General features: G+C 62.8%; 54 protein-coding genes and 5 pseudogenes (2 of these 59 cut by a window edge). 30 read left to right on the forward strand and 29 right to left on the reverse strand.

What is annotated here, in order from left to right:
• The 7 genes and pseudogenes from ACSKB8_RS23940 to ltrA form a co-directional block, all read left to right on the forward strand.
• Positions 1-48 carry the 3' end of an ABC transporter permease gene (locus ACSKB8_RS23940; protein ID WP_438110656.1) on the forward strand. The gene continues 654 nt to the left of window position 1, outside the view, so 48 of the gene's 702 nt are visible here — the last part of the coding sequence; its start codon lies off the left edge, out of view; it ends in the stop codon at positions 46-48.
• Complete coding sequence (locus tag ACSKB8_RS23945) at positions 41-958, forward strand: ABC transporter permease (RefSeq protein ID WP_438106805.1); 918 nt, start codon at positions 41-43, stop codon at positions 956-958. Before ACSKB8_RS23940 ends, ACSKB8_RS23945 begins: the two co-directional genes overlap by 8 nt.
• Positions 955-2,379, forward strand: coding sequence for an amidase (locus tag ACSKB8_RS23950; RefSeq protein WP_438106807.1), 1,425 nt, complete (start codon positions 955-957; stop codon positions 2,377-2,379). The genes ACSKB8_RS23945 and ACSKB8_RS23950 overlap by 4 nt, the downstream gene beginning before the upstream one ends.
• Positions 2,380-2,632: 253 nt before the next feature.
• Positions 2,633-3,638, forward strand: a pseudogene (locus ACSKB8_RS23955) (ABC transporter ATP-binding protein).
• Positions 3,631-4,601, forward strand: a pseudogene (locus tag ACSKB8_RS23960) (ABC transporter ATP-binding protein). Before ACSKB8_RS23955 ends, ACSKB8_RS23960 begins: the two co-directional pseudogenes overlap by 8 nt.
• Before the next feature lie 628 nt (positions 4,602-5,229).
• On the forward strand, positions 5,230-5,679 hold the full coding sequence (locus tag ACSKB8_RS23965; protein WP_438106809.1) for a hypothetical protein: 450 nt from the start codon (positions 5,230-5,232) through the stop codon (positions 5,677-5,679).
• 644 nt (positions 5,680-6,323) lie between these two features.
• Positions 6,324-7,583 carry a group II intron reverse transcriptase/maturase gene (gene ltrA, locus ACSKB8_RS23970; protein WP_438106811.1) on the forward strand — a complete coding sequence of 420 codons (1,260 nt, stop codon included), beginning with the start codon at positions 6,324-6,326 and terminating at the stop codon, positions 7,581-7,583.
• A gap of 368 nt (positions 7,584-7,951) precedes the next feature.
• Here the strand turns inward: ltrA and ACSKB8_RS23975 are convergent, their stop codons facing one another.
• From ACSKB8_RS23975 to ACSKB8_RS23985, 3 genes and pseudogenes are all read right to left on the reverse strand, one after another.
• Entirely contained in the window at positions 7,952-8,089 is a 138-nt protein-coding gene (locus tag ACSKB8_RS23975) for a hypothetical protein (RefSeq protein WP_438106813.1), read from the reverse strand.
• Positions 8,090-8,156: 67 nt separating this feature from the next.
• Entirely contained in the window at positions 8,157-8,663 is a 507-nt protein-coding gene (locus ACSKB8_RS23980; RefSeq protein WP_438110910.1) for a hypothetical protein, read from the reverse strand.
• Positions 8,664-8,682: 19 nt separating this feature from the next.
• Positions 8,683-8,967: pseudogene (locus ACSKB8_RS23985) on the reverse strand (helix-turn-helix domain-containing protein); the annotation flags it as partial.
• A 456-nt stretch (positions 8,968-9,423) separates the two neighbouring features.
• On the opposite strand from ACSKB8_RS23985, the gene ACSKB8_RS23990 reads away from it, so the two are divergent.
• The 5 genes from ACSKB8_RS23990 to ACSKB8_RS24010 all read left to right on the forward strand — a co-directional run bounded on the left by ACSKB8_RS23990 (position 9,424) and on the right by ACSKB8_RS24010 (position 12,271).
• Complete coding sequence (locus ACSKB8_RS23990) at positions 9,424-9,666, forward strand: hypothetical protein (RefSeq protein ID WP_438106815.1); 243 nt, start codon at positions 9,424-9,426, stop codon at positions 9,664-9,666.
• Entirely contained in the window at positions 9,663-10,280 is a 618-nt protein-coding gene (locus ACSKB8_RS23995) for a hypothetical protein (RefSeq protein WP_438106817.1), read from the forward strand. The genes ACSKB8_RS23990 and ACSKB8_RS23995 overlap by 4 nt, the downstream gene beginning before the upstream one ends.
• Position 10,281: 1 nt before the next feature.
• On the forward strand, positions 10,282-10,920 hold the full coding sequence (locus ACSKB8_RS24000; protein ID WP_438106819.1) for an AAA family ATPase: 639 nt from the start codon (positions 10,282-10,284) through the stop codon (positions 10,918-10,920).
• Positions 10,917-11,060, forward strand: coding sequence for a hypothetical protein (locus ACSKB8_RS24005; RefSeq protein ID WP_438106821.1), 144 nt, complete (start codon positions 10,917-10,919; stop codon positions 11,058-11,060). Before ACSKB8_RS24000 ends, ACSKB8_RS24005 begins: the two co-directional genes overlap by 4 nt.
• 107 nt (positions 11,061-11,167) lie before the next feature.
• On the forward strand, positions 11,168-12,271 hold the full coding sequence (locus tag ACSKB8_RS24010; RefSeq protein WP_438106823.1) for a hypothetical protein: 1,104 nt from the start codon (positions 11,168-11,170) through the stop codon (positions 12,269-12,271).
• 450 nt (positions 12,272-12,721) lie between these two features.
• Here ACSKB8_RS24010 and ACSKB8_RS24015 read toward each other — a convergent pair whose 3' ends face one another.
• Complete coding sequence (locus ACSKB8_RS24015) at positions 12,722-13,189, reverse strand: hypothetical protein (RefSeq protein ID WP_438106825.1); 468 nt, start codon at positions 13,187-13,189, stop codon at positions 12,722-12,724.
• A 234-nt stretch (positions 13,190-13,423) separates the two neighbouring features.
• A complete protein-coding gene (locus ACSKB8_RS24020; protein ID WP_438106826.1) occupies positions 13,424-13,669 on the reverse strand; it encodes a helix-turn-helix domain-containing protein in 246 nt (81 codons plus the stop codon).
• Positions 13,670-13,748: 79 nt separating this feature from the next.
• On the opposite strand from ACSKB8_RS24020, the gene ACSKB8_RS24025 reads away from it, so the two are divergent.
• From ACSKB8_RS24025 to ACSKB8_RS24035, 3 genes and pseudogenes are all read left to right on the forward strand, one after another.
• Complete coding sequence (locus ACSKB8_RS24025; RefSeq protein ID WP_438106828.1) at positions 13,749-14,582, forward strand: metallophosphoesterase; 834 nt, start codon at positions 13,749-13,751, stop codon at positions 14,580-14,582.
• Positions 14,583-14,585: 3 nt separating this feature from the next.
• Positions 14,586-15,164 carry a hypothetical protein gene (locus tag ACSKB8_RS24030; RefSeq protein WP_438106830.1) on the forward strand — a complete coding sequence of 193 codons (579 nt, stop codon included), beginning with the start codon at positions 14,586-14,588 and terminating at the stop codon, positions 15,162-15,164.
• A gap of 394 nt (positions 15,165-15,558) precedes the next feature.
• Positions 15,559-16,608 (forward strand): annotated as a pseudogene (locus ACSKB8_RS24035) (IS3 family transposase).
• A 541-nt stretch (positions 16,609-17,149) separates the two neighbouring features.
• Here ACSKB8_RS24035 and ACSKB8_RS24040 read toward each other — a convergent pair.
• The 5 genes from ACSKB8_RS24040 to ACSKB8_RS24060 all read right to left on the reverse strand — a co-directional run bounded on the left by ACSKB8_RS24040 (position 17,150) and on the right by ACSKB8_RS24060 (position 21,915).
• Positions 17,150-17,305, reverse strand: coding sequence for a hypothetical protein (locus ACSKB8_RS24040; protein WP_438106832.1), 156 nt, complete (start codon positions 17,303-17,305; stop codon positions 17,150-17,152).
• 44 nt (positions 17,306-17,349) lie between these two features.
• Positions 17,350-17,646: a hypothetical protein gene (locus ACSKB8_RS24045; RefSeq protein WP_438106834.1), complete on the reverse strand. Its 297-nt coding sequence runs from the start codon at positions 17,644-17,646 to the stop codon at positions 17,350-17,352.
• Positions 17,647-17,677: 31 nt separating this feature from the next.
• On the reverse strand, positions 17,678-18,103 hold the full coding sequence (locus tag ACSKB8_RS24050; protein WP_438106836.1) for a GlcG/HbpS family heme-binding protein: 426 nt from the start codon (positions 18,101-18,103) through the stop codon (positions 17,678-17,680).
• Positions 18,096-21,071 (reverse strand): FAD-binding and (Fe-S)-binding domain-containing protein, encoded by a 2,976-nt coding sequence (locus ACSKB8_RS24055; protein WP_438106838.1) that lies wholly within the window; start codon positions 21,069-21,071, stop codon positions 18,096-18,098. Before ACSKB8_RS24055 ends, ACSKB8_RS24050 begins: the two co-directional genes overlap by 8 nt.
• Positions 21,072-21,177: 106 nt before the next feature.
• A complete protein-coding gene (locus ACSKB8_RS24060; RefSeq protein ID WP_438106839.1) occupies positions 21,178-21,915 on the reverse strand; it encodes a GntR family transcriptional regulator in 738 nt (245 codons plus the stop codon).
• 134 nt (positions 21,916-22,049) lie between these two features.
• Here ACSKB8_RS24060 and ACSKB8_RS24065 point away from each other — a divergent pair, with 134 nt between their 5' ends.
• The 8 genes from ACSKB8_RS24065 (at position 22,050) to ACSKB8_RS24100 (ending at position 29,769) form a co-directional block, all read left to right on the forward strand.
• The gene (locus tag ACSKB8_RS24065) at positions 22,050-23,252 is read left to right on the forward strand and encodes a pyridoxal-phosphate-dependent aminotransferase family protein (protein ID WP_438106841.1); all 1,203 of its coding nucleotides are present in this window, start codon (positions 22,050-22,052) and stop codon (positions 23,250-23,252) included.
• Between the two features lie 142 nt (positions 23,253-23,394).
• Positions 23,395-24,594, forward strand: a complete 1,200-nt coding sequence (locus tag ACSKB8_RS24070; RefSeq protein WP_438106843.1) for a pyridoxal-phosphate-dependent aminotransferase family protein — start codon at positions 23,395-23,397, stop codon at positions 24,592-24,594.
• A gap of 28 nt (positions 24,595-24,622) precedes the next feature.
• Positions 24,623-25,417, forward strand: a complete 795-nt coding sequence (locus ACSKB8_RS24075; RefSeq protein ID WP_128945008.1) for an enoyl-CoA hydratase/isomerase family protein — start codon at positions 24,623-24,625, stop codon at positions 25,415-25,417.
• Between the two features lie 135 nt (positions 25,418-25,552).
• Positions 25,553-26,548 (forward strand): Bug family tripartite tricarboxylate transporter substrate binding protein, encoded by a 996-nt coding sequence (locus ACSKB8_RS24080; protein WP_438106845.1) that lies wholly within the window; start codon positions 25,553-25,555, stop codon positions 26,546-26,548.
• Between the two features lie 173 nt (positions 26,549-26,721).
• Positions 26,722-27,264, forward strand: a complete 543-nt coding sequence (locus ACSKB8_RS24085; RefSeq protein ID WP_438106846.1) for a tripartite tricarboxylate transporter TctB family protein — start codon at positions 26,722-26,724, stop codon at positions 27,262-27,264.
• A gap of 11 nt (positions 27,265-27,275) precedes the next feature.
• Positions 27,276-28,793, forward strand: coding sequence for a tripartite tricarboxylate transporter permease (locus ACSKB8_RS24090; protein ID WP_438106848.1), 1,518 nt, complete (start codon positions 27,276-27,278; stop codon positions 28,791-28,793).
• 117 nt (positions 28,794-28,910) lie between these two features.
• Positions 28,911-29,606: an outer membrane protein gene (locus ACSKB8_RS24095; protein WP_438110658.1), complete on the forward strand. Its 696-nt coding sequence runs from the start codon at positions 28,911-28,913 to the stop codon at positions 29,604-29,606.
• Positions 29,491-29,769, forward strand: a complete 279-nt coding sequence (locus ACSKB8_RS24100) for an outer membrane protein (RefSeq protein WP_438106850.1) — start codon at positions 29,491-29,493, stop codon at positions 29,767-29,769. Before ACSKB8_RS24095 ends, ACSKB8_RS24100 begins: the two co-directional genes overlap by 116 nt.
• 70 nt (positions 29,770-29,839) lie before the next feature.
• Here ACSKB8_RS24100 and ACSKB8_RS24105 read toward each other — a convergent pair whose 3' ends face one another.
• Together ACSKB8_RS24105 and ACSKB8_RS24110 are read right to left on the reverse strand one after the other, a co-directional pair.
• Entirely contained in the window at positions 29,840-31,033 is a 1,194-nt protein-coding gene (locus ACSKB8_RS24105; RefSeq protein WP_438106851.1) for a CaiB/BaiF CoA transferase family protein, read from the reverse strand.
• A 130-nt stretch (positions 31,034-31,163) separates the two neighbouring features.
• Positions 31,164-31,466, reverse strand: coding sequence for a hypothetical protein (locus tag ACSKB8_RS24110; RefSeq protein ID WP_438110660.1), 303 nt, complete (start codon positions 31,464-31,466; stop codon positions 31,164-31,166).
• Positions 31,467-31,718: 252 nt separating this feature from the next.
• Here ACSKB8_RS24110 and ACSKB8_RS24115 point away from each other — a divergent pair, with 252 nt between their 5' ends.
• Positions 31,719-34,604 carry a M10 family metallopeptidase C-terminal domain-containing protein gene (locus ACSKB8_RS24115; RefSeq protein ID WP_438106853.1) on the forward strand — a complete coding sequence of 962 codons (2,886 nt, stop codon included), beginning with the start codon at positions 31,719-31,721 and terminating at the stop codon, positions 34,602-34,604.
• Positions 34,605-34,843: 239 nt separating this feature from the next.
• On the opposite strand, the gene ACSKB8_RS24120 is transcribed toward ACSKB8_RS24115, so the two are convergent.
• The 4 genes from ACSKB8_RS24120 to ACSKB8_RS24135 form a co-directional block, all read right to left on the reverse strand.
• Positions 34,844-35,806 carry a UDP-glucuronic acid decarboxylase family protein gene (locus tag ACSKB8_RS24120; RefSeq protein ID WP_438106855.1) on the reverse strand — a complete coding sequence of 321 codons (963 nt, stop codon included), beginning with the start codon at positions 35,804-35,806 and terminating at the stop codon, positions 34,844-34,846.
• A 201-nt stretch (positions 35,807-36,007) separates the two neighbouring features.
• On the reverse strand, positions 36,008-36,757 hold the full coding sequence (locus ACSKB8_RS24125) for a glycosyltransferase family 2 protein (RefSeq protein ID WP_370990626.1): 750 nt from the start codon (positions 36,755-36,757) through the stop codon (positions 36,008-36,010).
• 11 nt (positions 36,758-36,768) lie between these two features.
• The gene (locus ACSKB8_RS24130; protein ID WP_438106857.1) at positions 36,769-37,131 is read right to left on the reverse strand and encodes a capsular polysaccharide export protein, LipB/KpsS family; all 363 of its coding nucleotides are present in this window, start codon (positions 37,129-37,131) and stop codon (positions 36,769-36,771) included.
• Positions 37,014-37,628, reverse strand: a complete 615-nt coding sequence (locus ACSKB8_RS24135; protein ID WP_438110912.1) for a hypothetical protein — start codon at positions 37,626-37,628, stop codon at positions 37,014-37,016. Before ACSKB8_RS24135 ends, ACSKB8_RS24130 begins: the two co-directional genes overlap by 118 nt.
• Here ACSKB8_RS24135 and ACSKB8_RS24140 point away from each other — a divergent pair.
• The gene (locus tag ACSKB8_RS24140) at positions 37,621-38,085 is read left to right on the forward strand and encodes a hypothetical protein (protein WP_438110914.1); all 465 of its coding nucleotides are present in this window, start codon (positions 37,621-37,623) and stop codon (positions 38,083-38,085) included. The genes ACSKB8_RS24135 and ACSKB8_RS24140 overlap by 8 nt on opposite strands.
• Positions 38,086-38,173: 88 nt before the next feature.
• Here ACSKB8_RS24140 and ACSKB8_RS24145 read toward each other — a convergent pair whose 3' ends face one another.
• From ACSKB8_RS24145 to ACSKB8_RS24170, 6 genes are all read right to left on the reverse strand, one after another.
• A complete protein-coding gene (locus ACSKB8_RS24145) occupies positions 38,174-39,439 on the reverse strand; it encodes a surface carbohydrate biosynthesis protein (RefSeq protein ID WP_438106859.1) in 1,266 nt (421 codons plus the stop codon).
• Between the two features lie 188 nt (positions 39,440-39,627).
• Positions 39,628-41,142 carry a hypothetical protein gene (locus ACSKB8_RS24150; RefSeq protein WP_438106861.1) on the reverse strand — a complete coding sequence of 505 codons (1,515 nt, stop codon included), beginning with the start codon at positions 41,140-41,142 and terminating at the stop codon, positions 39,628-39,630.
• Between the two features lie 10 nt (positions 41,143-41,152).
• Complete coding sequence (locus ACSKB8_RS24155) at positions 41,153-41,974, reverse strand: SDR family oxidoreductase (protein ID WP_438106862.1); 822 nt, start codon at positions 41,972-41,974, stop codon at positions 41,153-41,155.
• A 13-nt stretch (positions 41,975-41,987) separates the two neighbouring features.
• Complete coding sequence (locus ACSKB8_RS24160; RefSeq protein ID WP_438106864.1) at positions 41,988-42,689, reverse strand: acylneuraminate cytidylyltransferase family protein; 702 nt, start codon at positions 42,687-42,689, stop codon at positions 41,988-41,990.
• Complete coding sequence (locus ACSKB8_RS24165; protein ID WP_438106866.1) at positions 42,686-43,594, reverse strand: Gfo/Idh/MocA family protein; 909 nt, start codon at positions 43,592-43,594, stop codon at positions 42,686-42,688. The genes ACSKB8_RS24160 and ACSKB8_RS24165 overlap by 4 nt, the downstream gene beginning before the upstream one ends.
• Positions 43,591-44,640, reverse strand: coding sequence for a nucleotidyltransferase family protein (locus ACSKB8_RS24170; protein ID WP_438106867.1), 1,050 nt, complete (start codon positions 44,638-44,640; stop codon positions 43,591-43,593). Before ACSKB8_RS24170 ends, ACSKB8_RS24165 begins: the two co-directional genes overlap by 4 nt.
• Positions 44,641-44,836: 196 nt before the next feature.
• Between ACSKB8_RS24170 and ACSKB8_RS24175 the strand changes: the two genes are divergently transcribed.
• Positions 44,837-45,448 (forward strand): acetyltransferase, encoded by a 612-nt coding sequence (locus tag ACSKB8_RS24175; protein ID WP_438106869.1) that lies wholly within the window; start codon positions 44,837-44,839, stop codon positions 45,446-45,448.
• Here the strand turns inward: ACSKB8_RS24175 and neuB are convergent.
• The 6 genes and pseudogenes from neuB to ACSKB8_RS24205 form a co-directional block, all read right to left on the reverse strand.
• Entirely contained in the window at positions 45,445-46,515 is a 1,071-nt protein-coding gene (neuB, locus tag ACSKB8_RS24180; protein WP_438106871.1) for an N-acetylneuraminate synthase, read from the reverse strand. The two genes, ACSKB8_RS24175 and neuB, sit on opposite strands and share 4 nt — an antisense overlap.
• Positions 46,469-47,494: a UDP-N-acetylglucosamine 2-epimerase gene (neuC, locus tag ACSKB8_RS24185; RefSeq protein ID WP_438106873.1), complete on the reverse strand. Its 1,026-nt coding sequence runs from the start codon at positions 47,492-47,494 to the stop codon at positions 46,469-46,471. Before neuC ends, neuB begins: the two co-directional genes overlap by 47 nt.
• A complete protein-coding gene (locus tag ACSKB8_RS24190; RefSeq protein ID WP_438106875.1) occupies positions 47,469-47,690 on the reverse strand; it encodes a hypothetical protein in 222 nt (73 codons plus the stop codon). The genes neuC and ACSKB8_RS24190 overlap by 26 nt, the downstream gene beginning before the upstream one ends.
• Positions 47,683-48,867: a LegC family aminotransferase gene (locus ACSKB8_RS24195; RefSeq protein WP_438106876.1), complete on the reverse strand. Its 1,185-nt coding sequence runs from the start codon at positions 48,865-48,867 to the stop codon at positions 47,683-47,685. Before ACSKB8_RS24195 ends, ACSKB8_RS24190 begins: the two co-directional genes overlap by 8 nt.
• 19 nt (positions 48,868-48,886) lie before the next feature.
• Positions 48,887-49,907 (reverse strand): annotated as a pseudogene (locus ACSKB8_RS24200) (NAD-dependent 4,6-dehydratase LegB).
• 123 nt (positions 49,908-50,030) lie between these two features.
• Entirely contained in the window at positions 50,031-51,233 is a 1,203-nt protein-coding gene (locus tag ACSKB8_RS24205) for an HAD-IIIA family hydrolase (protein WP_438106878.1), read from the reverse strand.
• A gap of 460 nt (positions 51,234-51,693) precedes the next feature.
• Between ACSKB8_RS24205 and ACSKB8_RS24210 the strand changes: the two genes are divergently transcribed.
• Positions 51,694-52,563, forward strand: coding sequence for a hypothetical protein (locus tag ACSKB8_RS24210; RefSeq protein WP_438106880.1), 870 nt, complete (start codon positions 51,694-51,696; stop codon positions 52,561-52,563).
• A 9-nt stretch (positions 52,564-52,572) separates the two neighbouring features.
• On the forward strand, positions 52,573-53,979 hold the full coding sequence (locus ACSKB8_RS24215; RefSeq protein ID WP_438106881.1) for a DUF6418 domain-containing protein: 1,407 nt from the start codon (positions 52,573-52,575) through the stop codon (positions 53,977-53,979).
• A 34-nt stretch (positions 53,980-54,013) separates the two neighbouring features.
• On the opposite strand, the gene ACSKB8_RS24220 is transcribed toward ACSKB8_RS24215, so the two are convergent.
• Positions 54,014-54,865 carry a class I SAM-dependent methyltransferase gene (locus ACSKB8_RS24220; protein ID WP_438106883.1) on the reverse strand — a complete coding sequence of 284 codons (852 nt, stop codon included), beginning with the start codon at positions 54,863-54,865 and terminating at the stop codon, positions 54,014-54,016.
• Between the two features lie 355 nt (positions 54,866-55,220).
• Between ACSKB8_RS24220 and ACSKB8_RS24225 the strand changes: the two genes are divergently transcribed.
• Complete coding sequence (locus ACSKB8_RS24225; RefSeq protein ID WP_438106885.1) at positions 55,221-55,961, forward strand: hypothetical protein; 741 nt, start codon at positions 55,221-55,223, stop codon at positions 55,959-55,961.
• A gap of 59 nt (positions 55,962-56,020) precedes the next feature.
• On the forward strand, positions 56,021-56,208 hold the start of the coding sequence (locus ACSKB8_RS24230; RefSeq protein ID WP_438106886.1) for a hypothetical protein. It continues 688 nt past the right edge of the window; only the first 188 of its 876 coding nucleotides appear in the window; the start codon lies at positions 56,021-56,023; its stop codon lies off the right edge, out of view.

Below are 56,208 nucleotides of genomic sequence, written 5' to 3' on the forward strand. Positions count from 1 at the left end.
GATCTCAGCTACTACGTGCTTGATCCGAGGATCCAGCAGCATGGCTGATGCGCATCAATCCGTGATCGACGTGACGGGCCAACCAGCTCTGCAGAGTGAGCCGGCGATGGGCGGCAACACTGGCATGGGTTTCTCTCGTTTCCGGCTGCGCGTCAATCTGCCGCTCGTGATTGGCGCCGCGATGGTGCTGCTGTCGGTCGGGCTCGCGCTGACCGCGCCCTGGCTGACCTCGCACGATCCCCTCGAGATCGCCGATGCGTCGCTCTCCTCGCCATCCAGCCAGTACCTGCTCGGGACGGATCAGCTCGGACGAGACGTCCTGACGCGCATCCTCTATGCGGCACGCAGTTCCCTGGCTGCCTCCTGCCTGAGCGCCGTGCTCGCGTTCGTCTCCGGCACCATGATTGGTCTCGTCGCCGGATACTCGGCCGGGGTGGTCGATGCCTGCCTGATGCGCATCCTCGATGTGCTGCAGGCGTTTCCCGCGTTGTTGCTGGCGATTGCGCTTGTGGCCGTACTCGGCCCGAACCTGCCCAATCTCGTTCTCACGATGGGCGTGTTGTTCATGCCGCGTTTCGCGCGCGTTGCGCGCGCTTCGACGCTGTCGGTGCGGGAACGGGACTATATCGCCGCGGCCGTTGGGTTCGGCGTGTCCCGCGCGCGGATCCTGTACCGGCACGTGCTCCCCAACATTGCCGCGCCGTTGATCGTCGAGGCGTCGCTGACGGTGACGCTGGCGATCCTGACCGAGGCTTCGCTGTCGTTTCTCGGGCTCGGCGTGCAGCCGCCCGATCCAACTTGGGGCGGCATGATCGCCGAGTCCACCTCGGTGATGGCCTTGGCGCCGTGGCTCGCGCTCAGTCCGGGATTTGCCATCGTGTTCGTCGTCGTCGGCTTCACGCTGATGGGTGATGGTCTGCGCGAACGCGCTGGATCCGAGGAGCTGACCAAGTCATGAACAAGCGCGAGACCGTGTTTCCGATCGATCTTCACTGGGCTCCCGCCTGGCAAGTCCGCGACGCGATCATCGAGCGTCGGTTGTCGGCAACGGAGGTAACGCGTCACTTCATTGCCCGTATTGCCGCGCTCGATCCAGCAATTCATTCGTTCATCACGGTAGCGGAGAAACAGGCGCTCGCCCAGGCGGAGGCAATCGATCAGCAGATCCAGCGTGGTGAACGCGTAGGTCCACTGGCTGGCGTGCCGATCTCGATCAAGGACCAGTTCTGGACCAGAGGGATTCGGACGACGGGTGGCTCGCGCGTTTACGCCGATCACGTGCCGGAACAGGATTCGATCCACGTTGCCCGCCTCAGGGCAGCGGGTGGCATCATCATCGGCAAGACAAACACGCCGGAATTCGGCACGTTCTGGCGAACGGTGAATCGCGTCGCAAAGGAATGCGTCAATCCCTGGGACGTGAAACGCACGTCCGGCGGCTCCAGCGGGGGCGCAGCGGCCAGTGTCGCCGCAGGATTCGGGCCCCTTGCGCTTGGCAGTGATTCCGGCGGCTCGATCCGTTTGCCGTCGGCCATGTGCGGCGTACTCGGTGTATTGCCGAGCAATGGACGGGTGCCGAGTCACGGCTGCTTCGGTAGCAGCACGCTGTTTCTTTCAGGTGTGGGGCCGATCGCGCGCGATGTGCGCGATGCTGCGACTTTCCTGCAATTGGTGGCGCGGCCTTGGTCAGCCGATCCCTTGTGTCGGACCGACGAGGCGCCGGATCTTCTCGCCAGCCTCGACTTCGGCGTCGCAGGGTTACGGGTGGGATGGTGGGAAATCAACGGTATCAGCGGCCTCGTGGAGGCGGATGTCATTGCTGCAACCAGGAAGGCGGCGCTCGGCCTGGAATCGCTCGGTGCGCGGTTCAACGATTCCGTGGTGCTCGAGACCGCTGGTCTCGACGAAGCGTGGAAGGTGCTCGATTTTGTCGATCGCTATGCGGCACTCGGGGAGAAGCTTTACGCGGATGCTGCCCTTCGTAGCAAACTGTCGCCCTATGCCCGCGTTCGCTTCGCCGAGGCTAAGAAAGCAACCGCCGCCCAATATTCGCGTGCCGTCCTTCGCCGTGCTGAATTCATCCGCGCCGTCGAGAAGGCGTTCGAGAATTGCGACGTCCTACTGGCACCGACGGTGGGGTATGTCGCGCCCGTGATCAAATCAGTTGGTCCCACCGAACGCATCCCGGCACTCGTTGCCTACACGCTGGCCGTCAACGTCGCCGGCTATACAGCAGCGTCGATTCCCTGTGGTGTCGTCAGAGGAATGCCCGTCGGTCTGCAGGTGATTGCGCGACCGAACCAGGAGGCGCTCCTGCTCCGGGTCTGCCGGGCTTTCGAGCTCGCCTGGCCTTGGGCCCAGCGAAAGCCGAGACCCTGACGGAGAAGCGCGCGATGCTTGAGTGGCAAAGGATTTTCAACCTTTTGGTTCGGCCGCGCGCCCTCGTTTCGCAAGGGCCGACCGGCCGCGCTCACGGATCGTTGCGCTTGCCTGAAATATGCAGCCACGGTTCGGCTCGTCGGGGAGACGAGCCAAATACGGCAGGTGAGGCGCCCGGCCTCTGGACTATTTCGACTGAGTTCCTGGTCGAGGCCGGATCAGACGACTGCCTTCGAGCTGGTCGGAGATGAGCATGCTGCTGCTGCGAGTCGAGAATCTCCGGACCTATTTCGACACGCGATCCGGCGTGATGAAGGCCGTCGACGGCGTCGATCTCCAAGTTCGCGAAGGTACGACGCTGGGGATCGTTGGCGAATCCGGAAGCGGCAAGAGCGTCACAGCACTCTCAATCATGCGCCTGATCGAGAAGCCGGGACGCATTCTGCCCGGCAGCCACATCTATTTTGAAGGTGTCGATCTCGCGGCGGTCTCCGAACGGGAGCTTGAGGCGGTCCGGGGCAATCGCGTATCGATGGTGTTTCAGGAGCCGATGACCTCGCTTAATCCGGTTTATACGGTCGGCAACCAGATCATCGAGGCCATCAGGCTGCATCGTCGCGTGAGCGTGCGCGAGGCTCGCAAGCGCGCAATCGAACTGCTGGAACTCGTGGGGATTCCATCGCCCGAGCGTCGCATAGCCGCCTTTCCGCACGAGATGTCGGGCGGAATGCGGCAGCGTGTCATGATCGCGATGGCACTCGCCTGCGAGCCAAAACTCCTGATCGCCGACGAACCGACGACTGCGCTCGATGTCACCATTCAGGCGCAGATTCTCGAGCTGCTCAGGCAGCTGCGCGAACAAGCTGGCGATGGCGGTGATCCTGATCACTCACGATCTCGGCGTTGTCGCCGAGATGTGCGACGATGTCGCGGTGATGTATGCGGGTGAGGTGGTAGAGCGAGGTTCCGTCGACGCGGTCTTCCGAACTCCCCAGCACCCCTATACCGAGGCGTTGCTGAAGTCGATTCCCCTGTTGGGATTGACGCAGGCCGAGCCGCTCAACGTAATTCCCGGCATGGTTCCGAGCGCGCTCCATTGGCCGGCGGGTTGTCGGTTTGCGGCGCGTTGCAGCTACGCCTCCGACCATTGCCATCGTGAGGCTCCGGAGCTCGTCGCGACCGGCTCGGGATACGCAGCCTGTTGGCTGCGCGGCAATGCACTGGGTAGCGTACAACGGGGAGCAACCAGCAATGCGTGAGCCGTTGTTGAATGCCCGTGGCGTCAAAAAATACTTCCCGCTCCGGGGTGGGTTATTGGGACGCAATGTCGTACATGCACGGGCGGTTGATGGCATCGACCTGAGCGTCAGCCCTGGCGAGACGCTTGGCCTGGTGGGCGAATCCGGTAGCGGCAAATCCACACTCGGACGGATTCTCGTGGGTCTGATGAGGCCGAGCGCGGGAGAGCTATCGGTTGACGGCACGAAGATGGTCGATCTGGACGGAGCGGAATTGCGGCGCTCGCGCCGCCAAATGCAGTTCATATTTCAGGATCCGAGCGGATCTCTCGATCCCCGCATGAAGATCCGCGACATCATTGGAGAAGGCCTCGATGCCCAGCGCGTGGAGCGTCCCACGCGTGACAAGCTGATCGCCGAAATGCTGGACAGGGTGGGACTGCGGCGGGAGGCCGCGCAGCGCTATCCTCATGAGCTGTCGGGTGGCCAGCGTCAACGTGTGGGAATTGCACGGGCGCTCGTGCTTCGACCGAGACTCGTGGTTGCTGACGAGCCGGTTTCCGCACTCGACGTCTCGATTCAATCGCAGGTCCTGAACCTCCTGGTGGAACTCAAACGCGAGCTGCGCCTGACCTACGTTTTCGTCTCGCACAATCTCGCGGCCGTCAGTTATGTCAGCGACCGTATCGCTGTGATGTATCTTGGCAAGCTGGTTGAACTCACATCTGCCGAGCGCCTCTGCCGCACGCCTCTTCATCCCTATACCCAAGCGCTCTTATCGGCAGTACCGGAGCCGATCCCCGGCCGCCGGCGGCAGGCCGTCGTCTTGCGGGGGACATTCCCAATCCGATCCAGCCACCTTCCGGGTGCCGCTTTCGAACGCGCTGTCCAGTGGCGCAGCCGATCTGCGCAGAAAAAGAGCCGCAGCTGGTACCGCGGTTGATTGGCGTCGCAAATCATCTCGTCGCCTGCCATTTGGCGTGATCGGTCCTGCCGCTCGGCTTGCATCGTTCCACAAACCCAGGGATCTCGTCGGTTCAACATGGCCGCCGACGATACTTTTTTCGGACAGCCGACGGATCTACTTGGCAGGACCACGCTCGCCAGCCCACCTCCTGAAAGGCTTCGCTCCGCATCGGTTTGGCATGGAATCGTCGCGGTGATATATTCCACGCGCGCCCATCTCGATGGCCAGTGTGAAGGCCGTTGCGAGCTCGGAGACCTGCGGGCCGACCACTGAATGCCGGCGACCACATGATCATCGCTATTGGCGACGACGCGGACGAATCTCCGCATCGACGACGGTCTCCGTAGCGGCGGCCTCGGTGACCCGCACCGTGGTACCGTAGGCCAAGCAGTGGTGCCAGGCGGGCATGCGATGATTGTGCGACGAATGCCTATTGTCGGCCGGGTAAGTCCAGCGATGCGACCAGTAAGTCGTTGATTGTTTTCTATCCGCCGCTGTCTCTTAACTAGCTAGCCTGTCGAAATTTTCAGATGCTTACGTCAGAACGGTCGTAAGCGAGAGCGCGGTAGCGAACGCACCGGCAGCCTTAGTTCTCGTATCGAAACGTCGCAACGAAAGAGCAAGGCGGATGCGCAGGAGATGCTCTTGGCCCTCAAGGTGCGGCTGGCCAGCTTTGGCCTAATGCCTCACGAGGGCAAGACGCGGCTGATCGAGTTCGGCCGGTTCGCAGTCCTCTCGCGTCAGCGGCGCGGCGAGCGGCGACCCGAGACCTTCGCCTTCCTCGGCTTCACCCACTACCGCGGGCGGACTCGGGACGGCCGGTTCATCGTGAAGCACAAGACGGAAGGGAAACGCCTGACGCGCAAGCTGACGTCGTTGCGCCAGAACGCCTGGCGGCTCATGCACGAGTCACTGGCCACACAGCACGAGTGGTTCGCCGCTGTTCTGCGTGGACACTACGGCTACTACGGCAGGCCGCACAATTATCCAGCGCTCAAGGGCTTCTACCGCGAAGTGCGTCGGACGTGGATGCGCTGTCTGAGACGGCGCAGCCAGAAAGTCGGCGCATGGGCTGGTCGGAGTTCGAGACCCTGACGGCACGTTTCCGTCTAACCGTTCCACACATCACTCGCACTTGGGCGCAGGCGCGCGGATATGACGCGGGTTACCCTCGGGAAGAGCCGGATGCGGGGTGTGCTGCAGATGCACACGGAAGGGGGTTTGCAATGGACAACTGACCGTGGGGATAAGCTGCGCGAAAGATGAGGGCGGGCCCCTCGGGATCGGCTTCCAGGAGCAGGTCCCAAACCAGTCCAAGCTGCTGCGTTCAAAAGGCGTGGTGGTGAGCGTTGGATCAAAAGTCCGAATGAAATTCGGGCAGGTGAGCATTCGAGAGACGAGCGTAAGCAAACCCTCGGTGACGCGCCGAAAGGCTTTAGACACTGCCAAAACCAGTGGCGCTCGCATCCGCTGGGATAAATCTGTCGGTTACCTGAGTACTGGGCAGATGGCAGTCGGCGTATAGGGGGCGTGAAGCGGATGCAGGCTTTCGCGTGGAACTGCAGGAACCAATCCCTGGATGCCAAGGGAGAAGCTGAAGCGGCTAAAACTGCGAGGCGAGAGTACCGAAGCCAGGGCTTGGGCGGACCGACCCGTACTAGCGGTGAAGGCCCGTAATCGGGCCGGAGCAAAGGGGTCGGGTCAGGACAAATCGTATTGACGTACCAACTGGAAACAGGATGACGACGACGATCACGACAAACAAGCCGTTTCATATCGATAAGAAGCGTGTGTACGAGGCTTACAAAGCGGTCAAATCCAATGCGGGTTCGGCCGGTGTGGATGGACAGACGATCGAGCAGTTCGACTCCGACTTGCAGAACAATCTCTACAAGCTTTGGAATCGGATGAGCTCAGGAAGCTACTTTCCACCACCGGTGCGCGCCGTCTCCATTCCCAAAAAGGCTGGAGGCCAGCGGATTTTAGGTGTGCCAACCGTAGCGGATCGAGTGGCCCAGATGGTTGTCAAACAACTCATTGAGCCGGACTTGGACCCAATATTTTTGGCAGACTCCTATGGCTATCGGCCGAGAAAATCGGCACTCGATGCTATCGGCGTCACGCGCAAGCGGTGCTGGAAATACGACTGGGTTCTCGAGTTCGACATCAAAGGTCTGTTCGACAACATCGACCACGAACTTTTGCTACGGGCTGTCCGGAAGCACGTGACGTGCAAGTGGGCGCTGCTCTACATCGAACGATGGCTGACGGCACCCATGGACAAGGATGGAATAATCATCGAGCGAACCCGCGGCACCCCTCAGGGAGGCGTGATTAGCCCTATATTATCCAACCTTTTCCTGCACTACACTTTCGACCTCTGGATGGGACGGGCGCACCCCGACCTCCCATGGTGTAGGTATGCAGACGATGGCCTAGTGCACTGCCGGAGCGAGCAAGAAGCGGAAGCCGTAAAGGCCGAGCTACAAACTCGCCTGGCGGAATGCGGGCTTGAGATGCACCCCACCAAAACCAGGATTGTCTACTGTAAGGACAGCCGGCGGAAGGGGAGCTATTCGAACGTCAAGTTTGACTTCCTTGGCTACTGCTTCCGGCCGCGACGGGCAACGAACTCGCAAGACGCCTCGGTGTTCTGCAGTTTTCTGCCTGGGGTCAGCGCTTCGGCGCTGAAGTCTATGCGGGCGGCAATCCGGGATTTGAACCTCCGAAGACGGACCCATGTGTCAATGGCTGACATCGCTCGGCAGCTCAATCCACTCCTGCGGGGGTGGATTGAGTATTACGGTCGATTCACGCGGGCGGCTCTGGGGCCGATCCTTCGATACGTCAATCAGACAATCGAGGCTTGGATGATGCGGAAGTTCAAACGCTTTATGGGCCGCAAGGCCAAGGCCGGCCGCGTTCTCGAACGACTATCTCGAGAACGTCCCGGGTTGTTCGCACACTGGAAGATCGGCATACGCGGCTCGTTCGCCTGATGGGAGCCCAGTGAGGCGAGAGTCTCACGCTGGGATCTATGAGAGGCCGGCGGTGAGATTCCACCGGCCTACTCGCCAGATCTGCCTGTCCGGATCTGTGAAGGCGAAAGCCAAATTGCTGAGCTACTCGATCACGACGGAGGGTCGGCTTCTGTGTCGGACGGGTCATTTGCACGTGCGTGCTGGAAATGGCCCGACGGCCGAGCGTGAGTGGTGGCCTGCCGGCGCTGACCCGAAGCGCGGGGGTCAGAGCGCCGGCGGCCGGGCCTGGCGCCCGCCGCCGGCGGGCCAAGCCAGTGAGTGAACGAGCGAGCAATCTATCAAGCTGACGAGCTAGCAAGTTAACGAGCCAACAAGCCAACAAGCCATCAAGTGAGCAGGCTGCCTGTGGTCGCCGGCGACACCGGCCGGTCCCAGCCGGCCGGCCTCGGCGGCCCGGTGATCCGGCGGCTTCTGCCGTCGTGGCGACGGGTTGAGGTCGTGTAGAGGTCTGCCGGCCGTTTCATGTCGAGGCCTCATGGGGGGCCGCTCCTGATTGAACTCGTGCAGGAAGCTGTCGAAGCGATCCTGCGGCTACAGGCTGTTGAACCCGGGCGGCCGGGTTGCCTCCTTCTTGAGCGTGAGGTGCATGCGCTCATGACGGCCGCTCTGCTTTGGACGGCCTGGCTTGATGCGCTCGATCGTCATGCCGAGCCTGAGCCACCACACCGACCGTTTCGAGAGATTAAACAGAGCGTTGGGACTGGCAAAGGGAACGCCGTTGTCGGAGCGAACGGCAAGCGGCAGCCGTTCGCGGAACAGGCGCTCATAGGCTGTCATGGCAGGGTCTTCGCGTGTTGAGTCCAGCGCTTCGCAGAGCGGCAGGAAGCGCGAGGCAGGGTCGGTGACGGTCAGCGGATAGCGGTATCGGCCATGGCCGAGCTTGAACTCGCCCTTGAAGTCGGCACACCACAGATCTTTGGGAAGCGTCCCCTGTGACAGCGGCGTGCCGCGCGCGGTGGCGCGGCCCGCCGCCGCGCTTGACCAAGCCGTGGCGGTCGAGCACCGCGTGGATGGTTCTTTTGGCCGAAACCCTGACATCGCCATCGAGCCGCCCTGACCAGCAGCTCGCGGATCTTGCGCGCCCCCAGTGCGGCTTCTCCGCCTTAAGCTGGACGATCAGCGTCTCGATCTGGGTCGGCAACTGGTTGGCATAGCGGATGGGGCGCCGGGAGGGATCGCTCAGCGCCTCAAGGCCATGCTCTTTGCAGCGATCGAAAATCTTGTAGCCGGTCTTGCGGGAGATGCCGAACTCCCGGCAGACCTCGGTCATGGCTTCCCCATCCAGAAGCCGGGCGACAAAGCGCAGGCGCTCTTCCATCACCGAACTCGCTTTCCACGGCATCCACACCTCCCGCAGAACAAAAGCGGAAGTGTAACCCTTGTGTCCGGTACGATCTGTCAACTATCTCTCAGGCCGCTCAAGTCCCCCAATTAGCAGTCCGAAGGCCAAGAGAACCGGCCATTTCGCGCGGAACGACGCCACAACCGAGGCGACGTGCGTGTCTGTACCAGGGTCTGTACCAGGAAATGTATCACCGTCGGCGGCGGCCACAGCGGGAGAGCCGTCCGAACGCTACCGTATCTGACGGGAAGTCCGGCCGGCTGGCGCTTTCAGCTGCGCCTGTCCCCATCATTCTTCGGTAACGCCCTTGGCGGCCGTTTCCAACTTGCCGGAGCCGCCCCTATGGTCCGGGCCCAGTTGGGTCCGCGCAGCCGCCGCGAGGCCAAACGCCTGGCGCTTCAATTCGAATCCCTGTGCCAGGTGATCTGCAGCGCGGCCGCAGGATTTGGAAGAACCATGGATACGTCGCTGCCCGGTACCGAAGAGGAGTTCGTGCGACACGTCGTCGAGGCTTGCCGGAATGTGATTGGCCTCGCGGCCGCGCAGCCCTCGCAGGCGATCGGCCTTGCCCAGGCGCCGCAGTCGGCGCTGACCTCGCTTCAGGTCGTGCAGAACGAGGTTGCCAAGGGGAAGCTGGCGCGACCCCCGTCACCAGCAATGCTGACGCGCTGGCGCGCACCGCGCTCAAGGAAGTCTTGAGCTTTGCTTCGCTGCCCGGCGATGTCCTGGCTGCGATGGCCGCCGTCGGGCGGGCGCCCGACATCGCGAAGGACGGTGTCTGGATCGCCCAGACCGACGGCATCGTGGAGGTGACCGATCCGAAAACCGGCAGGACCGCGTGGCGCCGGGTGCCGATCAGGACGTCCGAATCCATCACGTTCTTCGTCATCCATCACTTTTTCGACGAGATCGGCTTCATCGCCTTCATGCGCGCGCAGCCCGGCTTCATCTTCGCGGCCGCGCACGAGCACGCCGATCCCTCCAAGTACGCATCCCAAGTAATGCAGAACCACCTGCGCCGCTGCGGCGCCAAGGGCGGTGAGGTCTTCCACAGCCTCCGCGGAGAAGGCATCGACGAAATGCACTCCGCCGAAATGCAAACCCGCACGAGCCGTTTGCAGGCCGGGCACGAACTGAGCGACGTGCACGACAAGTACGGTTTTCGCGCGCTCTCCTCTGCCGAATGCCAGCGCCCGGCTAATCTGCCGCTGCCCGAGGGCATCGACTGGGACGTGTTTCGCGGCCTCGACTTCGCGGCGATGGCGAAGCGCCGCCGGTCGCGCGATCGCCGCCCCAAGCTGATGGAGGACTAGCTTGTTAGCAAGTAAACTTGATCGCGCCATTGGCGCCGCTGCGCCTCTGCAAGGTGTCGCCCGGACCAGGACCTTGATGATCAAGGCCTCGCCCGGCAGCGCAGCCCCACGCCGAAGGGCGGCCTTGCTCGCCACTGTGAGTTTCGTGGGTAAGGGCGGCAGCGGCAAGTCCACCACGGGCATCAACCTTGGCGCCTTTGCGCGACAAGCCGGGTTCAAGGTCGGCATGATTGATGCGGACCCTCAGCAGTCGGCCTTTCTGTGGCAGCGCGTACGCGACCGAGGCGACATCCGCGTCTGCCGCTGCAATCCGGACGCGCTTCAGGATGCGATCGAAGCGGCGCGACGGGCCGGCATCGAGGTGCTGTTGATCGACATGCCGCCCGATCTGCGTCATGTGCCGCAAGCCGCAAGTTGCTCGGATCTGGTCGTGATCCCGATGAGGCCGACGCTGTTCGATCTCCAGGTAACGCGCGGGTTGATCCCGCTGTTGACCTCGGTCGGTGTCCGCTATGCCGTGGTCATCAATGCGGCGCCTCCGATCCGCGAACAGGGCGAGTCCCCATGGTTCGTCAGTCGCGTGAAGCGCTCGCCAACATCGGCCCGCGGCTTTGGCGGCGCCAGATCACGAACCGCGTGACGATACCCTACGCCACAGTTCGCGGTGCCGCCGTGGTCGAAACCGAGCCCGATGGTCTTGCTGCCCACGAGTACCGCGCGCTGTGGAGCGCCGTCCGCAACACGCTCAAGCTGGAAGGAGCCGCCGATGAAGCCGTCTAGGAAGACTTTGAGCGAAGCGGGCCTGACAAAACGGGCCGACAAGCCAGGGATGACCAGGCCGACAAGATAGGACACCCCACAGGCCGACAATAACGAGGGTAACCGCGATGATCGAGATCGACAGCTTAGTCAAAAAGGCCGAGGCGCTCTGCGCTCTCTTACCGGTGCGTGACATCAGCCATGGGACCGCGAAGGCCTACATGAAGGAATTCACGCGGATGTGGGATGCGGGCGATCTCGATCCCCTTCAGGACGGCATTGCCCTCGACACCTACTATCATCGCCGCGCGGCGCTCCACTTCGGGGCGAAGCAGGTTCTGACCGGCCTGCTCGAGAACTACTTCTCAGCGCGGAAGCAACGGGACGAGCTCGGCGAGCAGCGTTGTGCCAAAGCGCTGCGTAAATTGGTCGATCGGCTGGAGCCCATTTTGCAGTTGGAGCCGCCGATGCCGGAGAATGTGCTGCCCTGGCAGCATCCGCCGTCCCGGTGGCATGGATCCACCAACGCGGACCGCGAGCGCGGTCAGGATAGCAAGAAGAACGTGCTGGCTTACCTGCCCAAGGACTGGGACAACCGTCTTTGGGAAGCGGCTGCCATGAAGCAGGCGTGGGAGCATCTCGATGCGTTGGCCGTCCAACTCGTCGTGCCGGTTCGCCCCGAGGAGCTGGTTCCGGGGGCCCGCCCGAGCGGATGGTCGCCTGGAGTGCTAGTCGAGTTGCGCTCTGCAAATCGATTGGCGATCACGTTCACGCCGGTCAAGAGCCACGCCGGCTTGTACGGTACCGAGCTCACCGAAATCTGCGTCAATCCGAGCGTCCTGGGCGCCGCCGCGGAATATCTTGCTGCACGTTGCGAAGCCTCCGGTGGCAGCATCGTCGTCAGCACCAACTCGAAGAACGCAGTCCGTAAGGCCCTGGCGAAACTCGGTAGCAAGGCGCTGCCTGAGATCGGTGACGTTGTGATCACGCCCTACGTTCTACGACATCAGCTCATCGCTGACCTCAAGGCGATCTTCGGCGGCGGCGACCAAGTCGCCGCCGCCGCTGGCCACAGCACGGATCGCACCCAGGCGCGGTACGGCCACGTTCGGCATGGACGAAAGCGGAAGGGGTATCTGGGCGTCAAAGCCGCGCGCCAGCCAAGCTGTGAGAATGTCGAGCGCGCGCGACAGCTCTCGCGAACTAAGACCACGTCTCCCAGGAAAAAATGAGGGCTGAAGAAATTGATGTGCAGCCGTGCCGCCGCCAACAGGCGAGCCAATGAGCGAGCGGCATCAATGCCTTCAAACAGCCCATAGCCCACCAAGGGGCGAACGACAGCTCCGTTCTTTTGCTCCACGAATGCCTGATCGTTCTTCTTGTAGGCCCTGGAACGAGTTACTTCGACATTCTGAGAGCGGCACCATGACACGACGGTATCGTTCATAAAGGCGCTGTCGTTGTCAAAATCGAGGCCACCAACGGGCCAGGGAAATAGGTTCTGCGCGCGTTCGAGAGCCTCGACCATAAGAGCTGTTTCACGCACGACGAGCGGAAGGCATTCGGTACATCCCGTTGCAACATCCACTATTGTTAGCGTCTGAATGAACGCGCCGGATACGGACACGCCGCCATGGGCAACCAGATCCGCTTCGCAGTAACCAGGTGGGGGTGTTCTCCAGTCATTGAACGTGCGCACCGGGACCGCGCCCTACGGCACTGGAAAAGCCCGCCCGTCGTCGGCGTCCTCCGGCTGCTGCGATCTTTACCTCGCTCAGTAGGCGATCGATCGTCGCCGCGCTCACCTTCAAAACCAGCGACCGCTCCTCGGCAGAAAGATTCAATCTGCCGTGCCGTTCAAGTGCCGGAAGCAAGAATGGGATCATCGCGACGAGCCGCCTCCTGCAGAGCCGGTCAGAGGCATTCCATAGCGCAATCAGTGCAACGCGAATGGAAGACCTGTAGGTTCGGCCCTGCCGCTGCAGCACGGCCGATACCGATGACCCGTCCACCGACAGTGCCGGGATCGCGTGCTTGCGATGCCATCCCGTGACGGCGCAAAGCTCGTCGAGGATACGTCCCTTCTCGCGCCGACCGCCCGCTCGATAATGCACGGCCAGCGCAGATGTGATCTGCCGCTTTGCGCGCATGCTGATGTTCCTGCCATAGTACGCCACCCGACAGGGAAGTTGTCCTGTAAGATTTTTAGTGAGGCAATGCAGGGGGCATTTTTATCATGTCGCCCGACAGCCAAAGGATGGGAGGTGAGGGATAGACTGGGCTGGAGTCGCTGATGATGTCGCACGCCAGCGTCGCGTCGAGACGGCTAATTTTGAGATTCCCAGGTTGCGCTATTATCGTTCCATTTCTCTGTCCTCGTGCCATCAATGCTGTCGGGGTTGCAGACCCAACTCCGATTCCAACTGCTTCATCAGTTTGCTCGGAGTAGTCTCAAGTGCATTTGATAGCTTGAGTAGTGTGATGATCGTTGGAGATTTTAGCCCCCGTTCGATCTGGCTGACATAAGTTCGATGAATGTTAGCGCGCTCCGCAAGCTCCTCCTGCGAGAGCCCGATACTCTGCCTTAGAGCAGCAACCAATTTTCCAAAGGTTAGGTTGGGGCTTTTCACCCAGCCATAATTCGCTGTTGAATACTAAAGGGCCACAGACTAAAGTATTCAAATCGGACGCGAATCAGATGAACGCCCAATGGAAGTGCTCGCCATTTCAGATATTCACTTGGAAAGACGAGAGTTGGGGGAAATCCCAGACCTTAATGGTTTCTTCGACGTGCTGGTCTGCGCCGGGGACATCTGGGAGGGAGAACCCGAACAAGGCGTCCAATGCATCGCGCAAATCGCACGCGGGCGGTCCGCGATTATTGTCCCGGGCAATCATGATTTTTACCGCGGCAGTTCGGGCGGGCACACCATCCGTGAGGTCATCAAACTTATGCGTCGCGAGGCCGACCGACAGAATACACTCGCGGGTCGGGAGATCGTCAGCATTCTGAGTGCGGACAATCCTGTTTGCGAAATCGAAGAGGCGCGATTCGTCGGACTGACTCTCTGGAGTGATTGGGGTTTGGCTGGGCACTGGATGGAGGCCGCGCATGATCTCGAGTGGGAGGCACGCGGTCGTGCACAGGCCACCCGTATGAAGACGGCCCCGCGGGAGTATGGCGCCATCAGAACGGAACGAGGAAGTTGGACACCGTATGACGCTGTCGCTGAACATGCGCGAGAAAAAGCAATACTGATAGACGAATTGGCGTGCATCCACGATGGTCCTACTGTTGTGGTGACGCACCACCCACCGATTGCTGAATGCGTCGATGCATACCGCGGCATCGTTGCTCCATGGTGGGCACCGGCCTTCTATGTGTCCGATACCCTGAAAACCTTACCGCAACACATCCGGCCAGAGGTTTGGATTTGTGGTCACGTTCACGCGCCGTTTGACGCTCGATTTGGTCGAACTCGAGTGGTTTGCAATCCCATCGAGGGGAAGCAATTTAATCCCAACCTGCTGATCCGGATTTGATCTATGAAAGAAACGAGAAGCCTAGTTCAGTGCAGATCCCTTGATCCTAACGAAGACGCTATGCGCCTCGGGCGAGACGAATGGAAAGCCGAAATTGTTTCATCTTACCCAACAATATTTCAACCGCCTAGGGGGCTGCCGGAGTGCCGGGCGGGATGGGAGCAGTTGATAGATGAGACGTGCAGCAAAATCGAGGATGCCCTAAAGCCAGAGGAAGGCGACACCCTCACAATTTCAAGGATCATCGAAAGATGTGGCCGCCTCCACATCTTCTGGGAGGGTATACTCTCGGCTCGCGCTAGGGCCGAAGTTGAAAAGGCCATAGAGAGAGCGAGCATAGAATCCGGAGATACGTGCGAGATCTGCGGCGGAGAGGGCCGCTTGTATAGCAGCGGCGGTTGGCTTCTCACGGCCTGCACCGGGCACGGGAGGGGAAAGCCGTTATCATGGAAAAGAAGGGTTGGCTTTGTCCGCATCGTGCGCGGGACAATCGACGGAAAGGATCTTATTCTCTCTTGTCGTGAATACGAGCCTGAACATGATCTTTTCGTCGATATTCCTCCCGAGACGATCGCCGAATGAGCCAGATATGCTGCGTGTAACTGTCGAGCTATGGCCGGGTGGATCTAGATCGCAGGCTCGTGTTATCGCAACTGCAGATGTCGCGAACGTCAGCGAGCTGGCGGATTTGAGCGAGTATGCAGTGAGCGTCACCGAAGGTCAGAACCCCATCATAAATACTCCCTCTTGGTCTGCCCAGGGACAACTCCTGCAGCACGAGCGCAGAACATCTGTATGGAGCCTCGTCGCAAAGGTTGCAGCTTGGGCAGCAGACGAAGCCGCGAAGGCAAACTCGTAGCAGAGGCGTCGCAGGTCGCGTCGCGCTCCGAAGTAGTGATCTGAGACCGGAAAACTGGACCAATTTTGGCTAGAGTTTTCGCTGCCGAATCCCCTCGGCTGGGAGGAGCGGACAACGATGAAAGCCTGGAAGTTTTCGGACGCCCAGAAGGCGTTCATTCTCAAGCAGGCCATGACGGGGTCCCGGTTGCGGACATCTGCCGCAAGGTCGGGATCGGCCAGGCGACCTATTTCAATTGGAAAAGAAGTATGACGGGCTGCTCCGACCGAGATGCGGCGGCTGAAGCAGCTCGAGGAGGAGAACGCCAAGCTGAAGAAGCTGGTGACGGATCTGTCGCTCGACAAGGAGATGCTGCAGGACGTGATCTGCCGAAAGCTATGAAGCCTGGCCGGAAGCGCAAGCTGGTCGATGAGGTCTGTGGCGAGTGGCAGCTATCTGTCCGCAAGACCTGCGAAGCTCTCGAGTTCGATCGGTCGACCTACCATTACAAATCTCGTCGCTCGAAAATCGGATCAGGGAGATCTGCCATGTTCGCGTTCGCTACGGTTATCGCCGCGTCCATGTTCTGCTACGCCCCGAGGGATGGCGTCATGGCCAGAACAAGACCTGCCGCATCTATCGCGAATTGGGCCTGCAATTGCGCAACAAATCGCCCAAGCGCCGGGTCAAGGCCAAGTTGCGCGATGACCGCCGGCCAGCGACGCGGGCTAACGAGACTTGGGCGATGGACTTTGTCCATGAGCAGTTGGCAAGCTCCGGGTGCTCACGATCATCGATATCTTCTCTCGCTTCTCGCCGGCGCTGGAGCCGCGGCTCGACCTTCCGCGGCACTGACGTCGTGGAGGGTACTGGAAAGGGTTTGCAATGAAGTGGGATTCCCGGCGACGATCCGCGTCGATCAAGGCAGCGAGTTCGTCGCGCGATCTTTGACCTGCGTCACGCTGGACTTCTCAAGGCCCGGCAAGCCCACCGACAACGCGTTCATCGAAGCCTTCAATGGCCGCTTCCGAGCCGAATGCCTCAACGCCCATTGGTCCCTTGCAGATGTCCAGGAAAAACTGGAGACTTGGCGCAGATACTATAACGAGGAACGGCCCGGGGGCGATCGGCAACAGACCGCCGATTTTGCTGCAAAACCGCGTCGGCGCAACCAGCCTGCCGACGTGATTAGAGGCGAAAAACTCTAGTTTTGGATGGTCCAAAGTTCGGTCTCGCTGCAAAAAAAACCGAGACTCTAACCGCCGTTGGATGAAAGTTCGGTGGCAGGTCAGGTCGAGCAGAGCAAACTGCGAGCGCGGGGGATGATGGTGTAGCTCGACAGGCGGCATAGCAGCTAGAGTTGGAGGCGGCACGCACGATCGGTGCGGCTCGAGACGCGAACGGGCAAGCAACTTCCGAGAGCAAATCCAGAAGCGTCGAATCTGTTAGAGTGCTCCATGCTGGCTCAAGCGGCGTGGCGGAGAAACAAACGCATGGTGTCCTCTGCGTCCCTCGTTTCCTCTTTCGAGAAAATGTCCAAAAAACTGTTCACGAAGCGCCGACCATGCATTCGGGGATTGGCACTCAGATAGTCGACAGCGACTGCCCGCAATGGGCTTGAACGGCGTCCTTTACCATGCGTCCCAGTGCCTCTGATTGAACATCAGTCCGGTTTCCTTCTAGGTCGACCCCTTAGGGCGACGCAGGAGGTTCTTTACGATCTCCACCTTCAACCGCCCGCCATTCTGCACGCGGTCAACATCTCATTGACCGCTGCGCGCTCCGCCGAAGGGCCGGCGAGTTCAAATGCCGCCGTCAAAGGCAGTCCGCAGAGATGAATCCGCTTCTCCTCATCGAGACGAAAAAACAGGGTGGTCAAGTTCATGTACATTTGAGCCGAGCGCTGCGAATAGACGTCTCGGCCTCACGTCACTCGATAAAGTCTCCACGCTTCAGCCGGGTCATCGCCTTCAGAAAGGCCTGTCCGATGGTGATCCCCATTTTCGTGACGCCGCGCGTTCCCTCGCCGATCGCGCCGCCAACCCGCGCAATATCCAGGAACAAGCCCTGCAGCGACCTAGTAGCGCAGTCGTGGAGCGAAAGAGTCAAGCGGCTCAATAGTATGTTGGCAGCTTGCGAGAAATCCCGAGGGGAAAAATGCGAAAACATTTCGTTCTGGTCGGCAAACAGCGGGGTTCGAACGGGCACTGAATTCCAGCTGCCCATTCGCACTCAAATGCCGTGTTGAGGCCAGCTTTTACGCACTGGCCTTCAGGCCAGCAGCCTCAATGCCAGCCACCGCGCAGGCTTCGTCGTTGTCCGAGGTGTCGCCCGAGACGCCGACCGCCCCTAGCAGCGCGCCGCCCGACTGGATCAGCACGCCGCCGGGGACCGGCACCAGAGCGCCTTTGGCGATCGTGTTCACGGCATCGATGAAATAAGCCTGCTCCTGCGCGCGCTGGAAAAGGGCGCGCGAGCCCATGCCCATCGCGAGCGCGCCATAGGCTTTGCCGTGCGCGATCTCGGCGCGCATCAGGCTGGTGCCGTCCTGCGCGGCGGCGAGCTTGAGAACGCCGCGCGCGTCCAGGATGGTGACGACCAGCGGCTTCAGCTTGAGTTCGCCGGCCGTCGCGAAGGCGGCGTCGAGGATCTTGCGCGCGGTGTCGAGCGTGAGGTCAGCCATGGCTGGTTTCCTTTGCAGCTGGAGAAGCGGAATTTGTTTCGGCGCGATCGAGGCTCATCGCCAGCACGCGCGCGACGTGAAGGGCCTCGCGTTGGGTACCGTCGTGGATCTGGTGCCGGCAGGAGGTGCCGTCGGCGACGACCAACGTAGTCCGGTCTGCGCGCCGCACGGCCGGAAGCAGTGACAGCTCGGCCATTTCGATCGAGGCATCATAAGTATCGGCGCCATAGCCGAAGGCGCCGGCCATGCCACAGCAGCTCGATTCGATGGTCTCGATCTTGAGGCCAGGAACGAGGCGTAGCACCTGCTCGACCGGCTTGAACGCGCCGAAGGATTTTTGATGGCAATGGCCGTGCACGATGGCTTTGTCGGCGATGGTAGCGAGCAGCAATTGCAGCCGGCCGGCCTTGGCCTCGCGCGCCAGGAATTCCTCGAACGTCAGCGCGTGGGCGCCGACCGCCTTGGCGTCGTTGTCCAGGCGCAGCGAGGCGAGCTCGTCGCGGAGGGTCAAGAGGCAACTCGGCTCGAGACCTATGATCGGCACGCCGCGCGCGGCGAAGGCCGCGTAGGTGGCCACGAGACGATCGAGCTCGGCCTTGGCTTCGTCGACGAGGCCGGCTGATAGGAACGTGCGACCGCAGCAGAGCGGGCGGCTGGCGCTCGACGGCTTCGGCAGATGGACGCGATAGCCGCCGGCCGCGAGCACGTGCAAAGCAGCTTCGAGATTTTCGCGCTCATAGATGCGGTTGAACGTATCGGCGAAAAGAACGACCTCGCGGCCGCTCTCCGGTCCCACGCTTGCGGCCGGCGGCACGAACACATCGTTGCGGAAGGCGGGCAGGGCACGGCGCGCGCTGATGCCGGCAATGCGCTCGAACAGCTTTCGCAACAGCGGGCTGCGGTTGCGCAAATTCGCCAGCGGCGCGAAGCGCGAGGCAAGGCCAGCATAGCGCGGGAGGTAGCCGACCAGGCGGTCGCGCAAGGTGAGGCCATGGGAGTCTGCGCGCGCGGCCAGCACTTCGATCTTCATCTTGGCCATGTCGACGCCGGTCGGGCACTCATGGCGGCATGCCTTGCAGGAGACGCAGAGCTTTAGCGTCTCCATCATCTCGTCGGAGGAGAGCGCATCTGGGCCGAGCTGGCCGGAGATCGCGAGACGCAGCGTGTTGGCACGGCCGCGCGTGACATCCTTCTCGTTGCGCGTCGCGCGATAGGACGGGCACATCACGCCGCCTTCGAGCTTGCGGCAGGCGCCGTTGTTGTTGCACATCTCGACTGCGCCCTGGAAGCCGCCGCCGGCGCCGGGATAAGCGGACCAGTCGAGCCTGGTCTTCAGCTCGGTGACGCGATAGTCGGGCCGGTAACGGAACAGCGAGCGGTCGTCCATCCTGGGCGCATCGACGATCTTGCCGGGATTGAGCACGCCGTCGGGATCGAAGCGCTGCTTCACTTGCTTGAAGTCGGCGACGAGGCGTTCACCGAACATGGTTTCGTGGAATTCGGAGCGCACCAGGCCGTCGCCATGCTCGCCGGAGTGCGAGCCCTTGTACTCGCGCACCAGCGCAAACGCCTCCTCGGCGATGGCGCGCATCGCCTTCACGTCCTTCTCCAGCTTGAGGTTCAGCACGGGCCGCACATGCAGGCAGCCCTCCGAAGCATGCGCATACATGGTGCCGCTGGTGCCGTGCTTGGCAAACACCTCGTTCAGCCGCGCAGTGTAGTCGGCGAGGTGCGGCAGCGGCACCGCGCAGTCCTCGACGAAGGAGACGGGCTTGCCCTCCTGTTTCATCGACATCATGACGTTGAGGCCGGCGGCGCGGAAATCGGCGATGCCGCTCTGGAGCGCGGGCTCAGTGATCTCGACCACGCCGCCCCATTTGCGCTTGTCGTTGGTCCAGCCGAAGCCGAGATCGCCCATCAGCTCGCCGAGCTGCTTCAGGCGAGCCAGATTATCGGCCTGGTCCTCCTCGGCGAACTCGACCACCAGCACGGCGTCTGGATCGCCCTTGATCGCGGCAGAGATGATCGGGCGAAACATCGCGATATCGCGGCCGAGCGCGATCATGGTGCGGTCGACCAGCTCGACGGCGATCGGCTTGAGCTTGACCAGATGCTGAGCCGCATCCATCGCCTCGTAGAAGCTGCCGAAATGGCAGACGCCGAGCGCCTTGTTGCGGATGACAGGCCACAGCTTCAGCTCGACCTTGGTGGTGAAGGCGAGGGTGCCCTCGGAGCCGACCAGGAGGTGTGCCATGTTGTTGGGCGCATTGCGCGGCACCAGCGCATCGAGATTGTAGCCGCCGACCCGGCGCTGCACTTTTGGAAAGCGCGCGGCGATCTCGTCGGCCTCGCGCGTGCCGAGATCGAGCATGTCGCGGAAGAGGGCGCGGGTGCTGTCGCCGGCCTCAACATCGGAGAGATCGCGGGAGACCTCACCGAAGCGGCTCAGCGTGCCGTCGGCGAGCGATGCCTCCATCGACAGCGTGTTGTCGCGCATGGTGCCGTAGCGCAAGCTACGGCCGCCGCAGGAATTGTTGCCGGCCATGCCGCCGATGGTGGCGCGCGAGGCCGTGGAGACGTCGACCGGAAACCAGAGGCCGTGCTTCCTGAGCTGGCGGTTGAGGTCGTCGAGCACGATGCCGGGCTCGACCACGCAGGTCCGGCCCGCGACGTCGAGCGACAGGATCCGGTTCAGGTTCTTGGAGAGATCGACCACGAGCCCGTCATTGACAGTCTGGCCGCATTGCGAGGTGCCGCCGCCGCGTGGGGTGACCTTGCGTCCCTCGTCGCGGGCAATCGCGAGCGACAGCAAGGCCTCGTCCATTGTCTTGGGCACGACCACGCCGGCCGGCATGATCTGATAGAACGAGGCGTCGGTGGCGTAGCGGCCGCGGCTAAAACCGTCGAACAGGACGTCGCCGGTCATTTCCGCGCGCAAGCGCCGTTCGAGCGAGGAGGCGTTTGTCATCCCTGATCCCGGACCGATCCAGCGAGGTGGTCCAGCCTTGCTGAGTTATTCACTATGTTTCGCGTTCGATTATATTGTGAATTCAAAATGAGCAAGCCGGCCGCCCTCAGGACGAGGCTGCTGCGTCCTCTTGGGGCTCGGTCAGGTGCTCGATCGCGGCCGCCCGCTTATTGCGCAGGTGCTGGAACAGGATGTCGCTGAGCTCGCTTGCGGCCCGGCGGCGCAGCGCATCGAGAATGGCCTCGTGCTCGCGCATCGCCTCCGCCCAGCGCTGCCGCTTGCGGGCGAAATTGGCGGAGTAGCGGACGCGCCGGATCCGGCCGGCGAAGTTGGCGTAAGCCGTCTTCAGCGCCTCGTTGCGCGCGGCCGCGACGATGCTTTCATGGATGCGCTGGTTGGCCTGGAAATAGCCGTGCATGTCGCGATGCAGGTAGTGGCCGTACATCTCGTAATGCAGCTGCTCGATCGCGGTGATTTCCGCCTCGGTAATGGCTTCGCAGGCGAGGCGCCCGGCCAAACTCTCCAGTCCCGCCATCACGTCGAACAGCTCCTCGAGGTCGCGCTGGCTGAGCTGGCGCACCCGCGCGCCGCGGTTCGGTAGAAGTTCGATCAGCCCCTCGGCGGCGAGCACCTTCAAGGCTTCGCGCAGCGGTGTGCGGGAGATGCCGAGCATCTCGCAGAGCTGCCGCTCGGGAACGCGCCCGCCTTCCGGAATGTTGCCCTCGACAACATAGTCGCGCAGCCGCAGCAGGATCTCGCCATGAAGTGAGGCCTCCTGGCGGTCGCCGCCATTTGTGGCGGGCGGGGCAATCGGAACCCCGGTGTCGGGAATCGTGGATTTCATTTGCAGCACAGTAATTTGCCCATTCGGCCGCGTCGACGTCCACAATCGAATACCAAAATTCGATTGAAATGACAAAACATGAATGCAAAATAGCCGACAGGGCCGGCCAGAATCCCACCGAGAGGGAGGTTTTCATGCATCAGGGACGCCATTTCCTCCAGATTCCGGGCCCGAGCCCAGTCCCCGAGCGCGTCCTGCGCGCCATGGACATGCCGGTCATCGACCACCGCAGCGCGGAATTCGCCGAGCTCGGCCGAACCGTGCTCGAAGGCAGCCAGAAGATTTTCCAGACCAAAGCCCCCGTCGTGATCTTCCCCTCGTCGGGGACCGGCGCCTGGGAGGCCGCGATCGTCAACACGCTGTCGCCGGGCGACAAGGTGCTGATGGTCGAGACCGGCCATTTCGCCACGCTGTGGCGGCAGATGGCCGGCCGCTTCGGCATCGAGGTCGATTTCGTTCCGGGCGACTGGCGCCGCGGCGCCGATCCCGCCGTGATCGAGGCAAGGCTCACCGATGACACCGCGCGCGCGATCAAGGCTGTCATGGTCGTGCACAACGAGACCTCCACCGGTGCGACCAGCCGTATCGCCGAGATCCGCGCCGCGATCGATCGCGCCTCGCATCCGGCCCTCTTGATGGTCGACACCATCTCCTCGCTCGGCTCGGTGGATTACCGCCACGACGAATGGAAGGTCGACGTCAGCGTCAGCTGCTCGCAGAAAGGCTTCATGCTGCCGCCCGGTCTTGGCTTCAACGCGATCTCGGACAAGGCTCGCGCCGCCTCGAAGACCAACAGGATGCCGCGCTCCTATTTCGACTGGGAGGAGATGCTCAAGCCCAACGCAAAGGGCTTCTTCCCCTACACGCCCGCGACCAATCTGCTCTACGGCCTGCGCGAGGCGATCGCGATGCTGCTGGAAGAGGGCCTCGACAACGTCTTCGCAAGGCATCAGCGGCTCGCGGCCGCGACGCGCGCCGCCGTCAACCATTGGGGCCTCGAGATCCTCTGCCAGGAGCCGGCCGAGTTCTCGCCGGTGCTCACGGCGGTGCTGATGCCGCCGGGGCATGACGCCGACCAGTTCCGGAAAGTGGTGCTCGACAATTACAACATGTCGCTCGGCTCGGGCCTGTCGAAGGTCGCCGGAAAGGTCTTCCGCATCGGCCATCTCGGCGAATGCAACGCGCTGACGCTGCTCGGCGCGCTCACCGGCGTCGAGATGGGCCTGTCGGTCGCCGGCGTGCCGCACCGCGCCGGCGGCGTCGATGTCGCGATGAAGCTGTTGGAGCAGCGCCCGCCGGGCAATGCGTCGCCGCATCTGAAGGTGGTCGGCACTTGAGGGTGGGCGCGGTGGAAGGGGATGGCAGGCGAGGGCAGGCCGGCCCGTTATGCACGGACGGGCCCTCTTGGAGGAGGGACAAGCCGGTCAAATGGTGCTATTCGGCGCCCACCAAACCAAGGCTAGACCGGGAAGGACGCCGATGACCGTGCATACTGGAAGGCATTTCTTACAGATTCCAGGACCGACCAACGTGCCCGACCGGGTGCTGCGGGCGATGGACATGCCGACGCTGGACCATCGCGGTCCGGAGTTCGCCGAGCTCGGTTTTGCGGTTCTCGCCTCGATGCAACGGGTGTTCCGCACCAAGCAGCCCGTGATCATCTTCCCCTCGTCCGGCACCGGCGCCTGGGAAGCGGCGATGGTCAATGCGTTCGCGCCCGGCGACAAGGTCTTGATGTGCGAGACCGGCCAGTTCGCCGTGCTCTGGCGCGGCATCGCCGACAAGTTCAAGCTCGACGTCGACTTCATCCCGAGCGACTGGCGCCATGGCGCCGACCTCGCCGAGATCGAGAAGCGCCTTGCCGCCGACAAGCAGCACGCGATCAAGGCGGTCTGCGTCGTCCACAACGAGACCTCGACCGGCTGCGTGACGCCGCCGCTGGAGGTGCGCAAGATCCTCGATCGCACAAAACATCCGGCGCTGCTGATGGTCGACACCATCTCCGGCCTCGGCTCGATGGAATACGAGCACGATGCCTGGGGCATCGACGTCTCGGTCGCAGGCTCCCAGAAGGGCCTGATGCTGCCGCCGGGGCTCGGCTTCAACGCCGTCTCGGAGAAGGCGCTCGCGGTGGCGAAGGCCAACCCCGGCATGCGCTCCTACTGGGACTGGCAGGAGGTCATCAGCTTCAACAAGCTCGGCACCTTCCCTTATACGCCGGCGACCAACCTGCTCTACGGCCTGCGCGAAGCGGTCAAGATGCTGGAAGAGGAGGGGCTGGAGAACGTCTGGTCCCGCCACAAGCGCCACAGCGCAGCGACACGTGCCGCGGTCAAGGTCTGGGGCCTGGAGACGCAGTGCACCGATCCGGCCGCGCATTCGCCGGCGCTGACCGGCGTGCGCGTCCCTGACGGACACGACGCCGACTCCTTCCGCAAGGTGGTGCTGGACAACTTCGACATGTCGCTCGGCACCGGCCTGAACAAGGTCAAGGGCAAGGTGTTCCGCATCGGTCATATCGGCCATTTCAACGATCTGATGCTGATGGGCACGCTCGCCGGCGTCGAGATGGGCCTCGATCTGGCAAAGATCCCGCACCGGAGCGGCGGCGTGTTGGCGGCCATGGACGTCCTGAAGGGACGCGACATGATGCCGGTGGCGAAGGCCCAGGTGGCTTGAACTAACTCTAAGAAGAAGTGAGCGCGCGATGAACGCACCGACTGCCAACGAAGACCTGCTCTACTCCGTCCAGGACGGCATCGCGCGGATCACCTTCAACCGCCCGCAGGCGCGCAACGCAATGACCTTCGCCATGTATGACCGCATGGCGGAGATCTGCCAGGAGATCAACGCCGATCGCTCCATCAAGGCGCTGATCCTGACCGGCGCCGGCGACAAGGCGTTTGCCTCCGGCACCGACATCTCGCAATTCCGCGCCTTCAAGTCCGCGCAGGACGCGCTCGACTACGAGGCCCGTATCGACCGCGTGCTCGGCACGCTCGAGCAGTGCCGCGTGCCTGTGATCGCGGCCATCGCCGGCGCCTGCACCGGCGGGGGCGCCGGCATCGCGGCCTGCTGCGACCTCCGCATCGGCACCGAGACGACGCGGATGGGCTTTCCGATCGCGCGCACGCTCGGCAACTGCCTGTCGATGTCGAATATCAGCCGCGTCGTCGCGCTGGTTGGTCCCGCCCGCACCAAGGATTTGATCTTCAGAGCGCGCCTGGTCGAGGCGCCGGAAGCCCTCGCGCTCGGCCTGCTCAACGAGGTCGTGCCCGACGTCGAGACCTTGCAGCGCCGTGCCGACGAGACCGCAAAGCTCGTCGCCAGCCACGCGCCGCTGACGCTGGAAGCGACCAAGGAAGCGGTGCGCCGCATCCGTCGCACGCTGTCGCGCGAAGAGGGCGAGGACCTGATCCTGAAGGCCTATATGAGCGAGGATTTCCGCGAGGGCATGGACGCCTTCCTCAACAAGCGCACGCCGAACTGGAAGGGCAGGTAAAGTCTCATGAGCTTTCGGCTTCGTCAGTCGAAAGTCATATGCGCTGAATTGCCCGGCTGCTTGAACTCGTCAGTATTAGTCCGCACAATGCAGGGATAGAATTTTCCGCACTACAACTCATAAAAACATCAGGGGATGAAACTCGTGCGAATTCCAGTAAAAGCCGTCGGCGCTGCGACGGCGCTGTTGTTGAGCACGCCGGCCTTCGCCGGCTGGGAACCGGCAAAGCCCGTCGAGATCGTGGTGGCGGCGGGCGCGGGTGGCGCCTCCGACCAGATGGCGCGGATGATGCAGGCCGCGATCCAGAAGAACAATCTGATGAAGCAGCCGATGGTCGTCTCGCTCAAGGGCGGCGCATCGGGTGCGGAAGCGCTGATGTACATGAAGTCCAGCGAGGGCGATCCGAACAAGGTGCTGATCGCCTACTCGCTGATCTACATGCTGCCACTGTCGGCGAAGATCCCGTTCAACTGGCGCGAGCTGACCCCGGTCTCGGTGATCGCGCTCGACCAGTTCGTGCTGTGGGACAACAGCGCAGGTCCCAAGACGGTGAAGGAGTTCGTCGCAGCCGCGAAGGCGGCAAGCTCGCCGTTCAAGATGGGCGGCACCGGCTCCAAGCGTGAGGATCACGTGCTGACCGTTTTCCTGGAGCAGAAGACCGGCGCGAAATTCTCCTATCTGCCCTATAAGTCCGGCGGCGAGGCCGCGACCCAGCTGGTCGGCAACCACACCGAAGCCAACGTCAACAATCCATCCGAGAATCTCGAAGTCTGGCGCGCGGGCCAGGTGCGCCCGCTCTGCGTGTTCGACAAGGAGCGTATCGCCTACACCAGCAAGGTGACGGAGACGCAGTCCTGGGCCGACATCCCGACCTGCAAGGAGGAGGGCGTCGACGTCCAGTACCTGATGCTGCGCGCGATGTTCCTGCCCGGCAAAGTCACGCCGGAGCAGCAGGCGTTCTATGTCGATCTCTTCCACAAGGTCACGCAGACCGCTGAGTACAAGGACTACATGGAGAAGCAGGCGTTGAAGCCGATCTTCCTCACCGGCAAGGACATGGTGCAGTTCCTCGAGGAGGACGACGCCATCAACAAGTCGCTGATGACCGAAGCCGGATTCGTCGCGAAGTAGCTGTGTCTTCTCCCTCTCCCCGTCCTTACGGGGAGAGGGTTGGGGTGAGGGGCTCTCTCCCCGAAGATAGTGACAGATGGACTCGCGGAGAGTCCCCTCACCCGGCGCTTCGCGCCGACCTCTCCCCGCAAGCGGGGCGAGGTGATGTAACGCAGACTTTCGCAAATCGGCCCATGTCTCAAACCGATCTTGAAATTGTCGTCGACGATCCGACCGCGCCCGAGGACGACTCCCCCTCCGTCGTGTCCTCCGGCACGATCGAGATCGTCGTCTGCCTCCTGCTGCTGGCCCTTGCCGTCACGCTCGGCTACGACAATTGGCGCACCGGTGCGTCCTGGGATGCGACCGGGCCAGAGCCCGGCTATTTCCCGTTCTATCTCTGCGTCATTCTCGGCGGCGGCAGCCTCTACGGCCTGATCGTGGCGCTCCTCGCGCACCGCGCGGCGCGCGAGACCTTCGTCACGCGGGCGCAAGCCCGCCGCGTGATGGCGGTGTTCGTGCCGACGCTGCTGTTCTGCGTGGTGACCCAGTTCCTCGGCCTCTATGTCGCGAGCTTCCTCCTGATCTCGGGCTTCATGCGCCTCGTCGGCAAGATCGCGCTGTGGAAGTCGCTGCTCACCGCCTTCGTGTTCACGGCGATCATGTTCGTTACCTTCGACATCGCCTTCGACGTCATCATGCCGAAAGGGCCGCTCGAAGCGGCCCTCGGGCGCTAGGACGGATCGCGATGGAAGCGTTTGGTCTCCTGATTCACGGCTTCGCGGTCCTGCTGACGTGGAAGACGCTCGTGCTGATGATGGTCGGGCTGGTGCTCGGCATCTTCGTCGGCGTGCTGCCGGGGCTCGGCGGCCCCAACGGCGTTGCGATCTTGTTGCCGCTCACCTTCACGATGGATCCGACCTCGGCGATCGTGATGCTGTCCTGCATCTATTGGGGCGCACTGTTCGGCGGCGCAATCACCTCGATCCTGTTCAACATTCCCGGCGAGGCCTGGTCGGTCGCGACCACGTTCGACGGCTATCCGATGGCGCAGCAAGGCAGGGCGGCGGAGGCGCTGACCGCGGCGTTCACGTCCTCCTTCATCGGCTCGCTGGTCGCGGTGATGCTGATCACTTTCCTCGCGCCGATGATCTCGTCCTTTGCCCTGAAATTCGGCCCGCCCGAGTTTTTCGCGGTCTATCTGTTGACCTTCTGCTCCTTCGTCGGCCTCGGCCGCGAGGCCAAGCACAAGACCGTCATCTCGATGTCGCTGGGTCTTCTGCTTGCCGGCGTCGGCATGGACACGGTGTCAGGCCAGTTGCGCATGACCTTCGGCTCGGCCGAGCTTTTGCGTGGCATCAACTTCCTGGTCGCGGTGATCGGCCTGTTCGGCATCAGCGAGATATTGCTGACGATGGAGGAGCGACTGGCGCTGCGCGGGCATGCGGCGAGCATTTCGCTGCGCATCGTGCTCAGCGTCTGGAAGGACCTGCCGAAATATTGGGTGACGCTGCTGCGCTCGTCCTTCATCGGCTGCTGGCTCGGCATCACCCCGGGCGGCGCGATCGCGGCGTCCTTCATGGGCTACAATCTGGCAAAGCGCTTCGCCAAGGAGCCCGAGAGCTTCGGCAAGGGCCGCATCGAGGGCGTGTTCGCACCCGAGACGGCGGCGCATGCGTCCGGCACCTCGGCATTGCTGCCGATGCTGGCGCTCGGCATTCCCGGCTCGGGCACCGCGGCGATCCTGCTCGGCGGCCTGATGGTATGGGAACTCAATCCGGGGCCGCTGCTGTTCGTCGAGCATAAGGATTTCGTCTGGGGCCTGATCGCCTCGATGTATCTCGGCAACGTCGTCGGTCTCGCGCTGGTGCTGACGACGGTGCCGATCTTCGCCTCGATCCTGCGCGTGCCGTTTGCGGCGGTGGCGCCGATGATCGTGGTGTCCTGCGCGATTGGTGCCTATGCGATCCAGAACGCGATGTTCGACATCTGGCTGATGCTCGGCTTCGGAATCGTCGGCTACGTCTTCAAGAAGATCGGCATTCCCCTGGCGCCGTTCACGCTCGCGCTCGTGCTCGGCAACCGCGCCGAGGATGCCTTCCGCCTGTCCATGATCGGCTCCGGCGGGACCCTGAAGGTGTTCTGGTCGAACGGGCTGGTCGGCTCGATCACGACGCTAGCGATCGTGCTGCTGTTTTGGCCCTTGATCGATGGTTTGCTGGGCCGTGTCGGTTGGAGGCAGCGGGGCAGAACGGCGACACCATGAGAAATGAATTAGATCAGTGCCTTAGTTCTATTATGTCGCGATAGTCCTATCCGGGCGCCTAGTCATTGTTTCCAAATGTTGCCGTTGCGCGACAGCCTAGGACGGGCGTTGCCGCGTATGTTCCTCATGGAACTTTTTATTTTTCACGAGGGAATTGCAATGAAGCGGGTTGTGATGGGAATTGTGGCAGCGTCGCTGGTCGCGAGCAGCGCACTGGCCGCTGATCTGGCATCGAAGCCGTACGTGAAGGCCCCCGCCATGGTCGATCCGATCTGGAGCTGGACCGGCTTCTACGCCGGCGCCAATGGGGGCTACAGCTGGGGCCGGTCGAATGCCTCGGTCCTGCCGACCTCACCGCTTGGGGTGAACATCCGACAGAACGTTGATGGAGGACTTGGCGGCGTTCAGGTCGGCTACAACTGGCAAGTCGATCCAAAATGGGTTTTGGGTGTTGAGGCCGATATTCAGGGCACCGGCGAGCGTGGACGTTCGATCGATCCGCTTCTGGCGGTCAGGATCGGTTCGATTGGACTTTCCGGCTCGACCAACAGCAGCACAGATTTCCCGTGGTTTGCGACCTTCCGCGGTCGGGCCGGGCTTTTGGCTGATCCGAGCCTGCTGCTCTATGCGACGGGTGGTTTGGCTGTTGGTGAAGTCAAGTTCGGCACTCAGGCGACGCTGACCGCACAGCTATTCGATGGAAACAGCAACACGCCCATCGGTGGGCCTGTTACGGTCGTCGGTCCGGCGGTGTCAGAGAGCAAGAACTCGCTGGGGTTGGACCGCAGGGGCAGGTGTCGAGAAGAAGTTTAACCGCAACTGGTCAGCCAAGCTCGAATATCTCTACATAGACTTGGGATCGGTCACCTATTTCGGCGGGACCGCCAATTCGACCAGCGTCTCGTTCCACGATCATGTGGTGCGAGCTGGATTTAACTACGCTTTCAACCCGACCCCGGTGGTCGCGAAGTACTGAATCAGAAGGCGGCAACGAGAAGCAAAGCCCGGCCTCGCGCCGGGCTTTGTCGTTGGACTGGTTGAGACGTTCACACCACCTTGGCGTCCCTGAGCTTGGCAATCTCGTCGGCGCCGAAGCCGAATTCTTTCAGCACCTCGTCGGTCTGCTCGCCGAATTCCGGCGGCCGCGCCACCATCTTGCTCGGCGTGCGCGAGAGCGTCACGGGCTGGCTGACCAGGCGGATATGACGGTCCTGGTCGTTCGGCACGTCCTGCGCGATGCCGAGATGCTTGACCTGCGCGTCTTCGAACATCTGGTCGATGGCATAGATCGGCCCGCAGGGCACGCCGGCCTCGTTGAGCTCACGGACCCAGGTCTCGGTCGACTTCGTCACGGTGCGCTTCTCGATCTCGGCGTTGAGCGCGTCGCGGTTCTTGGAGCGGGCAGGGGCCGTCGCGTAGTCGGGATGGCCAAACAGCTCGGGCGCGCCGATCGCCTGGGCGCAGCGCTCCCAGATCCGCCCGCCCGTGGTGGCGATGTTGATGTAGCCGTCCGAGGTCTTGAACACGCCGGTCGGGATGCTGGTCGGGTGGTCGTTGCCGGCCTGCTTGGCCACCTCCTTCTCCATCAGCCAGCGCGCGGCCTGGAAGTCGAGCATGAAGATCTGGGCCTGGAGCAGCGAGGTCTGCACCCATTGGCCCTTGCCGGAGACCTCGCGCTCGAGCAGCGCGGTGAGAATGCCCGTGGCGCAGAACAGGCCCGCCGTGAGATCGGCGACGGGAATGCCGACCCGCATCGGTCCTTCGCCCGGCGCGCCGGTGATCGACATCAGCCCGCCCATGCCCTGCGCGATCTGATCGAAGCCCGGGCGCTTGTGATACGGGCCGTCCTGGCCGAAGCCGGAGATGCTGCCATAGACGATGCGCGGGTTGATCGCGGCGAGGCTCTCATAGTCGATGCCGAGCTTCTTCTTCACGTCGGGGCGGAAATTCTCGACCACGACGTCGGCCCTGGCGGCAAGGCGCTTGAACACGGCGAGCCCGCGCTCGTCTTTCAAGTTGAGCGTCATGGCCCGCTTGTTGCGGTGCAAATTCTGGAAGTCGGAACCCCGCCGGGGGCCGCCCGGCTGTTCGCCGCCGGCGTCCTCGGTCAGCGCATCGATCTTGATGACATTGGCGCCCCAATCCGCGAGCTGCCGCACGCAGGTCGGCCCGGAGCGGACCCGGGTCAGATCGAGCACGGTGAAGCGCGACAGGGCTTCCGAGGCATGCGGTAAGGGCATCGTGAAAGGCTCCGGGACAGATTGCCGGCCCACCATAGTGCCGAAAGGCCCTGCGACAAGTCTGGGCCGGCGCGGATGCCGCTTGTCGAAATGCAATGGCTGGCGCGGTTTGCCGCGCTGCGTGACGGAATCAGCGCGACAGGCGCTTCAGTTCCGCGCGCGCCTTCTCGGCCAGCGGGTCATCGCCGTGGCGCGCAATGAAGAGTTCGAACGCCTCCCGCGTTCCCTTCTGGCGGGCCGCTTCGTATTCCTCGGCCACGGCAACGGCAGGATCGCGGGCCATTGGCATGGTGGGCGAGCGTCCCGCCTTGCCGCTGTCATCCGCATTGGCCTTCTCCACCATGACGGGCAGTCCTTCGAAGGGCGTTTGATCGAATCCAGCGAGCGCCGCAAGGGCGCCAAACAGGCCGGCCGCGAGTGAACGTCGTTTCATGAAACCCTGCAAATCACGGGCGCTGCGGGAACCGAAGTTGCTTGCTCGCGCCCCGTATGATTACTGGATCTCATAGCTAAACAGCGCATTATGGCATAGGTCCGCGGTCTCGCCCCTTTTAAACCAAACGCTTAACCCTCTAGCTAGAATAATCTGTTAACGCCTCGAATTGGATGGGGCCAGCTGCTTCGGAGATTCGCTTTGGCAACCGCAGTTACGGTCACCAAGACCAACAACGCCGATATCGACGGTATGCTGTCAGGCTACAAATGGTCTGGCGTGATCACCTACAGTTTCCCGGATTCGTCCAGCGACTACGCCAATCCGTACACTGGCGGCAGCAGCGAGCCGACCACGTCGGGCTTCGCCTCGGCGCCGACCCAGATGCAGGTCGCGATCAACTACGCCATCGGATTGATCAACGGCTATACCAACGCCAACATCCAATACGCAGGCACGAACGGCGCCGATATCATGATCGCGCAGTCGCCGTCGGCCAACCCGACCTCCTACGCCTACTATCCCGGCAACTATGCCTCCGGCGGCGACATCTGGTTCGGGACTCAATACAACTACTCGCTGGCCAAGCTCGGCAATTATTACTTCGCGACCGCGCTGCACGAACTCGGCCATGCCGTCGGCCTCAAGCACAGCCAGGAGGCCGGTGGTCCGGCCAACGTCGCAGTGCCGACCGCGCACGACGACAGCGAATATACCGTCATGAGCTATCGCAGCTATGTCGGCGCTTCGACCACGGGCGGATACACCAACGAGGCGTACGGATTTTCGCAGACCTATATGGCCAACGATATCCTCGCGCTGCAGACGATGTACGGTGCGAACTTCACAACCCAGAGCAGCAGCACGGTCTACACCTGGAATCCGACCACGGGGCAGGAGTTCATCAACGGCGTCGGGCAGCCCGCGCCGGGCGGCGGCGCCGGCGGCTCGGCCAACCGAATCTACGAGACGGTCTGGGATGGCGGCGGCGTCGATACGTACGACCTGTCGAACTACACGACGAACCTGAGCATCAACCTCAACCCCGGCGCGTCGTCGGTCTTCTCCTCCGTTCAACTGGCCTATCTCGGCGACGGCCATTACGCATCGGGCAACGTCTACAACGCCTATCTCTATAACGGCGACGCGCGCTCCTACATCGACAACGCCATCGGCGGCTCCGGCAACGACACGCTGGTCGGCAACGCCATCGCCAACGCGCTGAGCGGCGCAGGCGGCAACGACACGATCACCGGCGGCGCGGGCAACGACGCCATCAATGGCGGCTCAGGCACGGACACCGCAGTGTATTCGGGCAGCCGGGCCAGCTACACGGTTTCGTACAACGCGACGACGCAGACCTTCACCGTGGCCGACCAGCGCAGCGGCTCACCTGACGGCACCGATACCGTTACCGGTGTCGAATATTTCCAGTTTTCCGATGGTACTTTCGCCAGTTCGACTTTCGTCGCGCCGATCGTGATCGAATCGATCGGGTTCACTAGCCTGGTCCTGTATGGTGGCAATTATTACCTCAACAGCATCAGCACCGGCAGTGGACCAACGCTGAAATATTCGGGGGCTACGGTGATAGCCGCCAATTGGGGGTCATGGTCTGTGGTTGCGGCTGAGCAGGTCTCGGGCGGATATGATGTGGTTTGGAAGGATTTGTTGAGCGGTCATTTTTCTGTCTGGAGCACGGACGGCAACGGCAACTTTCTCGCCACTCTCGGCGCTGCCCCTGAAGTGACCGGGACGGATCCATCTCTGAAGGCGCTGGAGACGACCTTCCAGCAGGATCTCAACGGCGATGGTATGATCGGCATTCCAACCGTCACGATTGAATCTGCGGGATCGACCAGCGTGGTCCTGTCCGCCGACAATTATCACCTGAACAGCATCAGCACGGGTAACGGGCCAACGCTGAAATATGCGGGTGCTGCAGTGAGCGCCGCCCACTGGGGATCATGGTCGGTCATTGCCGCCGAACAGGTGTCAGGTGGCGGGTACGACGTGGTCTGGAAGAATTCGTCGAACGGGCATTACTCGGTCTGGAGCACCGACGGCAGCGGCAACTTTCTCACCACCCTCGCCGCGGCCCCCGAAGTGACGGGCGCCGATACGTCTCTGCAGGCGCTGGAGCCAACGTTGCAGCAGGATCTCAATGGCGATGGTGTGATCGGCATCCCGGGCGGGGGTGCCAGCCCCGTCACGATCGAGGCGGTCGGATTGACGAGCGTGGTCCTGTCCGCCGGCAATTATCACCTGAACACCATCAGCACTGGCACAGGACCCACCCTGAAGTATGGGGGTGCTACGGTGATAGCCGCCAATTGGGGGTCGTGGTCTGTGGTTGCGGCTGAGCAGGTCTCGGGCGGATATGATGTGGTTTGGAAGGATTCGTTGAGCGGACATTTTTCCGTCTGGAGCACGGACAGCAACGGCAACTTTCTCGCCACTCTCGCCGCCGCCCCTGAAGTGACCGGGACCGATCCATCTCTGAAGGGGCTGGAGACGACCTTCCAGCAGGATCTCAACGGCGATGGTGTGATTGGCATTCCAACCGTCACGATTGAATCTGCGGGATCGACCAGCGTGGTCCTGTCCGCCGACAATTATCACCTGAACAGCATCAGCACGGGTAACGGACCAACGCTGAAATACGCGGGTGCCGCAGTGAGCGCCGCCAACTGGGGATCATGGTCGGTCATTGCCGCCGAACAGGTGTCAGGTGGTGGCTACGACGTGGTCTGGAAGAATTCGTCGAACGGGCATTACTCGGTTTGGAGCACCGACGGCAGCGGCAATTTCGTGACGACGCTCGCCGCGGCTCCCGAAGTGCTGGGGACCGATCCGTCCCTGAAAGCACTGGAGCCGACGCTCCAGCAGGATCTCAATGGCGATGGCGCCGTCGGCGCAGCGCCGCTCGCTGCGGATGGTCCCGTGTTCAATTTCAATGACACCTCACTGTCCAGCCCGCCGGAGGCGCCGGATCCCATGCCCGGGTGGGTTGGCGCGGAGGTCACGTCCTCGCCGTCGGGGTCCGCTGAGGCGGTGGTGAACCACGATGCCTCCGTGCCCGTGAGCCCGGTCGACCTTCTGCATGACCTGCACCACAGCGGCTTGCTGCTCGCCTGACGCACGGTTGGCATGCTGACATAGTGCGCCTGTTTTGCCCGACGAGTTCAAACTCGATTCGTAAAATCCGCAGCGCGTTCGAGCCCGGCAGTTAAGTCATTGATAAGGCTGGGTCGGGCTACTGTGCATGGGGTTGTTTTCGCACTTTTTGATGTGCGAGCGTCGAAATGACGATTTTTCTCGATCGCAACGCGCGCATTGCGAACGCTCGCTGCGGGCGATGACAGCTGCGCGCGGAATCAGGTCAGTTCGAGCGAGCGCTTGAAATAGGCGATCGTCTCCTTCAGCCCATCCTCGAGCGCGACCTTCGGCTCCCAGTTCAGCGCCGCCTTCGCCTTGGCGAGGTCGGGCTGGCGCTGCCGCGGGTCGTCTTGCGGCAGCGGCTTGAACACCAGCTTGGAACGCGAACCCGTGAGCTTGATGACCTTTTCGGCGAGTTCGCGGATCGTGAACTCGGAGTTGTTGCCGAGATTGATCGGGCCGGTGACGTCTTCGGGTGTCACCATCAGCCGCGTGATGGCCTCGACGAGGTCGTCGACATAGCAGAAGGAGCGGGTCTGCCCGCCGTCGCCGAACACGGTGATCGGCTCACCCTTGAGGGCCTGGACGATGAAGGACGACACCACGCGACCGTCATTGGGCTGCATGCGCGGGCCGTAGGTGTTGAAGATGCGCGCGACCTTGATCGGCAGGCCGTGCTGACGCCAATAGTCGAAGAACAGCGTCTCGGCGCAACGCTTGCCCTCGTCGTAGCAGGAGCGGATGCCGATCGGGTTGACGTTACCCCAATAGTCCTCGGTCTGCGGATGGATCAGCGGATCGCCATAGACCTCGCTGGTGGAGGCCTGGAAGATGCGCGCCTTGAGCCGCTTGGCGAGGCCGAGCATGTTGATGGCGCCGTGCACCGAGGTCTTGGTGGTCTGCACGGGGTCACGCTGATAGTGGATCGGCGAGGCCGGGCAGGCCAGGTTGAAGATCGCGTCGACCTCGATGTAGAGCGGGAAGGTGACGTCGTGCCGGACCGCCTCGAACAGCGGATTGGCGATCAGATGGGCGATGTTGCGCCGGCTGCCGGTGAAATAATTGTCCGCGGACACCACCTCGGCCCCCGCCTCGAGGAGTTGCTCGCACAGATGCGATCCGATGAAGCCGGCGCCTCCGGTCACGAGGATGCGGCTGTTCTTGTAGCTTTCAAACGGCATGATCGGGTTCCAGGAGGATCTCGGGGCGGACTCGTCCGGTGAGGCCGGCAGAGTGGTATCGGCTACGGGCGGAAAGGCCAATAGGCTTGCATTCTGGCGTGATGATCCTTCAAAAGTCCAGTGGGCCCCGTTGGGGCCGAAATGTTCATTTCCAGCTTGCAGCTGGCTACGCGGCGCTCGTGCGCCGAGCTGCGAGCTTCGCTAGAATTCCCGCCGCTTGAGCCAGGCCCGCGCGCCCCAATGAGCAAAACACCAGGCCGACCTGATCAGCGAGAGCTGTTCGACATTGCGGTAGATCTGCCAGACCCATTTGGCCGAGCGCACCGGGCGGCTGGAGACCGAGGATCCCCTGACGCGGTACCGTGCAAGGTCCTCGTTGAGGCCGTACGCGGTGTGGCCGCGCTCGAGGATCGAGAGCCACAGGCAGAAATCGTCATAGCCCTCGTTCTTCATCGCGATGGGGCCGGCGATCTCGCGGTCGACCATCGCGGTCAGCGTCGCGATCGCGGTGTTCTTCAGCAGCTGGCCATAGCTGAGCGAAGCCGGCACCTCGATCAGCCGTCCGGTGACCGTGTTGGTCTCGTTGATGCGGCGGAAGGCGGTATAGCTGAGCGCAGCCCGCTTCTCCTTGGCGAAGGCGAGCTGCCGCTCGAGCTTTTCGGGCAGCCATAGATCGTCGCTGTCGAGGAAGGCGAGATAGCGGCCCTGTGCGGCGTCGATCGAGGCCTGGCGCGCCAGCGCCGGCCCGCCATTTTTGGCCTGCCGGATCAGCTTGACGCGCGGGTCGCGCTCGCCGATGTCAGCGATGATGCCCGGCGTGTTGTCGGTCGAGCAGTCGTCGGCGATCAGGAGCTCCCAATCGGCGAATGTCTGGCTCTGCACCGAGCGGATCGTCTCCTCGATCAGGCCTTCGACGTTCCAGGACGGTGTGATGATCGAGACGAGCGGCATGATGGGTCCGTTCAGTTCGCACGGGCCGGCTCGGCGATTGCCGCGCGCAAGGTGGCCGCAAAAATGTCGAGCAGCTTGGGATCGCTGATATAGAGCTCGCCCGGATAAGACTGGCGCCAGGCGGACTCGAAATAGGGCGCACCCTTGGCGGGATCGAATGGTCCGCCGGAGAGCGCTTCGCGCAGCCGCGCCGGCACGTCGGCCAGACGATCGACCGCATACACCAGAGGGCAGGAGCGGTAGAATGCATCGCCCATCACCACGACCGGCTTGCCGAGCAGCAGTGCCTCGGCACCCGACTTACTGTTGACGGAGACGACGGCATCGGCGCGATTGAGCACGGTGTAATTGTTGGTCTGCGGCGGCAGCAGCACGAAATTGTCGAACCGGCGTGCGAGCTCGAGCAGGCGGGTGGCCGAGATGGCGCCGATCTGGCGGGATGCTCCTTCACCACGAGCACGTGCGAATCCGGGATCGTGCGCAGCAGGAAGTCGACGGTCGCGACCTGGTCGAGATAGTCCGGCGAGCGTAGCGTCAGCGCCATGTCGGCCGGAACATGGAAGGGGTAGTAGACGAAGGGAGTTTCGGGCATCGGCCGGTAGAGCTTGCGCAGCCGCGTCGCGTTGAGCGCCATCGCGGCGTGCACGCGGGCATGGCGCAGATTGTGTCCGAACTCCTGGTGCTTGCCGAGCGCGAACTGGTCCCAGAGCTTTTCGGCGAGACGATGCGCATTGCGCAAATTGACGACCTTCTTGAACGCCGCCGAATAGTGGTGCTGGTCCTTCTTGGGGATGACGATCGCGCGCTGCGTCAGCGTCTCGTCCAGATAGGCGCGCACCTCGGCGGATACCGCGTCCGCGGGTTTGGCCATCACGTCGGGGGCGGCAAAGCTGTCCGGCGTGAAATACATCCGGCCGCGAAAGAACGAAGGCTCGATGAACCAGTTGCGGATGCCCCGGCGCCTGGCGGCGTGGAAGCTGGCGATGACGGACAGGAAGCCGCCGAGCTCCTGGACCAGTTCGGCGCGTCGCCCCTGCGCCTCCAGCCGGTTCGAGCACTGTCTCCATGGCGTTGGCATAGATCATGAAACGCCGGCGCAGCGCCGCCGTATCGCTGATGCCGAAGGTGAAACGCTCGTGGCTGAACAGGAGATTGGTCCCGTCGAGTCCGTAAAAGGCGACGCGGGCGTCGAACGCCTTGCGATCGTCGGGCGAGGGGCCGGCCTTGAGACCCTCGCGATACATGTTCGTGACCGGCACGCCTTCGGCAACCGACATCTCGGCGCTGCGATCGTCGAAGGCAAGCAGCTCGACGTCATGTCCCGCTAAGCGCAACCGCTGCGCAACCGGAATCCAGAACCGGGTCTGGTATTCGGCAAGCGTGGTGATGAGAATGGTCTTTGCAGTGGTCATGAGTTTATTTGGTGTGTTCGATCGCAATGCTGGCGAGCGGCAGGCCCGTCGTCGCGCAATGCGCGCGTCTTGCCGCAAATTGCGACGGGTTCGCACGATCGTGGGTTGCGATGCGTTGCAGCAGGGTCCTGACGAAGATCGGCTCGATGCGCTTGTCGCGCCGCGCTGGATTGAATTGGCTGCGCAGCCGCTCGGTGACGGCCGAGCCGAGCGCGGCGCTGGCGGCGCCCTTGACAACCTGGCCGAGGCTCGGCTTGGCGCGCGTGCCCTTCACGGTCGCGAGCAGCGAGAGGTAAGGCCGGCGCGACGTCGTTGCGCGGGTCAGAACGTTGGCGACACGTTCGGCGGCTTGCCCGTCGTTGAGATGGAAGAAGGCCTCGATATCGGCAGCGTGAACGCGGGCGAAATCGAAGGTCTCGGTCTCACGCTCGATGTGATCGATTGCGCCGAGGAGCTCATCGAACGAGGCGACCTTCCGGCTCACCCGCGCGGGGAGCGCGGCATGGCCGGCGGTGATCGGCGTGTTCAAATATTCGAGCTGGAGCGGCAGCTTTCCGAGCAATACAGATTCGACGGCCGTGCCGCAGTTGAGATGAACGACCGCGGCCGCATTGCGGATGCGGTCGAGCACGCTGCCGGTGCCGTCGATCAGGACGTTGCCGTGGCGCGCGAGCGCGTTGCGATAGACCTCCTCGCTCTCGAAGGGATGCGGACGCACCAGAATGGTGCGGTCGGGCCGCGCTGCGGCGAGGCGGTCGATCTCGGCGAGATAGTTGGCGAAGACCTGCTTCAGGTCCGCGATGAAGCGATCCACATAGGCGCCATCCCAGCCGGCCCGCACCATCGCCTCGCGCTCGCCGCCGGGCTTGCCGGTGAAGCGTGAATTGACCAGCGGGAAGTTGGCATTGACGAGCAGGTAGCCGCGCGGTTCGCCATCGAGCAGCGCGCGCCAGCGCGGGGCTGCAAAATCGAAGCGCGGACATCCGGTGAGATGAAGATGCTCCGGAGGCATGGTTCCGGCCGCCAGGAAGGCATCATGCAGCCGGTTGCCCCAGAAGAAATAGCCCGCCAGGACGTTGGCGTAACCGCTGTCCTTGATATGTGCGGCCATCGCCGGCGGCGAGTTGCCGCCCTTTTCCGCGAGCACGCCGCCTTCGGTATCGAGGACGTACAGCGCGAGTCCGGCTTTGGCAAAGCTGCGCATCAGGTCGAGATTGACGGGACGCGCATAGTCGACGACCAGCGCGTTCGAGCCCCAGCCGCGGGACATCGACGGCCTGCTCGTACATCGGCACCAGCGCGACCGCGACGCCGCGCCGCGCGAGCTGATAACCGAGCATGACTGCCCCCGGCAGGTCACGCTTGGGGTGATCGACCACCAGGCCTATGCGCACCGTTTGCGTCTCCTCGTGTCGACCAAGGCGTTCATCGATCTCCCGAACATGCTGATGCGAATGGCTAGGTCGACGCCCAGCCGAAGCGGTGGCCAAGTTCCGCGAAGATCGCCCGCTGGCGGTCTTCCAGAACGAGAAAATACTGTATGGCCCAGCTCACCGCGCAGAACGAGGCGATCGCAAGTCCGAGCCCCCAGAAGCTGTCGATGGCCAAATGGTCTGCAAGCTCGAGTAGCAGCAGGCCCAAGACCACGAAAATGACAGCCTGGGCGAGAAGTGCTCTAATGAGGCGGTAGGAGTCAAGCTGCAACCCGCGGCTCACGGCCCCGATCTGCAACGGTAGAATGACGGCGTTCCCAACCACTTGGCCAAGGATCAGCGCTCGTTCGTCGAACAGGTGCAGCGTCGCAACCGCCACCGCAGCCCACACCGCCAATTGATAGATCATGAGCCGGTTCAGGCGCGACTGCACGTCTGTGCGGGTCAGGAACATGACGTTGCCGAAGGCGAGGTACTGAGCGCAGATCGGCACCACGAAGCTCAGGCCCATCCAGAAGGCGTAGGGAGCCATCTGTGGTCCGATCCATACCTGCATGATCTCGCGCGACAGCATGGCGGCCGCCATCAGCGGCGGCACCGTGAACATGGGCAGGATGATGAGGCCGAATTCACCGAGGCGCTGGAACGCCGCAGCGTTACCGCGCTCGTCCAGGCGGCTTGCCACCGGCAGCAAGGCGGACGTCAGGAGACCGACGACGATCTTTGACACCCGTGGCAGCCGGACCAGGGTGTCGTACACGCCGACACCTTTGGGCCCGAATAAGAGGCCGACCAGGAAAGGCTGAATCGGCAGCGCCAAGCCGCCCGTCAGCTTGCCTTGCGCGAACAGCGCGCAGCGGTGGAACAGCTCACGCCGGATCGGCGCGTCCCACATCGCGAGCCTGACCTTGCGCACGACGGCGACGAAGGCTGCGATGAACACCAGACATGCGCGCATCAAGGTGCTGGCGAGATAGATATAGGCCACCAGCTCGAACGAGGCTGCGGCGCTGGCCACCCAGATCGTACACGCCACATAGGCGATCGTGGAGCTCACCTCGGCCAGCCGCAGGACATTGTAGCGCTCAAAGCCCTTGACGATGCCTTCCCAGACCAGCGCGGGGATCAGCACCAGGTTGGCGAGCGCGGTGTAGCGCAAGATTTGCGCAAACCTGTCGGCGTGAGCGGTATCGACACGGAGCGCGATGGTCAGGTAAGGCGCGCTGATCCAGATCGTGACCGCGAGCAGTCCTGCGAGGACGGCGGCCATCACGGTGAGAAGCGCGAGTTGTTGGCCTGCAACGCGCCAATTGCGATGTTCGCGCGCCCGCGCGACCGCTTGCGTCGTGACTTCGGAGAGGCCGAGATCGAGCAGCCCCATCATGCCGCTCGGCAGCAGGATGCGGGCCAGCACGATGAGGCCGAACTCGGTCACGCCCCAGGTGCGGATGATGACGGGGATGACGACCAAGCCGAGCACCGCCGCAATCCCGAAGGCTGCGCTGGATATCAGCGTGTTGCGGATCAACTGTCTGACCATGCTCCGCCGCTCACCACGCGCTCAGGCCGCCATCGACCGCGATGTTCTGGCCGGTGACGTAGGACGCCGCATCGGAGACCAGAAACAGCACCGCGCCGACCATCTCGTCGGACTTGGCCATGCGGCCAAGTGGAATGCGGGCGCTGTAGCGTTGCTTGAAGGTCTCGTTCTGCCCGCTCTCCACCCCGCCCGGGGTGAGCGTATTGACGCGAACGCCCTTGCTCGCCCAGTAGGTTGCCAGGTGCTTGGTCAGGCCGATGACACCGGCTTTAGACGCCGTGTAGACTGCGGGCGTGTTGATGGCGCGGCCGAGATATTCGGAGCCTTCGTAGATGCGCTGGTCGGGCGCCATCAGGCCATAGATCGAGGCGGTCTGCACGATGGCGCCGTAGCCGCGCTCGGCCATTCGGCCGCCGAACACCTGCGCGACGTTGAACATGCCGTCAAGATTGACCGCCATGATCTCGCGCCACGTCTCCTGGGAGAATTTCTCGACCGGCGCGAAGAAGGCATCGATGTCGCGGGTCTTGCTGGCGGCATTGTTGAGAAGGATCGAGACCGGTCCAAGGTCGGCCTCGATCGCATCGGCCGTATTGCGCACCGCATCGGGGCTGGTGATGTCGCAGCCATAGCCCCTGGCGCGGACGGCATGGCGTGAGGCGACGTCGGCTGCCGCCGCATCGGTCGCGGCCTGATCGAGATCGACGATCGCGACATTGGCGCCGAACTCGGCGAGGCCATCGGCGAAGCGACGCCCGAGGATGCCGCACCCGCCGGTGACGACGGCCGTGCGGCCGGTCAGATCGAACAAAGCCTTGAAGCTCGTAGTCATCGCTTGAGGCTCCTCAGGCCGGCAATCGTTGGCGCAGCAACAGTTCCACCAACGCAAAATCGAGGTCAGAATCGATGTCGATCGAGCGCTCTTCCGGCATTTCGAACAGACGCGTGTCCGGATAGAACACCGCGGGCTGCTCCAGGAATGGCGCGACGCGCCAGACATAGATCGACGCGTTCATGTCGAAGCAGCGCGGCGCATCCTGCCGGCGCGTAATCGGAGGATTGGCGGATTTGGAGAGGCCGACGCTGCCGTCGCTGCGCTGCTCGACCAGGTTGAAATAGGGGGAACGCCGCGCCGGTGCTCCGGTGATGACATTGCGGGCGCCGCTCTCGCGCAGCAGCGCCACCGCACCGGCGATGTCGGAGGCAAGCCTGAGCGGCGAGGTGACGTCGAGATCGACGAAGATCTCCGGCGTCCTGCCCGTTTGCGCGATGGCCTTCTCGAGGCAATGGCGGATCGCCGGCAGTTTTGGCGCGGTATCGGTCGCCATCTCGTCCGGGCGCCTGACCGCGATGTCGGCGCCGGCCTTCAGCGCCGCGTCGAGCAGGGCGTCCGAATCGCTGCTGAAGGCGATTGCATCGAACAGGCCGGTCTCGCGCGCCTGCTCGATGCTCCATGCGAGTACGGGCTTGCCCAGAAGATCGCGCGCATTCTTGCCGACGACCCCCTTCGAGCCGCCTCGCGCGCAGATGGTGCAGACGAGACTCATGGCGATATCCAGGTCTTGCTGCGCAGCGCGCGCTCGCTGGCGTCGATCAGATGCACGACGCCGAGCGCCTCGGGCAGCGAGCAGGCCGGGCTCGCGCCACGCATCGCGGCGAGATGCATGTCGCGGTAAGTCTGGTCGCGCTCGCAGGGGATCTCCGTCGCCTTGCCGTTGACCGTGAGGCGGCTGCCGGCCAGATCGGCCTCGATGGTGTCGTCGTCGACATTGATGCGAATGCGGCGGACGCCTTGGCGATCGAGATAATCCATATGGACGTGGACCGATGGCGCCCGCTGCATGTCGAGCAGCAGGTCGAGATGGTCGTCGACGTCGAGGTCGCGCGCGCCGGACGCGCCGCCCAGTGCCGCGACGCGGTGCCACGGCCCGAACAACCACAAGAGATAGTCCAATTCGTGGCTGAGATCCCGCAGCACGCCGCCTCCGGCTTCAGCCGTGGCGGATGCGGTCGCACGATGATCGCGGCCGGGCCGCCAGTCCCTGATGTCCTGGCCGACATAGGCGGCGACCGTGATCACGTCGCGTCCATGCAATCTCTCGGCGAGCGCCGTCATCACGGGATGGAACCGCAGATTGTATCCGACGCTGACATGGGAAAACGGATATTTCGGTGGCGATGCCGGCGTGGCGAATAGCGGCTTTTCGACAAGCACCTTGCCGTGGAAGCCAGCCTGCGCGAGCTCTTGCAGATCGTCGGCATGGCGCGCCGTCTCGGTGGCGATCACCGCGTAATCCGGTTGCGCACCCGCAAGCGCCTGCGCGATCGATCCGTAGTCGCCGCCTGCGCGGCGGCTGACGGTCGCGACCTGAAGGCCAAGCCCGCGCAGGACGCGCGCATGCCTTGTGCCGATCGAGCCGAGGCCAACCACGACGGCGGTTGTCGCGGTCACGGGAAGACCTCGTGAAATTCCGCATGCGCCTGCTCGAAATCCTCCAGGCGGCCGATGTCGAGCCAATATTCGCGGATCGGATAAACCGCGACGCGCCCCTTGTCGGCGATAACGCGCTCCAGCACAGTCGGCATATCGATCCTGACGCCGGGCGCGACATGGCTGAAGACGGAGCTGCCGACCACATAGATGCCGGCACTGACGAACCAGCTCTCGGTCGGCTTCTCGCGGATCGCATCGAGAAAACCGTCCGACGTGGATACCACGCCATAGGGCACGTGCACCTTGTGCTCGCGCACCGCCATCGTCGCTTCCGCCGGTGTTCCGTTGTGGAAGTCGAGAAGAGCGCCGTAGTTGATCGTGGTGAGGATGTCGCCGTTGGTGACGATCATCGGCAAAGCCGGTGGCGTCCGGAAGAGACCGAGCGCGCCTGCCGTCCCCAGGCGCTCCGTTTCGTGCACGTACTGGATATTTGCGCCGAAGGCGCTGCCATCCGCAAAATGGTCCTTGATCGCCTCGGCCTTGTAGTTGACCGAGATGAAGATGTTGCCAAAGCCCTGCTGCACGACGTTGCGGACGATCGTCTCGAGCAGCGGCCGGCCGCCGACATTGAGCATCGGCTTCGGCACCTCGCGCGTCAGCGCGCCCAGGCGCTCGCCGAGGCCGCCCGCCATGATCAGGACCGGATTCGGATAATGGCGCGGTTCGAGCAGCTCATCGAGCGTCTCGACCACGACCAGATGGCCGCCCTCGTCGACGAGCGGCAGCTGCTTGATCGACTTCTGCCGCATCAACTGCAGCCGGTCCTCGCGCGGCAGCGTCGCAGGAACCGACACCGGCGCTCGGTTCATGATATCGGTCGCAAGGCCGGTCAGCGGGATGCCACGCAGCAGCCCGCGCCTCACGTCACCGTCGGTGACCACGCCGAGCAGGCGATTCTGGTGATCGAGCACCAGTGCAATCTGGATGCTTCCGCTCTCGATGGCGGCAATGGCCTCGCCCACGGTCGCCTGCGTTCCGACGACGGCCTTACGCCAGGATTTCATGGCAATCTGCCTCGTATACGCCAGATATGGGGGAGCGGGCCAGGGCTGAGCCTGCTATATCGCGGCTGCGAGAGGCGGCGTCAACCCCGGCGACGTTCCTCGGGCCGCCCGTTAACCCCAGCGTTTCGCGGTCCGAATCAGCGGTTTGAAGGCCGGCGATCCGGCCGTTAAGATCACCCCGCGCAGGGGAATCGCGATGGATGATCTCATCATCATAGGGGGCGGCGAGCATGCCTTCATGGTCTACGAGGCGGCGTTGTTGTCCGGCCGGTTTAGGGTCCTCGGCTTTCTCGATCGGCAACCTGGAACGCTCGGCGACCTCAGCTATCTCGGAACCGACGCGGCCGCGCTGAAATATCCGGATGCCGCCTTTGTGGTCGGAATCGGATCGATGCAGGCGGGGCCCGCACGCCGGCAGATGGTGGGCCGCATGCAGGTCAAGCGCTGGGCGTCCGTGATTCATCCGCGCGCGATTGTGTCGCCGTCAGCCGAGATCGGCACCGGCGCAGTCATTATGCCGGGCGCGATCGTCAATGCGCGGAGCCGGATCGGCGATCACTGCATCATCAACTCGGGCGCCATCGTCGAACACGACGTGCGGGTCGGCGACTGCACACATCTGTCGCCGGGGACGGTAATCGGCGGCGGTGCGGAGATCGGCGAGAACTGCTTCGTCGGTCTCGGCAGCCGGGTCAGGGACCACATCGCGATCGGCAACGACACGCTGGTTGCGATGGGATCGGTGGTTACGGCCCCATGGCCCCCAGGGTCCATTCTTCGGGGCGTTCCAGCAAAGCCGCAAGGCTAGAGCGGATCGTCCGGCTCGAGCGCGCGCGGCGCTGCCGTTCCGATCAGCGACCAATAGTCGATCGGCGGCCGGCCTGCGCCGGGCCGCTTGGCAGTGATGTCGGCAGGGCCGATGGTCTCGCCGACCCTCAGGGCGCGCGCCGCGACGAGGCTCTTGCGCGCCACCGGCACATTCCTGATCTCGGATTCCTTCGGCGCTTTCACGCCGTCGCCGAGCGCGCGTTCGACGTTGCGGATGGCCGCGACCATGCGCTTGAAATCGTCAGGCTCCAGCGAGGCCGCGTGATCGGGGCCTTGCGCGCTGCGGTCGAGAGTCAGGTGTTTTTCGATGGTCGTGGCGCCGAGCGCGACGGCGGCGACCGCAACTTCAAAACCGTCGGTATGATCGGAATAGCCGACCGGAAGCTGGAATGACGACCGCATTGTCGCCATCGCGGCGAGGTTCACGTCACCGATGGGGCAAGGATATTCGGTCGTGCAATGGAGCAGGCTGACGTGCCGTGCGAGCGCGGAGCGCGCCGCCGGATCGCGCCACGCCGCGCGGAAGGCGGCGATGCCGGGCCGATCATTGCGCGCGCCGTAGCCATGGGCGAGCACCCCCAGCGCTTCTTCGATCTCGCCGAGCGTTGCCATGCCGGTCGACAGGATGAGCATCGCGCCGGCCTTCGCTGCAGCATGCAGCAGCGGCGCATTGGTGAGATCACCCGATCCGATCTTGATGCGCGGCAGTTTCAGCGACAGCAGGAAGGCGAGCGAGGCGTCGTCGAACGGCGTCGACAGGAATTCAATGCCGCGCTCCTTGGCGCGCGCGATCAGCGTGTGATGCGCGGCTTGTGGCAATTCGAGCCGTTCCAGCATGGCAAGCTGGCTCTCGGCGGCATCCGTCGCTCGTTGCTGATAATCGGCCTTTTTCGCCGCGCCGCCCGCGAGCGCCTTTGCGTTGAACGTCTGGAACTTGACGATGTCGGCGCCGGCATCGGCGGCCGCGTCGACCAGCGCCAGTGCTTTCTCCAGGCTGCCGTCATGATTGACGCCGGCTTCCGCGATGATCAGCGTGTGCGTCGTCATGGCCGCGCTCCACTTGCCGGAATTCGTAAAAACCCTTTGCCAGAAGCTGCCTGAAATCCGGGATGCCGGCGACGATTTCGGCGAATTGCCGGCTCGATGCGCCATCGCCATAAGGGTTGCCGGTCGCCTGCCGGCCGCGCTGCAAGGCTTCAGCGATGGCGCCGGCAATCGCGTTGCGCTCGGGCGCCGCATGAAACACCGAGGCCGCGCGCTCGCGCCCCTTCTGACGGTCGCCAATGTCGACCGTGGGAACGCCGAAGGAGGGGGCTTCGAGCACGCCGCTGGAGGAATTGCCGATCACCACATCCACCTGGCTCATCAGGCTGAGATAGCGAAGCTGCCCGAGCGAGGCGACCGCGATCGTGTTCGGGCGGTCAGCCGCGAAAGCCTCGATCCTGGCGTTCAGCGCACGGCCCTCGGCATCGGCGTTGGCAAGCGTGAACGCGAAGCGAAAGGCAGGATCGAGCGTCGATAATGCCGCGAACAATTCGTCCAGCTCAGCCACCGAACGCCCGGCTTCAACCGTGACGGGATGGAACGTGATGAGCGCATTGCGTTCGCCGAGCGGCATCCCGAGCGCGCGGCCGATGCCGTCGCGGTCCATCAGATCGAGATGCTTGATGGCGTCGATGCCGACCGAGCCGATGGTGTGAATGCGGGACGGATGCTCGCCAAGCTGGATCAGCCGCTGCGTCGAACCCTGATTGCTGGTGAAATGCAGGTGCGCCATCTTGCTGATGGCGTGGCGGGTCGATTTGTCGATCGCGCCTTCGGTGACGTCGCCGCCGAACAGATGCGCCATCGGCAGTCGCATGAACATCGCGGCCTGCGCGGCCGCGAACATCTCGAAGCGGTCGCCGAGCACGACGACGAGATCCGGTTGCAGGCGTGTGAAGGCGTCGGCAAAGCCGATCACACCGAGCCCGACTGATTTAGCGACACCGGCACCGGAGTCACTGCTGAGCAGCGACTTCGACACGCTCGTCGACCTCGAAGCCCTCCTCGCGAATGGCGTTGAAGGTATAGCCGAACTCCGGCGCAAAATGCATGCCGGTGGCGACGAGCTGAAGTGTCAGGCCGGGCGTTTCCCGGATCGCGCGCATCGGCCAGACCAGCAGCCCGAAATCGGCGCGGCTGCCCGTGACGAAGCAGATCTTTCGCGCGACATTATTCATCAAGGGCCCTGATGCTGGCGCTGCTGGGTAGGTTGATCAGCCGGCGTTCGATGGATTTGGCGGTCGACAGGTCGCCGCGCGGGCTTTGCGCGAACATCGGCAGCTTGTGCATCAAGGTCCAGGCCGGACGCGCGCCAAAACCGGCGTCGTCGAGCGCGGCGAGAAGGTCGTCGCGCCGGCCGGCATGGGCTTCGTCGAGCAGGATCGCATTCAGCCAGTAATTGCTCGTGGTATTCTTCGGCTCGTGCGAGAAGCGGACGCCGGGAATATCCGCAAAGGCACGCTGATAGGCCGAAGCCAATTTGCGTTTGCTGGCCAGGAAGCCGTCGAGCTGCTCGAGTTGGGCGCAGCCGAGCGCCGCATTCAGGTTGGGCAGGCGGTAGTTGAAGCCGACCTCGTCGTGGATGAAGGCCCATTTGTGCGGCAGCTTCGCGGTCGTCGTCAGGTGCTTGGCGCGACGCCCCAGCTCTTCGTCATTGCTCAGGATGGCGCCGCCGCCGCCCGTGGTCACGATCTTGTTGCCGTTGAAGCTGAGCGCTGCCAGGCGTGCCTGCGATCCGACCGCGCGGCCCTTGTAGGTCGACCCCAGCGATTCCGCGGCATCCTCAACCAGCGCGATGTTCCAATCATCCGCAAGGGCGGCGATCGCATCCAAATCGACGGGGTGCCCGAACGTGTGCATCGGGGCGATCGCCGCGATGCGGCGGCCGGTCTCGCGATTGATGGTGCCGGCTGCAGTCTTCTGCGCGACCGCGTCTAGTCGCACCGCGAGCGCGCGCGCATCCATGCCCAGCGTTTCGAACGAGCTGTCGACAAAGTGCGGCGTTGCCCCGCAATAGGCGATCGCATTCGTCGTCGCGATGAAGGTCAGCGCAGGTGAGATGACCTCGTCGCCGGGCTCGACGCCGGCAAGCCGGAAGCAGGCATGCAGCGCGGCCGTGCCATTGACGACGGCGACTGCGCGTTTGGCGCCGGTGACCTCCTCGAGCATGCGCTCGAACCGATCGACGAACGGGCCGACCGAGGAGACGAAGGTGCTCTTGATGCACTCTTCGAGATAGGCGACCTCGTTGCCGGCAAACACCGGCTCGTGCAGGCCGAGGACTCCGTTAGGTGTCCCCACCGCGCGCCGCACGGCATCGACGATCGTCTTTGGCTCGAAGGTTGATTTGGTCACGGGACTGTCCACGATCGTCTCAGACATTGTAGACGTCAGCCTTGTAGCGGCTGAGATTTGCGGGATTGGTGAACCAGTTGACCGTCTTGACCATGCCGCGGCGCATGCCGTCGACACCGCCGAATTCAGGGCTCCAACCGAGCTGCTGGCGTGCCTTGGAATTGTCGGCCCAGAGCCGCTCGACCTCACTGTTGGTGGGACGCAGGCGCGCCTCGTCGGTCTCGATTTCGATCGAGGTTGCCATGACGTCGGCGATCATCTGTGCGGTCGCGCCGACCGAGATCTCAAAACCGCTGCCGAGATTGATGGTCTGGCCGACGACTTGCTCCGCAGGCGCCGTGAGGCCCGCGATCAGGCCGCGTGCAGTGTCGGTGACGAACGAGAAATCGCGCGTCGGGCTGACGGCGCCGAGGCGGATCTTCCGCTTGCCGGTCGCGATCTGGCTGATGATCGTCGGGATCACCGCGCGCGCCGACTGCCGCGGGCCGAAGGTGTTGAACGGGCGGATCACCACGACGGGCATGTCGAACGAAGCTTGGAACGATAGCGCCATCTGATCGGAGGCGATCTTCGAGGCGGAGTAGGGGGACTGCCCGACCAGCGGATGGCTCTCCTTGATGGGAACGGTCTGCGCCGTGCCGTAAACCTCGCTGGTCGAGGTCTGCACGAAGCGGCGCACGCCGGCCATGCGCGCGGCCTGGAGCACGTTCACGGTGCCGCGTACATTGGTTTCGACATAGGAGTTCGGGCGCGACATAGGAGAACGGGATCGCGATCAGCGCCGCCAGGTGTAGCACGTCGGTGCAGCCTCTCGCGGCCGCGATCATGAAATGCGGATCGCGGATGTCGCCAGCCACCACCTCCACCGACGCCATGATGTCGGCCGGCACCGTGTCGAGCCAACCCCAGGAGTTGAAGGAGTTGTAATAGACGATCGCCTTGACGCGGGCGCCGGCCTTCACCAGCTCCTCGACGACATGCGAGCCGATGAAGCCGTCGCTGCCGGTGACGAGGACGCGGGCGTCCTTCAGATCTTCCATGCCGGACCCCAAAAAGGCGATTAAGCCAGTGTTCGCAACAAGATGGCGCTATAGCACACTGGCCGTCGCGTGCAACAGAGCAACATCCGCCAAATGCCCGGGGATACAGCTTTTTGGGCGCCTCTAGCGCTTCCCGGTCGAGGCCAGGCGTTGCTTGACGAATGCTTCCAGATTTCCGCCCTCGAACAGATACCCGGCCACCCCCGCCGCCTGTGCTGCTTCGATGTCGCTTTGCTTGTCGCCGATCAACATGCTGCGCGTCATGTCGACGGGGAAGCGCTTGATGAGATCGGTGATCATACCCGGGGCCGGCTTGCGCCGGTCGCTCGTGCGGCAATAGCGGGCGACGGTTCCGTCCGGGTGATCAGGGCAATATTCAAATGCATCGACATGCGCACCGATCAGCGCCATCTGGTCGGCCATCCAGCTGTGCAAGGCGACGACGTGGTGCTCTTCGTAATAGCCGCGAGCGACGCCGGACTGATTGGTAATGACGAAGGCGAAGTAGCCGGCATCGTTGACGGCTTTCACGGCCTCGCGTGCGCCCTCGATCCATTCCAGCTTGTGCGTCTCGAACGTATACCCTGAATCGTGGTTGAGCACGCCGTCGCGATCGAAGAACACGGCCGGCCGCCGCAGCTTCTCCGGCAATTCGCGATCGGCGCGGGCGAAATCGTCGGGAATGCCGATGTCGATGAAGTAACCGCGATAGGCCGTGCCCCGCAGCGCGCCAGACGCGGCAAGGCGGGGGAATACATCTTGCTCGAGCGAAGCCGGAAGCTTCGCGATGTCGGCGAGAATGGATTTGTCGACGACGTAGATGCCGGCATTGACCGGTCCGGTCGCGCCCGCTCCGGGGGCGATGAAGTCGCGCACCACGTCACCGTCGAGCACGACGCGCCCGTAACGGTCTCCGACGACGCCGTCGCGCAGTGCCATGTGAACGCGCCCGTCCTGCGCGCGCGCGATCAGATCGAGCAGGTTGAAATCGAACAGCGAGTTGCCGTTGAGGAGCAGGAAGCGCTCGTGCAGCAGGTCGCGCGCATGCACGAGCGCGCCACCGGTGCCGAGCGGCTCGGTCTCGCACGACACCAGGATCTTTGACCGGCCCTTGGTCGCGCCGGCATAATGCGTCTCGACGATCTCGGCCTTGTGTCCCGCAAGCAGGAGAATCTCGTCGAAGACGTCATAGCGCACGAGTTCGTCGATCAGCGTGTTGAGAAACGGCCGGCCGCCGATTTCGAGCATCGGCTTTGGCACGGTTTTGGTGCGTTCACCGAGACGGGTGCCGAGCCCACCGACGAGGATGACGGCCTGTCTCAGCATGACCGCTCTCGGTCTGGGCACCTCAGTCGAAGGTGAGCAGCACAATATTCCTGTCTCAATGGTCTGGCTTCTCGTTGGATTGAGCTGTGGTGGCTGGGTCTTCTCCCAGCTTCGGTCGACCCTCGATCAAGGCTTGGAGGAAGCAACACGGAGCGGCCAACGTTCCGCACCAGCGCGCGCAAAATCGCGCGCTGCTCGCCGCGACGGGATCGGCTGTGTGCGGTGTCTACGCTTAGCAGCGGCCGGAAGCAACGAGCAAGGGAAAAGTCGTGAATCCCTTTCGTTGGATCAGCCGGCCGGGCGGCCCCCAAGCGAGCGGGCAGCCCACGACCGTTTATCGAGAGTCCTTTGCTATGGGCTGATTGATCAACCATAGATCGCTCAGTATGATGTGATATCAACTGGGTTCCATCCACATTGTGGAATTTCCCATTCGTATCGTGTCCGGGACAAGAGTTATATGCCGATGGACGAGCGTACGCCGCAAGCTTCAGCTTTTTTGCCGCTTGCGAGGTGGTCAGATGTCGCTGTCCAAGCAGTACGGACACATTGGGTTCTTTCGCTCGTGATCGGAGCGATGTTGTTGGCTGCTCTTGGTTCGCTTGCTGTCGGCCGGAAGGTGGAGTCCTGGACCGCGACTTCGACGATCGCAATTGGCACAATGCCCAGCATTGAAGGCATTCTCGGGCTCCCCGGGGCGCCGGTCGAACGCGTAGAGAACGCCCGTGATCTGGTGACGCGGATCGGAGCGATCCAATTTCAAGACAATGTTCTGGCCGATGCTCGGAAGGCGCTTCACGACCCGCGCGGGTCGTTCGCCGGAGCCTCGGTGCGCGGGGTCGTCATCGACGATTCCTCGATCCGTCTGGAGGCGAGCTCCGCCTCGAAGGAGGAGGCGCTGACCCTGCTTCAACAAACGATCCTCGCGATCCAGGCCGCGCACCGGAAATTGTTCGAGCCGAGAATGGAGTTATTGCGTTCGGTGAGCGCTAGCCTGCTAGAAGCGAGAGTGCGGCTCAATGATTTGCTCAAGAAGGGCGACATGGAGTTTGCGCCGGCTCGATCGGATGGAACTTCTGCCGCGCCTGCGTTCGTGGCTATTCCAGGTGCTTCGGTCGACAGGAAGCTCAATGTCGATACGCGCATCGCTTTAATGGCCTATCTCGAGCGCACCGGGCGGATGACGTCGTCGCAGGATGAATTGTCACCTGCGACGGAAGGGCCCCGGCAGGTCAATCTCGTGCGAAGGGCCATCCTGGCGGGCTTGGGCATGGTTCTTTTCATCAGTCTATTGACCTTCTTTCTGAGGCGGTCGACGCGTCCTGTGTAGGGCTTGGCAATGACCCTTCTGGCTGGAGTCTCGGTACTTCTCTTTATCGTTTGGCTGGGGCTCTTCAGGTCGACGATCTTCGTGTGCCTCGCCTTTCTGTTGTTCACCTTCGCGTGGCGGACGATCTCGTCGCTCTATATCGATCTCTCGGGACCGGTTTTTTCGTCCCAGCTTCAGATGTACATTGGCCCCGGCGTCATGACGGTGTTCCAGTCGGTTGCGTACTTTGTGACGCTAATTCCCTTCCTCTGGGTCTTCAATTCGGCGGCGCTCGATGAATGGGCGCGGTCGGCGCCAACTCCCGAACCGCGTGCGAGGCATTCTCAACTGACCCTTTCGGACGCCACGTTCTACGCGTCCGTCCTCTTCTTGGTCTTGCTTTTCGGCGCCCTGATACAGGGAGGTGTCATCCCGCTATTTGCCAAGATCGAGCGTTGGACCTTCAACGAACAGGCCAATGTCCTCCATGGATTTGTGATCGAGCGAGGCGACATGCTCTGCTTCTGGTGGGGGACCATGTTCGTCGCCGAGTGGTTGCGACGCCAGCGATACGATTATCGTTTCCTGGGTTTGCTGGCTGCAATGATCTTCTACATCTTTCTCGTAGGCGGGCGCTTCTCGCCCTTCTACCGATATTGTGCATTCTTTGTCATACCGTTCTCGGCGGCGCTGCTTGTTCAGGCGCGGGGTCTCGGAAGCGCGAGTTTATTCAGCTTGATGCCTCGGATTGCCGATCGCCGCATCGTGTTGGCCGGCACCAGCGTCATTGCGGCGACGGCCGCGATGATCGCATTCGCGCTCTATTGGAATCTGACCAGGGTCAGAGGATTCGAAGGCGAGGCCGCGCGGGGCGCTTTCGTAGAGCGTGTTCTGGTGCAGCCGTCAGAGATTGGATGGGCATCCTATCAACGTGTTCTGGTCAACGGAGATTGGGATGCGCGCCACGCCTTCGATGCCCTGTTCGAGCGCCCCATCGTTGCGGGACGAAACACGACACCGCAGTTCCTGATGTCCGAAACGATCGGTGAGCCACGGACGACGGAGCACATCACAGGCGGCTTTCAATTCGCAGGTGGATTTCCTGAAATCTTTTTCGAGCTGTTTGGCCCTTATTTCGGCTGGATCTTTCTGCTGGGGGCCGGTTGGCTCACTGCGCTCATCTCCGCGGTCATGATCCGCTCAATCGTCGCAGAGCGATATCTGACGGCGGCCCTATCTTTCTACGTGCTGTACGGCTTCTATGTCATGTACATCGGCGGCATGCTGAACTTTGTCGCGACGCCGACATATTGGGTCAAAATTGCTGCGCTGTTCGCCGCAATCGTTATGGAGGAGCGGGCGCAGAGGTTAGGCCGGCCCATTCTCCCGTGGGTATTGGCCGACAGGACTCGATTGTTTCGCCGCTCTGCGGTGTGATATCCGTGATTGCCCAGCCGGGAACCCGCGATCTTCAATTGACGTTCGACGGGTCGGACGGACGGCCGACGATCAGGGAGCCGAGCGTGAACAGATCCTCTTCGGAGAAGCCTCTGAAGCATGGTGCCAATCGTTCCAGGATATGGCGCTCCGGCGGCCGGCGGTCGGGCTGATCACTGAGCAGCTCAAACCCGGCCGCTCTAAATAGCTCCAGATATTCGCTGTGGCGCAAACGATTGACGTATTGGAAGGGCGACTGGAAGGGCGTCCAATCCTCCTCGGAATAAGTCAGGAAGTTGAACGAGCTGATGGACGGATCGAAGCCTTTGAAGTGGTCGCCATAGTCGATTTGCATGAGGACCAGTCCGTCAGGACGCATAATGCGCCGCAGCTCCTTCAAGATTGCCGCGATGTCGGTCTTGGGAATGTGCTCGAGCGTTTCGACGGAGACCGCGCAGTCGATCGAAGCGGCCGGCAGACCCGTCGTCCGTGCATCGGCTGGAGCGCGATAGTCGATCCTCCACGACCGTTCGAGGTCGTCCAGGGAATTGATGTCGGGGTGGCTGGTGCCGCTGAGTCGGGCAATGATGGCGGCATTGGAGCGGATCAACTCCAGCTTGGCCAAGCGCTCGATGTCGACGGTGATGAAGCGCCGGGCTCCATGCGCGCTGAAGGAGAGCGGAATGATCAGGTCGCGCCCTGCGCCGAACTCGAAGCAAGTCGAATCCCGTAGCGGCCGCAGACTGTACGCTTCGTGAACGGCCAGCAGCCGCTGCGCAAGCGTATAGACGGATTTGACCTGTTTCTCGGGTCGCGGCAACCGTCGCGTGACGTAGCGCTGCAAGGCGTAGTGAATGTCTTCGCCAAAGGGGATGTTCGACAGCACCGAGAACGCTCGCGCCTTTGTCTGCCAGCGCATGTCAGTGGTTCCTCGGTTGAATGGAGCCAGCTTCGGTCATCGGGAGCCGCATGAACAATGCAAGGTTGTAGAATCGGGCGGAATCGCGCCCATCGAACGATGCCGTCCTCCAGACTGCTGAGCGTGCTCGTGGCGAGCTGTGTTTCCGACCCGCTCGGTGCGGCGCCATTCCCGGTTGATTCCACTGTCGGCTGAGCGTAAACAGACCCTCAAATTACGTCGAAGTTTTGCATGCGGGCCGGAACATCGCGTATGATTTGTAGGATTCCGCCGGTTGGTTTGGTCTGTGCCGGTCCATTGCTCTCCCGCCGAGTCTTGTCGAATGTCCGGTGAACTGCAGATTGGAGAGGCCGTCGCAAGAGGCTATCCGCCCGCCGTTCTTTACTTGCGGAATGACGAAACCGTCACGACGGAAGTCTGCGCATTCAACTACTTCTCGGTCTTCATGAAGGATCATCCGGAAGTGGATGCTCATGTCTGGCTCTTCGACGGAGCGGGCAAGCCGGCCGGCTATTTCCACAGGGAGCTTGGCGTCAACGGACAGCTGCAGTTGCAGACGTCGGAGCTATGTCCGCGCGTTTCGGGAACGGTGGCGATGGCGCTGATACCGAAGCATGAGACCAAGCTTCGTCCCGGACGGAAGGTGACCACCGGCTATTACGCACAATATTTCTCGCAGCATGGCGCGGTGACATTGTCGCACGAGCGTGAGCCCGTCGCGGCGGCGCCGTTCCCGACCTCCGCCTGGATGCAGTCCTATCTCACGCGCCTCCTGAAAGAGTCCGGTGTGGTGCTGGTGAACTCCTGCATGGCGTCAGAAGGAGCCTCGGTGGGGACGGCCCGCCTCATGGCCCTGGACGGCACCGCATTGGGCGAGCGTGCGCTTCCGGAAATCGCGCCGATGGGCGCCGTCCGCATCAGCACGCTGGATCTTTTTCCCGAGGCTGAAAGATTGATCGGCACGAGTGAGGGATTCGCCCTGGAGTTCAAGGGCACCAACATCGCCAGTCCGTTCAGCTATTATGAATTTGCCAACGGCAAATTCAGCCTTCATCATTTTTAGGGACTGCGTCCGTGCCCCGTTTCCCGTCCAGTCCTTGGAAGCCTCACGAGCCCCGATTCATGTTCCCGACCTTTGCGGGTATCGAATCGCGCATGGGTTTCTCGATCCCTGCCTGGTATCGTCCGGTCGATATCAGGTATCTCCGCAGTCTCATTGCCGGCAGCCTGCGCAAGAACTTTCGCGAGACGGTCAAGGATCTCGTTCCTGAGCTCGCCAGCCTGATCGCCTCGGGCTTCAGCAAGAAGCT

The sequence above is a fragment of the Bradyrhizobium sp. BR 1432 genome (genome assembly GCF_051547705.1).
GTDB lineage: Bacteria > Pseudomonadota > Alphaproteobacteria > Rhizobiales > Xanthobacteraceae > Bradyrhizobium > Bradyrhizobium zhanjiangense.

Coding starts and splice junctions, on each gene's coding strand:
- ACSKB8_RS24150 (WP_438106861.1), bottom strand. CDS start 41,142: ATGGTCAGACAGTTGATCCGCAACACGCTGATATCCAGCGCAGCCTTC.
- ACSKB8_RS24190 (WP_438106875.1), bottom strand. CDS start 47,690: ATGAATAATGTCGCGCGAAAGATCTGCTTCGTCACGGGCAGCCGCGCC.
- ACSKB8_RS24175 (WP_438106869.1), top strand. CDS start 44,837: ATGGATGATCTCATCATCATAGGGGGCGGCGAGCATGCCTTCATGGTC.
- ACSKB8_RS23990 (WP_438106815.1), top strand. CDS start 9,424: ATGGATACGTCGCTGCCCGGTACCGAAGAGGAGTTCGTGCGACACGTC.
- ACSKB8_RS23950 (WP_438106807.1), top strand. CDS start 955: ATGAACAAGCGCGAGACCGTGTTTCCGATCGATCTTCACTGGGCTCCC.
- ACSKB8_RS24110 (WP_438110660.1), bottom strand. CDS start 31,466: ATGAAACGACGTTCACTCGCGGCCGGCCTGTTTGGCGCCCTTGCGGCG.
- ACSKB8_RS24115 (WP_438106853.1), top strand. CDS start 31,719: ATGCTGTCAGGCTACAAATGGTCTGGCGTGATCACCTACAGTTTCCCG.
- ACSKB8_RS24040 (WP_438106832.1), bottom strand. CDS start 17,305: ATGAACTTGACCACCCTGTTTTTTCGTCTCGATGAGGAGAAGCGGATT.
- ACSKB8_RS24055 (WP_438106838.1), bottom strand. CDS start 21,071: ATGACAAACGCCTCCTCGCTCGAACGGCGCTTGCGCGCGGAAATGACC.
- ACSKB8_RS24065 (WP_438106841.1), top strand. CDS start 22,050: ATGCATCAGGGACGCCATTTCCTCCAGATTCCGGGCCCGAGCCCAGTC.
- neuB (WP_438106871.1), bottom strand. CDS start 46,515: ATGACGACGCACACGCTGATCATCGCGGAAGCCGGCGTCAATCATGAC.
- ACSKB8_RS24170 (WP_438106867.1), bottom strand. CDS start 44,640: ATGAAATCCTGGCGTAAGGCCGTCGTCGGAACGCAGGCGACCGTGGGC.
- ACSKB8_RS24120 (WP_438106855.1), bottom strand. CDS start 35,806: ATGCCGTTTGAAAGCTACAAGAACAGCCGCATCCTCGTGACCGGAGGC.
- ACSKB8_RS24105 (WP_438106851.1), bottom strand. CDS start 31,033: ATGCCCTTACCGCATGCCTCGGAAGCCCTGTCGCGCTTCACCGTGCTC.
- ACSKB8_RS24060 (WP_438106839.1), bottom strand. CDS start 21,915: ATGAAATCCACGATTCCCGACACCGGGGTTCCGATTGCCCCGCCCGCC.
- ACSKB8_RS24085 (WP_438106846.1), top strand. CDS start 26,722: ATGTCTCAAACCGATCTTGAAATTGTCGTCGACGATCCGACCGCGCCC.
- ACSKB8_RS24030 (WP_438106830.1), top strand. CDS start 14,586: ATGAAAGAAACGAGAAGCCTAGTTCAGTGCAGATCCCTTGATCCTAAC.
- ACSKB8_RS23945 (WP_438106805.1), top strand. CDS start 41: ATGGCTGATGCGCATCAATCCGTGATCGACGTGACGGGCCAACCAGCT.
- ACSKB8_RS24010 (WP_438106823.1), top strand. CDS start 11,168: ATGATCGAGATCGACAGCTTAGTCAAAAAGGCCGAGGCGCTCTGCGCT.
- ACSKB8_RS23980 (WP_438110910.1), bottom strand. CDS start 8,663: ATGTCAGGGTTTCGGCCAAAAGAACCATCCACGCGGTGCTCGACCGCC.
- ACSKB8_RS24155 (WP_438106862.1), bottom strand. CDS start 41,974: ATGACTACGAGCTTCAAGGCTTTGTTCGATCTGACCGGCCGCACGGCC.
- ACSKB8_RS23975 (WP_438106813.1), bottom strand. CDS start 8,089: ATGAAACGGCCGGCAGACCTCTACACGACCTCAACCCGTCGCCACGAC.
- ltrA (WP_438106811.1), top strand. CDS start 6,324: ATGACGACGACGATCACGACAAACAAGCCGTTTCATATCGATAAGAAG.
- ACSKB8_RS24015 (WP_438106825.1), bottom strand. CDS start 13,189: ATGCGCGCAAAGCGGCAGATCACATCTGCGCTGGCCGTGCATTATCGA.
- ACSKB8_RS24045 (WP_438106834.1), bottom strand. CDS start 17,646: ATGGGCAGCTGGAATTCAGTGCCCGTTCGAACCCCGCTGTTTGCCGAC.
- ACSKB8_RS24100 (WP_438106850.1), top strand. CDS start 29,491: ATGGAAACAGCAACACGCCCATCGGTGGGCCTGTTACGGTCGTCGGTC.
- ACSKB8_RS24095 (WP_438110658.1), top strand. CDS start 28,911: ATGTTCCTCATGGAACTTTTTATTTTTCACGAGGGAATTGCAATGAAG.
- ACSKB8_RS24205 (WP_438106878.1), bottom strand. CDS start 51,233: ATGCTGAGACAGGCCGTCATCCTCGTCGGTGGGCTCGGCACCCGTCTC.
- ACSKB8_RS24070 (WP_438106843.1), top strand. CDS start 23,395: ATGACCGTGCATACTGGAAGGCATTTCTTACAGATTCCAGGACCGACC.
- ACSKB8_RS24050 (WP_438106836.1), bottom strand. CDS start 18,103: ATGGCTGACCTCACGCTCGACACCGCGCGCAAGATCCTCGACGCCGCC.
- ACSKB8_RS24210 (WP_438106880.1), top strand. CDS start 51,694: ATGCCGATGGACGAGCGTACGCCGCAAGCTTCAGCTTTTTTGCCGCTT.
- ACSKB8_RS24090 (WP_438106848.1), top strand. CDS start 27,276: ATGGAAGCGTTTGGTCTCCTGATTCACGGCTTCGCGGTCCTGCTGACG.
- ACSKB8_RS24080 (WP_438106845.1), top strand. CDS start 25,553: ATGAAACTCGTGCGAATTCCAGTAAAAGCCGTCGGCGCTGCGACGGCG.
- ACSKB8_RS24135 (WP_438110912.1), bottom strand. CDS start 37,628: ATGGCCAAACCCGCGGACGCGGTATCCGCCGAGGTGCGCGCCTATCTG.
- ACSKB8_RS24160 (WP_438106864.1), bottom strand. CDS start 42,689: ATGAGTCTCGTCTGCACCATCTGCGCGCGAGGCGGCTCGAAGGGGGTC.
- ACSKB8_RS24025 (WP_438106828.1), top strand. CDS start 13,749: ATGGAAGTGCTCGCCATTTCAGATATTCACTTGGAAAGACGAGAGTTG.
- ACSKB8_RS24225 (WP_438106885.1), top strand. CDS start 55,221: ATGTCCGGTGAACTGCAGATTGGAGAGGCCGTCGCAAGAGGCTATCCG.
- ACSKB8_RS24075 (WP_128945008.1), top strand. CDS start 24,623: ATGAACGCACCGACTGCCAACGAAGACCTGCTCTACTCCGTCCAGGAC.
- ACSKB8_RS24125 (WP_370990626.1), bottom strand. CDS start 36,757: ATGCCGCTCGTCTCGATCATCACACCGTCCTGGAACGTCGAAGGCCTG.
- ACSKB8_RS24215 (WP_438106881.1), top strand. CDS start 52,573: ATGACCCTTCTGGCTGGAGTCTCGGTACTTCTCTTTATCGTTTGGCTG.
- ACSKB8_RS24145 (WP_438106859.1), bottom strand. CDS start 39,439: ATGTCCCGCGGCTGGGGCTCGAACGCGCTGGTCGTCGACTATGCGCGT.